This window comes from Streptomyces shenzhenensis (genome assembly GCF_021462265.1).
In the GTDB taxonomy this organism is placed as follows: domain Bacteria; phylum Actinomycetota; class Actinomycetes; order Streptomycetales; family Streptomycetaceae; genus Streptomyces; species Streptomyces shenzhenensis.
Genome location: NZ_JAJONF010000046.1, coordinates 1 through 57,018 on the forward strand (window position 1 = coordinate 1; position 57,018 = coordinate 57,018).

The 57,018-nt window shown below is 72.2% G+C and carries 47 protein-coding genes and 3 tRNA genes (1 of these 50 only partly in view); 24 read left to right on the top strand and 26 right to left on the bottom strand.

The window, feature by feature from the left end:
- Positions 1–1,551: putative T7SS-secreted protein (locus tag LQ326_RS37945; RefSeq protein WP_234543623.1), on the bottom strand; the 1,551-nt coding region annotated here is incomplete at its 3' end.
- 167 nt (positions 1,552–1,718) lie between these two features.
- Here LQ326_RS37945 and LQ326_RS37950 point away from each other — a divergent pair.
- Complete coding sequence (locus tag LQ326_RS37950; protein WP_234543624.1) at positions 1,719–3,188, top strand: hypothetical protein; 1,470 nt, start codon at positions 1,719–1,721, stop codon at positions 3,186–3,188.
- A 338-nt stretch (positions 3,189–3,526) separates the two neighbouring features.
- Here LQ326_RS37950 and LQ326_RS37955 read toward each other — a convergent pair whose 3' ends face one another.
- From LQ326_RS37955 to LQ326_RS37980, 6 genes are all read right to left on the bottom strand, one after another.
- The gene (locus tag LQ326_RS37955; RefSeq protein ID WP_234543625.1) at positions 3,527–4,582 is read right to left on the bottom strand and encodes a LacI family DNA-binding transcriptional regulator; all 1,056 of its coding nucleotides are present in this window, start codon (positions 4,580–4,582) and stop codon (positions 3,527–3,529) included.
- Positions 4,583–4,677: 95 nt separating this feature from the next.
- Positions 4,678–6,135, bottom strand: a complete 1,458-nt coding sequence (locus LQ326_RS37960; RefSeq protein WP_234543626.1) for a GH1 family beta-glucosidase — start codon at positions 6,133–6,135, stop codon at positions 4,678–4,680.
- 238 nt (positions 6,136–6,373) lie between these two features.
- Positions 6,374–7,294, bottom strand: a complete 921-nt coding sequence (locus tag LQ326_RS37965; RefSeq protein WP_234543627.1) for a carbohydrate ABC transporter permease — start codon at positions 7,292–7,294, stop codon at positions 6,374–6,376.
- Positions 7,295–7,308: 14 nt separating this feature from the next.
- Positions 7,309–8,301 carry a carbohydrate ABC transporter permease gene (locus tag LQ326_RS37970; RefSeq protein WP_234543628.1) on the bottom strand — a complete coding sequence of 331 codons (993 nt, stop codon included), beginning with the start codon at positions 8,299–8,301 and terminating at the stop codon, positions 7,309–7,311.
- A 423-nt stretch (positions 8,302–8,724) separates the two neighbouring features.
- The gene (locus LQ326_RS37975; protein WP_234543629.1) at positions 8,725–8,883 is read right to left on the bottom strand and encodes a hypothetical protein; all 159 of its coding nucleotides are present in this window, start codon (positions 8,881–8,883) and stop codon (positions 8,725–8,727) included.
- On the bottom strand, positions 8,883–10,199 hold the full coding sequence (locus tag LQ326_RS37980) for an ABC transporter substrate-binding protein (protein ID WP_234543630.1): 1,317 nt from the start codon (positions 10,197–10,199) through the stop codon (positions 8,883–8,885). The genes LQ326_RS37975 and LQ326_RS37980 overlap by 1 nt, the downstream gene beginning before the upstream one ends.
- 629 nt (positions 10,200–10,828) lie before the next feature.
- On the opposite strand from LQ326_RS37980, the gene LQ326_RS37985 reads away from it, so the two are divergent.
- A complete protein-coding gene (locus LQ326_RS37985; RefSeq protein WP_234543631.1) occupies positions 10,829–12,244 on the top strand; it encodes a GH1 family beta-glucosidase in 1,416 nt (471 codons plus the stop codon).
- A gap of 119 nt (positions 12,245–12,363) precedes the next feature.
- Here LQ326_RS37985 and LQ326_RS37990 read toward each other — a convergent pair whose 3' ends face one another.
- The 3 genes from LQ326_RS37990 to LQ326_RS38000 form a co-directional block, all read right to left on the bottom strand.
- Positions 12,364–13,812 carry a glycoside hydrolase family 18 protein gene (locus LQ326_RS37990; protein WP_234543632.1) on the bottom strand — a complete coding sequence of 483 codons (1,449 nt, stop codon included), beginning with the start codon at positions 13,810–13,812 and terminating at the stop codon, positions 12,364–12,366.
- A gap of 132 nt (positions 13,813–13,944) precedes the next feature.
- Positions 13,945–15,363 (bottom strand): sensor histidine kinase, encoded by a 1,419-nt coding sequence (locus LQ326_RS37995; protein WP_234543633.1) that lies wholly within the window; start codon positions 15,361–15,363, stop codon positions 13,945–13,947.
- Positions 15,360–16,070, bottom strand: coding sequence for a response regulator transcription factor (locus LQ326_RS38000; RefSeq protein ID WP_234543634.1), 711 nt, complete (start codon positions 16,068–16,070; stop codon positions 15,360–15,362). The genes LQ326_RS37995 and LQ326_RS38000 overlap by 4 nt, the downstream gene beginning before the upstream one ends.
- Before the next feature lie 98 nt (positions 16,071–16,168).
- On the opposite strand from LQ326_RS38000, the gene LQ326_RS38005 reads away from it, so the two are divergent.
- Positions 16,169–16,693: a hypothetical protein gene (locus LQ326_RS38005; RefSeq protein WP_234543635.1), complete on the top strand. Its 525-nt coding sequence runs from the start codon at positions 16,169–16,171 to the stop codon at positions 16,691–16,693.
- A 297-nt stretch (positions 16,694–16,990) separates the two neighbouring features.
- On the opposite strand, the gene LQ326_RS38010 is transcribed toward LQ326_RS38005, so the two are convergent.
- Together LQ326_RS38010 and LQ326_RS38015 are read right to left on the bottom strand one after the other, a co-directional pair.
- The gene (locus tag LQ326_RS38010; RefSeq protein ID WP_234543636.1) at positions 16,991–17,863 is read right to left on the bottom strand and encodes a spermidine synthase; all 873 of its coding nucleotides are present in this window, start codon (positions 17,861–17,863) and stop codon (positions 16,991–16,993) included.
- 36 nt (positions 17,864–17,899) lie between these two features.
- Positions 17,900–18,277, bottom strand: coding sequence for a hypothetical protein (locus LQ326_RS38015; protein WP_234543637.1), 378 nt, complete (start codon positions 18,275–18,277; stop codon positions 17,900–17,902).
- Between the two features lie 265 nt (positions 18,278–18,542).
- Here LQ326_RS38015 and LQ326_RS38020 point away from each other — a divergent pair, with 265 nt between their 5' ends.
- Positions 18,543–19,994 (top strand): NsdA family TPR-like regulatory protein, encoded by a 1,452-nt coding sequence (locus tag LQ326_RS38020; RefSeq protein WP_234543638.1) that lies wholly within the window; start codon positions 18,543–18,545, stop codon positions 19,992–19,994.
- A gap of 210 nt (positions 19,995–20,204) precedes the next feature.
- Here LQ326_RS38020 and LQ326_RS38025 read toward each other — a convergent pair whose 3' ends face one another.
- Positions 20,205–20,801: a histidine phosphatase family protein gene (locus LQ326_RS38025; protein WP_181809422.1), complete on the bottom strand. Its 597-nt coding sequence runs from the start codon at positions 20,799–20,801 to the stop codon at positions 20,205–20,207.
- 222 nt (positions 20,802–21,023) lie between these two features.
- Here LQ326_RS38025 and LQ326_RS38030 point away from each other — a divergent pair, with 222 nt between their 5' ends.
- The 7 genes from LQ326_RS38030 (at position 21,024) to LQ326_RS38060 (ending at position 27,634) form a co-directional block, all read left to right on the top strand.
- Positions 21,024–21,977: a phosphatase PAP2 family protein gene (locus LQ326_RS38030; RefSeq protein WP_234543639.1), complete on the top strand. Its 954-nt coding sequence runs from the start codon at positions 21,024–21,026 to the stop codon at positions 21,975–21,977.
- Positions 21,874–23,088 carry a hypothetical protein gene (locus tag LQ326_RS38035; protein ID WP_234543640.1) on the top strand — a complete coding sequence of 405 codons (1,215 nt, stop codon included), beginning with the start codon at positions 21,874–21,876 and terminating at the stop codon, positions 23,086–23,088. The genes LQ326_RS38030 and LQ326_RS38035 overlap by 104 nt, the downstream gene beginning before the upstream one ends.
- Positions 23,079–24,674, top strand: coding sequence for a hypothetical protein (locus LQ326_RS38040; RefSeq protein WP_234543641.1), 1,596 nt, complete (start codon positions 23,079–23,081; stop codon positions 24,672–24,674). Before LQ326_RS38035 ends, LQ326_RS38040 begins: the two co-directional genes overlap by 10 nt.
- Positions 24,675–24,858: 184 nt before the next feature.
- Positions 24,859–26,229: an AAA family ATPase gene (locus tag LQ326_RS38045; RefSeq protein WP_234543642.1), complete on the top strand. Its 1,371-nt coding sequence runs from the start codon at positions 24,859–24,861 to the stop codon at positions 26,227–26,229.
- 273 nt (positions 26,230–26,502) lie between these two features.
- Complete coding sequence (locus LQ326_RS38050; protein WP_234543643.1) at positions 26,503–26,865, top strand: DUF8844 domain-containing protein; 363 nt, start codon at positions 26,503–26,505, stop codon at positions 26,863–26,865.
- A 105-nt stretch (positions 26,866–26,970) separates the two neighbouring features.
- On the top strand, positions 26,971–27,570 hold the full coding sequence (locus LQ326_RS38055; RefSeq protein WP_234543644.1) for a bifunctional DNA primase/polymerase: 600 nt from the start codon (positions 26,971–26,973) through the stop codon (positions 27,568–27,570).
- Positions 27,561–27,634 (top strand) — tRNA-Lys (locus LQ326_RS38060). The genes LQ326_RS38055 and LQ326_RS38060 overlap by 10 nt, the downstream gene beginning before the upstream one ends.
- Positions 27,635–27,707: 73 nt before the next feature.
- On the opposite strand, the gene LQ326_RS38065 is transcribed toward LQ326_RS38060, so the two are convergent.
- Positions 27,708–28,922 (bottom strand): M6 family metalloprotease domain-containing protein, encoded by a 1,215-nt coding sequence (locus tag LQ326_RS38065; RefSeq protein WP_234543676.1) that lies wholly within the window; start codon positions 28,920–28,922, stop codon positions 27,708–27,710.
- 374 nt (positions 28,923–29,296) lie between these two features.
- Here LQ326_RS38065 and LQ326_RS38070 point away from each other — a divergent pair, with 374 nt between their 5' ends.
- Entirely contained in the window at positions 29,297–31,150 is a 1,854-nt protein-coding gene (locus tag LQ326_RS38070; protein WP_234543645.1) for a putative bifunctional diguanylate cyclase/phosphodiesterase, read from the top strand.
- Here LQ326_RS38070 and LQ326_RS38075 read toward each other — a convergent pair.
- The 3 genes from LQ326_RS38075 to LQ326_RS38085 all read right to left on the bottom strand — a co-directional run bounded on the left by LQ326_RS38075 (position 31,120) and on the right by LQ326_RS38085 (position 34,215).
- Complete coding sequence (locus LQ326_RS38075; protein WP_234543646.1) at positions 31,120–32,217, bottom strand: LLM class flavin-dependent oxidoreductase; 1,098 nt, start codon at positions 32,215–32,217, stop codon at positions 31,120–31,122. The genes LQ326_RS38070 and LQ326_RS38075 overlap by 31 nt on opposite strands.
- A 469-nt stretch (positions 32,218–32,686) precedes the next feature.
- Positions 32,687–33,418 carry a maleate cis-trans isomerase family protein gene (locus tag LQ326_RS38080; protein ID WP_234543647.1) on the bottom strand — a complete coding sequence of 244 codons (732 nt, stop codon included), beginning with the start codon at positions 33,416–33,418 and terminating at the stop codon, positions 32,687–32,689.
- A complete protein-coding gene (locus tag LQ326_RS38085; RefSeq protein WP_234543648.1) occupies positions 33,415–34,215 on the bottom strand; it encodes a maleate cis-trans isomerase family protein in 801 nt (266 codons plus the stop codon). The genes LQ326_RS38080 and LQ326_RS38085 overlap by 4 nt, the downstream gene beginning before the upstream one ends.
- Positions 34,216–34,375: 160 nt before the next feature.
- On the opposite strand from LQ326_RS38085, the gene LQ326_RS38090 reads away from it, so the two are divergent.
- Together LQ326_RS38090 and LQ326_RS38095 are read left to right on the top strand one after the other, a co-directional pair.
- A complete protein-coding gene (locus LQ326_RS38090) occupies positions 34,376–35,329 on the top strand; it encodes a D-2-hydroxyacid dehydrogenase (protein ID WP_234543649.1) in 954 nt (317 codons plus the stop codon).
- 21 nt (positions 35,330–35,350) lie between these two features.
- Entirely contained in the window at positions 35,351–36,940 is a 1,590-nt protein-coding gene (locus tag LQ326_RS38095; RefSeq protein WP_234543650.1) for an amidase, read from the top strand.
- 50 nt (positions 36,941–36,990) lie between these two features.
- On the opposite strand, the gene LQ326_RS38100 is transcribed toward LQ326_RS38095, so the two are convergent.
- Positions 36,991–37,485 (bottom strand): DUF3830 family protein, encoded by a 495-nt coding sequence (locus LQ326_RS38100; RefSeq protein ID WP_234543651.1) that lies wholly within the window; start codon positions 37,483–37,485, stop codon positions 36,991–36,993.
- A gap of 47 nt (positions 37,486–37,532) precedes the next feature.
- On the opposite strand from LQ326_RS38100, the gene ehuB reads away from it, so the two are divergent.
- From ehuB to LQ326_RS38130, 6 genes are all read left to right on the top strand, one after another.
- Positions 37,533–38,471 carry an ectoine/hydroxyectoine ABC transporter substrate-binding protein EhuB gene (ehuB, locus tag LQ326_RS38105; protein WP_234543652.1) on the top strand — a complete coding sequence of 313 codons (939 nt, stop codon included), beginning with the start codon at positions 37,533–37,535 and terminating at the stop codon, positions 38,469–38,471.
- Positions 38,468–39,184, top strand: a complete 717-nt coding sequence (gene ehuC, locus LQ326_RS38110; protein ID WP_234543653.1) for an ectoine/hydroxyectoine ABC transporter permease subunit EhuC — start codon at positions 38,468–38,470, stop codon at positions 39,182–39,184. Before ehuB ends, ehuC begins: the two co-directional genes overlap by 4 nt.
- A complete protein-coding gene (gene ehuD / locus LQ326_RS38115; protein ID WP_234543654.1) occupies positions 39,181–39,831 on the top strand; it encodes an ectoine/hydroxyectoine ABC transporter permease subunit EhuD in 651 nt (216 codons plus the stop codon). The genes ehuC and ehuD overlap by 4 nt, the downstream gene beginning before the upstream one ends.
- A complete protein-coding gene (ehuA, locus tag LQ326_RS38120) occupies positions 39,821–40,603 on the top strand; it encodes an ectoine/hydroxyectoine ABC transporter ATP-binding protein EhuA (RefSeq protein WP_234543655.1) in 783 nt (260 codons plus the stop codon). Before ehuD ends, ehuA begins: the two co-directional genes overlap by 11 nt.
- 270 nt (positions 40,604–40,873) lie before the next feature.
- Complete coding sequence (locus LQ326_RS38125) at positions 40,874–41,632, top strand: IclR family transcriptional regulator (RefSeq protein WP_234543656.1); 759 nt, start codon at positions 40,874–40,876, stop codon at positions 41,630–41,632.
- A 110-nt stretch (positions 41,633–41,742) separates the two neighbouring features.
- Positions 41,743–41,816, top strand: a tRNA-Lys gene (locus tag LQ326_RS38130).
- A 79-nt stretch (positions 41,817–41,895) separates the two neighbouring features.
- On the opposite strand, the gene LQ326_RS38135 is transcribed toward LQ326_RS38130, so the two are convergent.
- From LQ326_RS38135 to LQ326_RS38155, 5 genes are all read right to left on the bottom strand, one after another.
- Entirely contained in the window at positions 41,896–43,503 is a 1,608-nt protein-coding gene (locus tag LQ326_RS38135; protein ID WP_234543657.1) for an AMP-binding protein, read from the bottom strand.
- 117 nt (positions 43,504–43,620) lie between these two features.
- On the bottom strand, positions 43,621–44,094 hold the full coding sequence (locus tag LQ326_RS38140) for a DUF3592 domain-containing protein (RefSeq protein WP_308402108.1): 474 nt from the start codon (positions 44,092–44,094) through the stop codon (positions 43,621–43,623).
- A 129-nt stretch (positions 44,095–44,223) separates the two neighbouring features.
- Entirely contained in the window at positions 44,224–44,829 is a 606-nt protein-coding gene (locus tag LQ326_RS38145) for a lytic polysaccharide monooxygenase auxiliary activity family 9 protein (RefSeq protein ID WP_234543658.1), read from the bottom strand.
- Positions 44,830–44,973: 144 nt separating this feature from the next.
- On the bottom strand, positions 44,974–46,104 hold the full coding sequence (locus tag LQ326_RS38150) for an SPFH domain-containing protein (protein WP_234543659.1): 1,131 nt from the start codon (positions 46,102–46,104) through the stop codon (positions 44,974–44,976).
- Between the two features lie 65 nt (positions 46,105–46,169).
- Positions 46,170–47,471, bottom strand: a complete 1,302-nt coding sequence (locus LQ326_RS38155) for a peptidoglycan-binding protein (protein WP_234543660.1) — start codon at positions 47,469–47,471, stop codon at positions 46,170–46,172.
- A gap of 184 nt (positions 47,472–47,655) precedes the next feature.
- Here LQ326_RS38155 and LQ326_RS38160 point away from each other — a divergent pair.
- The 3 genes from LQ326_RS38160 to glxA all read left to right on the top strand — a co-directional run bounded on the left by LQ326_RS38160 (position 47,656) and on the right by glxA (position 52,074).
- Positions 47,656–47,729, top strand: a tRNA-Lys gene (locus tag LQ326_RS38160).
- Between the two features lie 467 nt (positions 47,730–48,196).
- Entirely contained in the window at positions 48,197–50,143 is a 1,947-nt protein-coding gene (locus LQ326_RS38165) for a glycosyltransferase family 2 protein (protein ID WP_234543661.1), read from the top strand.
- Positions 50,140–52,074, top strand: coding sequence for a radical copper oxidase GlxA (glxA, locus tag LQ326_RS38170; RefSeq protein WP_234543662.1), 1,935 nt, complete (start codon positions 50,140–50,142; stop codon positions 52,072–52,074). Before LQ326_RS38165 ends, glxA begins: the two co-directional genes overlap by 4 nt.
- Before the next feature lie 18 nt (positions 52,075–52,092).
- Here glxA and LQ326_RS38175 read toward each other — a convergent pair whose 3' ends face one another.
- A complete protein-coding gene (locus LQ326_RS38175) occupies positions 52,093–53,253 on the bottom strand; it encodes a Dyp-type peroxidase (protein ID WP_234543663.1) in 1,161 nt (386 codons plus the stop codon).
- 90 nt (positions 53,254–53,343) lie between these two features.
- On the opposite strand from LQ326_RS38175, the gene LQ326_RS38180 reads away from it, so the two are divergent.
- Positions 53,344–54,684, top strand: a complete 1,341-nt coding sequence (locus LQ326_RS38180) for a right-handed parallel beta-helix repeat-containing protein (protein WP_234543678.1) — start codon at positions 53,344–53,346, stop codon at positions 54,682–54,684.
- A 7-nt stretch (positions 54,685–54,691) separates the two neighbouring features.
- Here the strand turns inward: LQ326_RS38180 and LQ326_RS38185 are convergent, their stop codons facing one another.
- Together LQ326_RS38185 and LQ326_RS38190 are read right to left on the bottom strand one after the other, a co-directional pair.
- Positions 54,692–55,372: a hypothetical protein gene (locus LQ326_RS38185; RefSeq protein WP_234543679.1), complete on the bottom strand. Its 681-nt coding sequence runs from the start codon at positions 55,370–55,372 to the stop codon at positions 54,692–54,694.
- A 272-nt stretch (positions 55,373–55,644) separates the two neighbouring features.
- Positions 55,645–57,018 carry the 3' portion of an SdrD B-like domain-containing protein gene (locus LQ326_RS38190; protein ID WP_234543680.1) on the bottom strand. The gene runs 1,038 nt beyond the window's last position, so the window shows 1,374 of its 2,412 coding nt (coding positions 1,039–2,412); its start codon lies off the right edge, out of view; its stop codon occupies positions 55,645–55,647.

Sequence of the window (57,018 nt, forward strand, 5' to 3'; positions counted from 1 at the left end):
ACTCCCCGGCCGCGAATCCACCGGAGACGGCGCAGGAGGCGTCGCGGGGCGTGGGGCTGTCGGGGACGGCGGCGGGGTGATGTCGGGCGTAGGTGTCGCGGGCGCGGTATCCGGGCGGGGGCTGCCCTTGAAGGGGATCTTGTCGGTGATGCCGTCGACGCCACGGCCCAGGCCGGCCTTGCCGAGCGCGCCCACCGCGAGTTTGGAGGCGCCGTTGGCGATCTCCCCGGCCGCGACCTCCTTGGGATCGCCGCCCTGAGCGACGCCGACCCCGATCTTCGTCCCGACGCTTGCGCCCTCCTCGAAGAAGCTGCCCAGCTGGTCGGCCGCCTGCTTGCCGCGGGAGTCGCCCAGCGCCGGTTCCGTCGTGTTGCCGAACCGGCCGCTCTGGCCCTCTTCCACCGACGGAACTCCCCGGCCTCTGCCGATGGCGCCCACCGCGCCCTTGAAGACGGCCCCGGCGACAGCACCGGCCGCGGCTCCGCCGAGCACGCCGGCCGCCGTGAGCTGGTCATGGTTGGCAGCCTTGGCGGCCGCCTCGATGCCCGCGTTGACGGCGAATTTCTTGCCGGCGTCGACGAGGGCATCGCCGATGAACTTGCCGACGGGGTTGCCGAGGAAGCCTCCGACCACCTTGCTGCTGGTGAGCGACTGGCCGATGTCACCGATGCTGCCCGTGGCCTTCTTGATCAGGGGCAGGTTCTTCACCGTGGCGGCGAGGGCGGGACTGATGGCCTCCGCGAGCCGGCCGCCGAACTTGAGGAGTGCGCCGCCGGGGATGATGCCCAGCAGGCCGGTGACGAAGTCACCGGCCTTGATTCCGCCGGTCTGACTTGCGACCACTTGGTTGAAGACGAACAACAGGCCGCCGAGCAGGGCTCCGACCACGGGGAAGAAGACCGCGATGATCGCCACGAAGGCGGCCACCAGGACCTGCACGAACGGGAATTCCTTGAAGAAGTCGGCGATCTTCTGGAAGACGTTCCGCTCCGGGATCGCCTCCTCGGCCGCCTGGTCAAGCACCTGGACGAGCCGGCGCTGCGCGCTCTCCCGCAACGTCCTCGCCTGCTCCGCCAGACTCCGGGCCGCACCCATCTCGGCCTGGCCCGCGTCGATGGAGTCCTGGGTCGAACGCGCCTGCGCCCGCTCCTCGTCGGTCGCGTCGGCGCCCAGCTGCCGCGCGGTCTGGTTCGCCTGCGGCGCGGCGGCTCGCGCCCGGTCCACGGCCTGGTCGAAGACGCCCTGCGCCTCCTCGAGCCGGGGAACGTACTCGCTGTAGGCCTGAGCCGCGTCGTGGTACGACGTCCTGGTCTTGGTCAGCTTGTCCGGCAGGTCGTCGCCGACCTTCGCCCGGAGCGCGTCCATCGCGTCACCGGTGCCCTCGGAGATCGCCCCGTCCTGCTTGACGATGTTCAGCGCTCGCTCCGCGTCGTCGCCGATGCCCTGGTAGCGCTGCGCGATCCGCACGATGATGTCGGGGTCGCCCGGTGCCGGGTCCGAGTCCATTCCGAGAAGCTCGAAGTCCTCGGGGCTCGAGTGCCGACGTGCCATGCGATTCCCCCCGGTCCGGTCGGTCTGCTGCGCTGACGTGCGATCGCGAGGTACACGGGGCCGGAGTCGCGGAACGTTCAACGAATTCCGCGTCGGGTTCGAACTTTTCGGCCGGGCGGCCCCGTGTAGTCGGTGCAACGCAACACCGGACGACATGGGTGGACACGATGAGCAACGGCGCGGGCCAGGTGCCCGACCACCGGCGGAGGACCGTCCCGGTACCCCGCATCCCGCAGGCTCTGCGGTACGCCCTGACCGCTGTGCTGGCGGCTCTGCTGGCGGTGCTCCTGGCAGTGGCCGGCGCGGCCGGCTCCGCCGCGGCGGCGCCCCCCGGCGACGACCTGATCAAGGTGTTCGTGGTCCAGGACCCGGCGCAGACCGGCGGGCAGCTCGCCACGTTGGGGTCGATCGCCGCGGCCGCACTGGGAGACGCGACCCGGGCCGGCGAGATCTTCGACCTCAACCGCGGTCTGACGCAGAAGGACGGAAGTGCCCTCAGCGGTCCCGGCGACCCGCTGCACCCGGGCTGGATACTGCGGCTGCCGGCGGACGCCTCGGGAGCCGGGGTGCGACTGGCCAGGGACACCGGTGGCCAGAGCAGTGCCTCTGCTCCCCCGGCCGGCGGCCCGGCCTCCGGATCGTCGGCTCCGCCGGACGCGGGCGGCGGGCAGTCCACCATGCTCACCATCCCGCTGGCCGCCGCGCTCGCGCTGCTCGGCGCGATCCTGCTCGCCCTGGTCACCGCGGGCATCGTGGGCCGCCGGAAGGTCGGTGCCGGTGTCGCCGCCGCGCGCCGGGGCCTGAGCCGGCTGGGCGAGCCCGTACGCCGGCGCCGCCTGCTGACGCGGCGGCGGGCGACCAGCCGCTGGTTCGATGCGGACGCCGACTCCGTACGGCGTGCCTACGGCGCCCTCGGCGAGTTCACCGCCACGCACCGGGAGCCCGAGCGGCCGGTACACGCGCTGAGCGTCGACGACGCCGGGACGACGGTGTGGCTGTCGGCCTCCGATACGGCCGGGGCTCCGTGGACGAGCGTCGACAGCACGCGTTGGCGCCGCCCCGCGTCCGCACCGGATCGGCAGCCCGCCGCCGACGACGGCCTGGCCTCGGGGGCCGTTCTCACCACGGCCTGCCTGGTCCGTCCCGGCACGGACACCGACGGCCGGCCCGTCTTCGTGGACCTCAGCCGCCTGGACGGGGTCCTCAGCGTGACCGGTGAGAAGCTGGTGGCGCGTGACGTCGTGCAGAACCTGCTGGCGGAGATCGCCCGTACTCGTCCGGGCACCTCGGTGACCGTGCTGCGCGGAACGGCCGACGCTCCGCCGCTCACCGTGCCGCCGGGCCTGCGGCAGGTGCCGCAGGCCGCTCCGCCTCGGGCCGCGGCCGCCTCGGTGACCATGCGGGGCACGGTGCGCGGTGCCGCCTCGCGCCGGCCGCTCAAGGGACTGGTCGTGGTGGCGGGCACGCCGAGCGGGCGGCAGGCCGCCGAACTGGCGGCCCTGTGCGGCCCCGGCGGCGCGGGCTGGACCGGGCTCGTCTACGGGGAGTCCCGGGACGCGCACTGGCGCTGGTACACCGATCGTGACGGCCGCGTCGACATCCCTGTGCTGGACCTCAAGCTCACGGTGCCGGCCTGAGCAGAGTGCTCACGGTGCCGGGCCTGAGCACAGTGCTCACGGTGCCGGGCCTGAGCAGAGTGGCGGCGCACCGCGTCCGGCCGCGCACCGAGAACCTCACCGCCGCCCGCGCCACCACCGCGCGTCGGCCTGGAGGGGCTAGGGCCTGCTGCGAAAGTGGCGTCGTCGCCCGAAGGGCGGCCGCGCGGCGTCCGGTGCGTGCTCTGGGGGTCCCCCCGGCCGAAGGCTGGGGGAGTGCCGTCCGGAAGTCCTCGTACTGGGTGTACTCGGGCTTTCGGGCGGTGCGGCGAGAGGGCGTGCCGGGCGTCGCGCGGCAGACGGCACTTTCGCAGCAGGCCCTAGGAGGACGCCCGGATCGCCAGCGCCGTCGGCAGTACCGCGTGCCGCCGCTCCAGCCCCCCGGCGGCGGCCGGACGCCGGTCGGCGATCTCGGCCAGCAGCAGGTCGATCATCGCGCGGCCCATCTCCTCGATCGGCTGGCGGACGCTGGTGAGCGGCGGGTCCATGTGGCGGGCGATCGCCGAGTCGTCGTACCCGACCAGCGCCACGTCCTCGGGGATGCGGCGGCCCGCCACGCGCAGCACCTGGCGGGCGCCCGCCGCCATCACGTCGGAGCCGGCGAACACGGCGTCGAGGCCGGGCTCGCGCTCCAGCAGCCGGGCCATCGCCCGCCGGCCCCCCTCCTCGGTGAAGTCGCCCGGCTCGATGAGGAGTTCGTCCGGCTTACGGCCGGCGTCGCGCAGCGCGTCGCGGTAGCCGTCGACGCGGCGCTGGGCTCCGTACACGTCGAGCCGGCCGGTGATGTGGGCGATCGTGCGGCGGCCGCGGGCCAGCAGGTGCTCCACGGCCGACCGGGCTCCGCCGTAGTTGTCGGAGTCCACCGAGGTCAGCGTCTCCTCCGCCGAACGCGGGCCGCTGATCACGGCCGGGATCTCCAGCTGGGCGAGCAGGTCGGGCAGCGGGTCGTCGGCGTGCACGGACACCAGCAGCACCCCGTCCACCCGGTGCGCGGCCAGGTACTGGGCGAGCCTGCGCCGCTCGCGGTCGCCGCCCGCGAAGATCAGCAGCAACTGCATCTCGGTGTCGGAGAGTTCGGCACCGACGCCGCTGAGCATGTCGGAGAAGTACGGCTCCGCGAAGAACCGGGTCTCCGGCTCGGGAACGACCAGCGCGATCGCGTCCGTGCGGTTGGCGGCCAGCGCGCGGGCGGCGGTGTTGGGGACGTAGCCGAGTTCGTTGACGGCCGCCTCCACGGCCGCGCGGGTCGCGTCGCTGACCCGCGGCGAGCCGTTGATCACCCGCGACACCGTGCCGCGGCCCACGCCGGCCCGGGCGGCGACCTCCTCCAGGGTAGGCCGCCGAGTGCCCCGGCCCCGCTCACCCTTGACCGCCATAGTCGCCGCCTTCCGTTCGCAGCCCTCAGGCCAGGAAATCTAACAGCCGTGCCCCGGACGCTCCGGGCCCCGTCGCCCCCCAGGGCCGTACCGGGTCAGCCCTGCTCGCCGGTGCTCGGCAGCGCGTTCTGGCGGATCACCTCCGCGTACCAGTGTGCGCTCGCCTTGGGGATGCGGCGCTGGGTGCCGTAGTCGACGTAGACGGCGCCGAAGCGCTTGGAGTAGCCGTAGGACCACTCGAAGTTGTCCAGCAGCGACCACAGGAAGTAGCCGCGGACGTCCGCTCCGTCGGCGACGGCCTGCCGGACGGCGTCCAGGTGGGAGTGGAGGTAGGCGATCCGCTGCGGGTCGTTCACCCGGCCCTCGGGCGAGACGTAGTCGTCGAAGGCGGCGCCGTTCTCGGTGACCATCAGCGGCTGCGCCGGGTGCGAGGCCGCCAGGCCGGTCAGCAGGGTGTGCAGTCCGCTCGCGTCGATGGCCCAGTTCATCGCGGTGAGCTGGTCGTTGGCCAGGTGGAAGGCGACGTCGTCGGCGCCCGTCCACGGCGAGTGGGCACTGGCGCCGTGGCCGTCGTCGCGGGTGCTGGCGCCGCCCTCGACGGCCGCGGAGACCACGGTCGGCGAGTAGTAGTTGACGCCGAGCAGGTCGATGGGGCGGGAGATCTCGGCCAGGTCGCCGTCGTGCACCAGCTCCGTCCAGTCCACCAGGTGCCCGGTGTCGGCGAGCAGGTCCTCGGGGTAGGCGCCGTCCAGGATCGGGCCGGTGAAGACCCGGTTGCCGACCGCGTCGATACGGCGGGCGGCCTCGGCGTCCGCGGCGCTGTCGGTGAGCGGGCGCACCTGGTGCAGGTTGAGGGTGATGGAGGTCTGCGCGGTCGACGGCAGGTTCTCCCGCAGCGCCCCGATCGCCAGCCCGTGGGCCAGGTTCAGGTGGTGCGCCGCGCGCAGGGTGGCCGCCGGGTCGGTGCGCCCCGGGGCGTGCACGCCGGAGCCGTAGCCCAGGAAGGCGCTGCACCAGGGCTCGTTGAGGGTGGTCCACACCCCGACGCGGTCCCCCAGGGCGCGGGCCATGATCTCTGCGTAGTCGGCGAAGCGGTGCGCGGTGTCCCGCTGCGGCCAGCCGCCAGCGTCCTCCAGCTCCTGGGGCAGATCCCAGTGGTAGAGGGTGGCGACCGGGGTGATGCCCGCTTCGAGGAGTTCGTCGGTGAGCCGCCGGTAGAAGTCCAGGCCGCGCTCGACGGCGGGCCCCCGGCCGGTGGGCTGCACCCGGGACCAGGAGACGGAGAACCGGTAGGCCTTGAGGCCGAGGTCCTTCATCAGCGCCACGTCGTCCTTGTACCGGTGGTAGTGGTCGGCGGCGATGTCACCGGTGTCGCCGTTGCGGACCTTCCCGGGGGTGTGGCTGAAGGTGTCCCAGATGGACGGCGTACGACCGTCCTCGGCGGCGGCGCCCTCCACCTGGTACGCGGCGGTGGCCGCCCCCCAGACGAAGCCGGGCGGGAAGGAGGTGTGTGAGGCCGACTGGGCAGTGGTCTCGGTTCGTACGGCGGTCATCGTGAGAACGCTCCCGGAGTGGCGTGGAGGAGGGAAGGAGAAAAAAGGGGGGAGAGGGGAGGAGGGGGAAGGGGGTCGGACACGGTCCTGCTGCGGGGAGGGCGGCCGGGTCGCACGCGGGCGCCCGGCCGGGTACGGGCCCGCGCCCGGGCGGACCCGTACCGGACGGCGGGTCGCGCGGACCGCCGGAACGCGGGGAGGCGGGCCGCCGGAGACGGGTGGGGCGGCCCGCCCGGCGTCAGCCCTTGACGGCGCCCGCCATGATGCCTCCGACGATCTGCTTGCCGAAGACCACGAAGACGAGCAGCAGCGGCAGGGTGCTGATCAGCGCGCCGGCCATGACGATGCTCTGGTCGGGGGTGTAGGAGGCGCTGAGCTGCCCGAGGGCGACCTGGAGGGTGGGGTTGTCCTGGCTCAGGGCGAGGAAGGGCCAGAAGAAGTCGTTCCACGCCTGGACGAAGGTGAGCATGCCGAGCACCATCATCGCGGGCCGGGCCGCGGGCAGGACGACGTTCCACACGATGCGGATGTTGCTCGCCCCGTCCACCTTGGCCGCCTCGATGAGTTCGTAGGGCAGGGCCTCCAGCAGGTACTGGCGCATGAAGAAGACACCGAAGGCGCCGACCAGGGTCGGGAAGATCACCGACTCCAGTTTTCCGCCCCAGCCGATGTCCGACATCATCATGAAGAGCGGGACCACGCTGAGCTGCGGCGGGATCGTCAGGGTGGCGATGACCGCGGTCATCAGGGCGCCCCGGCCGCGGAAGCGCATCTTGGCGAAGGCGTAGCCGGCCAGCGTGCAGAAGAACAGGGTGGCCGCGGTGATGCAGCCCGACACGATGATGCTGTTGACGATGGCCTTGCCGAGGTGGGCCTGTTCCCAAGCGGCCTGGAGGTTGCTCCAGAGCCTGCCGCCCGGCAGCAGCGGCGGCGGGCTGTCGAGGACGCGCTGCTGGTCGTGCGAGGCGGCCACCAGCGTCCAGTACAGCGGGAAGATCGAGCCCAGGCCGACGGCGACCAGGGCGAGGTAGGTGAGGGGGCCGCCCTTGAGCTGCTGCCCGGCGCCGAGCTTGAGACGGACGCGGTTCCTGGCCGGGGAGGCGGTCGGCGGCACCGGGTCGAGGCCCGGTGCGGTGTTGGTGGGGCTGGTCGTGGTCATCGATATCGCTCCCGTCAGGCCGCGCTCTTGTGCACGAGCCGGCCGACGATCCAGTTGATCAGGGCGATGAGCAGCAGCAGGGCGAGCATGGCCCAGGCCACCGCCGCGGCCGGACCGAGATGCCCCAGCTTCCAGCCGTAGTTGTAGAGGTAGATGCTGAGGGTTTCGTACTGGTGCTCGTTGCCGCCGGTGGAGCCGAGCGTGCCGCCCTGGAGCAGCAGCGGCTCACCGAACAGCTGCATGGAACCGATCGTCGAGATGACGATGGTGAACAGGATCGTCGGGCGCAGCGAGGGGATGGTCACCTTGCGGAACTGCTGCCAGCGCGTCGCTCCGTCGATGGAGGCCGCTTCGTACAGGTCCGTGGGCACGGCCTGCATCGCCGCCAGGTAGATCAGCGCGTTGTAGCCGGTCCAGCGCCAGATGATGATGACCGAGATAGCGATCTTGGACGTCCACTCCCCGTTGCCCCAGTCGGTGTTGCCGGCCCCGAAGAAGTGCAGCACCCAGTTGAGGATGCCGCCGTCGGCCCGGAAGACCAGGGCGAAGACCAGGGCCGCGGTCGCCACCGAGGTGGCGTACGGGGTGAGGATGATCGTCCGCCAGAAGGTGCTGGCGCGCAGCTTGTAGTTGAGCAGGTGGGCGAGGCCCAGCGCCACGAGCAGCTGCGGGACGGTCGAGATGACGCCGATCAGGAAGGTGTTCGTGACGGCCGTCCAGAACTCCGAGTCCTGGAGGATCTTGGTGAAGTTGTCGAAGCCGACCCACTGCGACTGGCTGAGGCTCGTCATCTCCACCCGGTGCAGGGCGATCCAGCCCGTGTAGAGGAGCGGGTAGAGCCCGAAGGCACCGAAGATGAGGAAGAACGGAGCGATGTACGCGTACGGGGACGCGAGGTCGTCGAAGCGCCACAGCCGGCTGCGCCAGGTGCCGCGTCCGTTCGGTGCGGCACCGGAGCCGCCGGCGGGCGGGGTGGGGGCACCCCGTGTGGGTGTCGTCGTTGCCACGGGGGATTTCCTTCCTGGGGGTTCGGCCGGATACGGGGCGGGGATGTCGGGGTCTCCCGCCGGAACGGAACCGGGCGGCCGGCCGGCGGACTGCGGGCCCGGGTTCCGGGCTGGGGCCCGGACTCGGGACTGGTGGCCCGGAATCGGGCCGCGGGGCCCGAGCCCGGACTGCGGGCCCGAGCCCGGGCTGAGGCTCGGAGTCGGGCCCGTACTGCGGGCCCGGTGCCGGACTCTTACTGCGGATCCGACGTCGGACTCGGCGTCGGACTGGTACTACGGGCCCGGACTCGGTGAGGAAACGCTTCTCCGTGTCCGTGTCCGTGGCCCGCCGGTGTCCGCGACCTCCCGGGCCGGGAGACACGGCGTGGCCGGTGCCCGGCGCGTCCTACCCACGCGCCGGGCACCGGAACCTCGTACGCCGGTCTACCGGCCGCTGTACGGCAGGTACCGGTGCCGGCCGCCGCGCGGCGGCCGTCCGGAGCCGACCGGTACCGAGCGGTCCCGGTGCGGAACGCGGGCGGCCCACGCACCGTGGCGCGCGGTGCGGGCGGCCGGCGGAGCCACCCGCACCGCGCGGGTCATCAGCCGATCACCTTGTCGATCGCCTCGGTCGCGGCCTTCCACGCGTCGGCGGGCTTGGTGCCCCGCTGCTCCATGTTGTTGATCTGCGTGGAGATGGTGTCCTTGATCGTCGCGTCCTTCGGGCCGAGCACCGCCTCGGGGATGGACTGGGCCTCGGCGGCGTAGATCTGGCCGATCGGCGCGTTGTTGAAGTACGGGAGCGTCGCGTTCTTCACGCTGTCCAGGTCGTAGGCGCCCTTGTTGGACGGGAAGACGCCGATCGCCTTGAACACCTCGGCCTGCTGCTCCGGAGCGGTCAGCCACTTGACGAGCTCAGCGGCCTCCTTGGCGTGCTTGCCGCTCTTGGGCACGGCCAGGAAGGAGCCACCCCAGTTGGCCGCGGTCGAGCCGGGGGCCTTGGCTATGTCCCACTTGCCCTTGAAGGCGTCACCGGAGTTGGTGGAGATCTGCCCGGCCATCCAGGCGGGGCAGGCCACGGTCGCCACGCTGCCCTTGCGCAGCGCCGCCGTCCAGGCGTCGGTGAACTGCGCCAGACCGTGGCTCAGCTTCTTCGACGCGGCCTCGGCGGCCAGGTTCCAGCCCTGCTGCACGGAGGGGCTGTCCTTGTAGATCGGCTTGCCGTCGGCGTCGTAGTACTGCTTCGCGGAGGAGCTGACGACCGCGTTGTACATGGCGCTCGCGGAGTCCATGAAGTAGGTGCCGGACGGCGCCTTCTTCTTGTACTGCTCGCCGAGCTTGAGGTAGTCCTCCCAGCCGCCGGCGACGGCCTTCGCGACGGCGTCGCGGTCGGTGGGCAGACCCGCCTGCTTGAAGAGGTCCGTGCGGTAGCACAGGGACATCGGGCCGATGTCGGTGCCGGCGCCGATGACCGTGCCGTCCGAGGCGGTGGCCTGCTTCTCCTTCCAGGAGACCCAGTCGCTCACGTTGATCGTCTTGCTCAGGTCGACGAACTTGGCCGCCTGGGTGCTGGCGACCTCCTTGATACGGCCGACCTCGATGCCGGTGACGTCCGCCAGGCCACTGCCCGTGTTCAGCTGCTGAAGGAGCTTGGGGTAGTAGTCCTGCTCGTTGGCGGTGGTCTCTTCCTTCACCGTGATCTTCGGGTGCAGCTTGTGGTACTTCGCGAACAGGTCGGCTTCCTTGTAGCCGAACTGCCCGAAGTCCGCCACCGTGAGAGTGATGTTCCCGTTGGAGTCCGAGGCGTCCGAGTCGCTGTCGCTGCTGCAGCCGGTCAGCAGCAGTGCCGAGGCGGTCAGGACCGTTGTGGTCAGGGCCGCCGCTCTGTGGCCGCGACGACCGGTACGGGTGATGCGCATTCCACTACTCCTTGTTCCAGTGGGGAACGGGATCTCAGGAATCAGACCGCCGGGGACCGGCGATCCGGACCTGCCCTCTCGGTACAAGCAGCGGCCAGCCCACAGCACTCTACGTGCGGTGAAAAGGTGCTGGTCAACGAGGTTCGGTGACGACAGAGGGATAGGCCATGGGGTGGTTCGGTCCGCACGGGAGAGATTCCCCGGCTTCCCGTGGGACCGCTCCCACGCGGCATGCCGGAAGACTGGTTCCTGTCGGGCCGACTGTCAAGACTTGAAAACGGCGTTGTTGCCTAAGCGTGTTCCGGACGTCACGGGAACGTGTCGCGCCGGGGTGTTTCACCGGCGCGACATCAGCCCGCCTCATCCAGGAATCATGCAGGTCACAGGCGCGACAACCCTTGGCGCTCCTGGGGCGGCGCCGCACACCGCCGCACGCTCGGGGTTTCCGGGGTCCGGTCGCGACACACCCGGAACGGACGCCGAGAGGTGAACGATGGGCTTTCCGGAGGGCCTTCGGGGAGCCGGACGCCCGGCGCGCCCCGGCGCGGCCGCGGGAGCCGGCGGCCCCTCTTTGCCATGGGAGCGCTCCCATGCATAATGGCGCCAGCCGACACCATGGGAGCGCTTCCATGTCCGATCCGCTGACCGCGAGTTTTCCCCCCGCCTTCCTCTGGGGCGCCGCGACCTCCGCGTACCAGATCGAGGGGGCGGTGCGGGAGGACGGCCGCACCCCCTCGATCTGGGACACCTTCAGCCATACGCCGGGCAAGACCGCCGGCGGCGACACCGGTGACATCGCCGTCGACCACTACCACCGCTACCGCGACGACGTGGCGCTGATGGCGGACCTCTCGCTGAGCGCCTACCGGTTCTCCGTCTCCTGGCCGCGCGTCCAGCCGACCGGCCGCGGCCCGGCGGTCCAGGTGGGCCTGGACTTCTACCGCCGGCTGGTCGACGAGCTGCTGGCGAAGGGCATCAAGCCCGCGGTCACCCTCTACCACTGGGACCTGCCGCAGGAGCTGGAGGACTCGGGCGGCTGGCCGGAGCGGGACACCGCGTACCGGTTCGCCGAGTACGCGCAGATCGTCGGCGAGGCGCTCGGCGACCGGGTGGAGCAGTGGACCACGCTCAACGAGCCGTGGTGCAGCGCCTTCCTGGGTTACGGCTCCGGGGTGCACGCGCCCGGCCGTACCGATCCGGCGGCCACCCTGCGCGCCGCGCACCACCTCAACCTCGCGCACGGCCTCGGCACTTCGGCGCTCCGAGCGGTGATGCCGGCCCGCAACCAGGTCGCGATCAGCCTCAACTCGGCGGTGGTACGGCCGCTGTCGCAGGACCCGGCGGACCTGGCGGCGGTCCGCAGGATCGACGACCTGGCCAACGGGGTCTTCCACGGCCCGATCCTGCACGGCTCCTATCCGCCCTCACTGTTCGAGGCGACGGCCTCGGTCACGGACTGGTCGTACGTCCAGGACGGCGACCTCGCCGCCGTCCACCAGCCGCTGGACGCCCTCGGCCTGAACTACTACACGCCCGCGCTGGTGTCGGCGACGGCCGAGACGACCGCCGGGCCGCGCGCGGACGGCCACGGCTCCAGCGACCACTCCCCGTGGCCGGCCGCCGACGACGTCACCTTCCACCAGACGCCGGGCGAGCGCACGGAGATGGGCTGGACGATCGACCCGACGGGCCTGCACGAGCTGATCATGCGCTACACCCGGGAGGCGCCGGGCCTGCCCCTCTACATCACCGAGAACGGCGCGGCCTACGACGACAAGCCCGACCCGGACGGCAACGTCCACGACCCCGAGCGCATCGCGTACCTGCACGGCCACCTCTCGGCGGTGCGCCGGGCGATCACCGACGGGGCGGACGTGCGCGGCTACTACCTGTGGTCCCTGATGGACAACTTCGAGTGGGCGTACGGGTACGGGAAGCGGTTCGGCGCGGTGTACGTCGACTACGCGACGCTCACCCGGACCCCGAAGTCGAGTGCCCGCTGGTACGCGGAGGCGGCCCGCACGGGCACGCTGCCGCCGGTCTGACCGGAGGACGCGGGGCGCGGCACCCGCAGGGGGGGCGCCGCGCCCGTCGCACAGGGACCGCTGGACCGCTCAGCCGCCGGTCGGCCTGTCCCGGTGGAGAGGTCCGGCCGAGGGGCGGGTCAGCCGATCGCGGCGAAGGCCTTCGAGAAGGCGTTCTTGTCCTGGACGATCGAGCTGCAGGTGGCGTCGGCGGTGGACTTGGCGCCGCCGGCGCACTGCTGGTCGCGGGTGGCCGACCACATCGAGAGCCCGCCGAGGCCCTTGGCCTTGGCGAAGTCGACGAGCTGGGTGGCGTCGTCCACCTTGAAGACCTCCGAGGAGACGTCGTTCACGCCGATCATCGGGGTGACGGCGACCGACTTCCAGGCGGCGGAGTCGGAGAGGCCGAGGACGCTCTTGATCTGGGCCTGGGTGGCGGTGGCGGCCTGGGTCGCGTAGGTGCCCATGTCGCCGTTGTACGAGGCGCCGTAGTCCATCGCCATGATGTTGACGGTGCTGATCCGCACACCGCCCGCCTTGGCGTCGGAGAGCAGGTTCACGCCGTCCTGGGTGAGGCCCTCCGGCATCACCGGGAGGGTGAAGGAGACGTCCAGGCCGGGGTGGCTCGCCTGGAGCTCGGCGATGGCCTTGGCGCGGTTGGTGTTCGCCGTGGTGTCGGGCAGCGCGCCGCCTTCCACGTCGAAGTCGACCTTGGTCAGGTCGTACGCGTCCACGACCTTGCCGTACGCCGTCGCCAGGGCGTCCGCCGAGGAGCAGGTGGTGGCGAGCTCGCTGCCGGAGGCGCCGCCGAAGGAGACCCGGACGTCACCGCCCTTGGCGCGCAGGGCGCCGATCTGGGACGCCACACCGTCGCTCGCCAGGTCCGTCACCCCGCCCCACTTGGGGATGCAGCCGCCGCCGTCGGTGACGAAGGCGAGGTTGTAGTTCTTCACGCCGGTCGCGTTCGCGGCGGCGAGGAGGTCGAACGCCGGGTAGAGGGAGGTGTCGACGTACGGGGCGAAGCCGGCGGAGGCACTGGTGCCGGATCCGGCGCTCCGGCTCGGGGAAGCGGTGGGAGTGGCGGTGGCGGGAGTGGAGGCCGTGGCCGTCGGGGTCGGGGTCGCGGACCGCGTCGGGCGGCCGCTCGGCTCCGGGGTCGCCGTGCCGTCCGCCGAACAGCTCGCGTTGTCGATTCGGCAGCCGGTCGGGTCCCCGCCGCCGTTGACCACGAAGCCGACGGTGTCCGACTCGCCTGCCGCGAGGCCGTCCGTGTCCCACTTCGGCGGCTTCACGGTGACGTGCCGGCCGCTCACGGTGTACTCGGCGTTCCACAGCGAGCTGAGCTTGGCACCGGCCGGCAGGTCGAACTCCAGGGTCCAGCCCTGCTCCCTGGCACCGCTGTTGTTCGTGACGACGTACTGCGCGGTGTACCCGGTCGACCAGTCGCTGGTCTTCGTGTACGCGGCGTCGACCCCGGCCGCCTGCGCGATGCCGCTGAACACGACCGCCCCGCCACCGACCACGGCCGCGGCGACCAGACCGCCTATGACCTTGTTCCTGCCGCTGATTCTGCGCCGGTGCGTACTCATGCCGTGCCTGCCTTCGCCTGCCAAGGGGGGTGGGGTGCGGCAGCACGCTAGCGACCGGCAATCGGACAAACGGCCCGATAGGGACGGCGGTTGAGGATCTTAGGACGCGCTTAAGGAAGGCATCGGGAACGATTAAAGGTCGAGACCAATTCTCTCGCTTCCCCTCCTTGCCGTATCCCCCGGCTGCCCGCGCGAACGGCGTCGGCGCACCGGCCCCCGGTGGCCCCTGCGCTCCGGCTTCCCGCCGTCCAGCTGGATCCAGATCCGCACCTCGGTGCCGCCCAGCACCGAGGACCCGATCCGCACGTCCCCGCCGGTCGACTCGGCGAGCCGGCGCACGATGTCCAGCCCGAGCCCGGTCGACCCGGCCGTCCCGGAACCCCGCCCGCGGGCCATCGCCGCCTCCGGATCCCGGATGCCCTGCCCCGCGTCCGAGACCAGCACGATCACCGCGTCCTCCGCGTTGTGCACGTCGACCGCGAAGGCGGTGCCCTCGGCGGTGTGCCGGAAGACGTTGCCGAGCAGCGCGTCGAGCGCGGCGGCCAGGTCGGCGCGGGCCACGGGTATGCGCACCGGCCGGTCCACGCCGGCCAGCCGCCACTTGCGGCCCTCGTCCTCCGCGAGCGCCGACCAGAACCCCATCCGCTCCCGCACCACCTCGGCCGCGTCACATCCGGCGCCCGGCCCGGCGGCCGCCGTCTGCGGCTTGGCCTCCCGCGCGGTCCGGATGATGGTGTCGACCTCCCGCTCCAACTGTGCGACGGCGGCCCGGGTCTGCTCGGCGGCGGTCCCCTCCCCGAGCGAGGCGGCGTTCAGCCGCAGCACGGTGAGCGGAGTACGCAACCGGTGCGAGAGATCAGCGGCCAGCTCCCTCTCATTGGCGAGCAGCTGTACGACCTGATCGGCCATCGAGTTGAACGCGACCGCCGCCAGCCGCAGTTCGTTCGGCCCCTCCTCGGGCACCCGTGCCCCCAGCTTGCCCTCCCCCAGTTCGTGCGCGCCCTCGACCAGCCGCCGGGCGGGCCGCACCATCCGTACGCCCAGCCGGTCGGCGACCGCGACCGAGCCGACGATCAGCGCCAGGCCGACGGCGGCGAGCACCGCCCAGGCCGCGCCGACCCCGTTGGTCACCTCGGACTCGGGCACGTACACCTCGACGACCGCGATGGCACCGGAGCTGAGCGCGACCGGTTGCAGCAGGGTCGAGCCGCCGCCGACCCCGGCCGTGGAGGCCCGCCCCAGCCTCCGTACCGCCGCGATGTCCCGATCGGCGGCGCGCTGCCGGCCGATGTCGACGGCGGCCTGGCCGCCGGCCGCCGGTATGTGCACGGCCATGCCCCGGTCGGCGCCGGCCGCGGCCACCACCCGCTCCAGCTTGTCCCGGTCGGTGGTGATGGACAGGGCCGGTGCGACGGCGGCGGCCTCCCGCTCGGCGTTGGAGAACGCGCGGTCGCGGGCCAGTTCCCTGACGACCAGGCCGAGCGGGACGGCGAAGGCGACCACGACCATCGCGGTGACCGCCAGGCAGACCTTGACCAGCGCCCATCTCATCCGACCGGCCTCGCTTCCCCGCCGGGCGGCTCCAGCTTCACGCCGACCCCCCGCAGTGTGTGCAGATACCTCGGCCGGGCCGCCGTCTCCCCCAACTTCCGGCGCAGCCACGACAGATGCACGTCGATGGTCTGGTCGTCCCCGTACGACTGCTGCCACACCTGCGCCAGCAGCTCCTTGCGCGGCACGACGACCCCCGGCCGCCCGGCGAGGAAGGCCAGCAGGTCGAACTCCCGCCGGGTGAGGTCGAGCCGGACCCCGTCCAACTCGGCCTGCCGGCGCAGCGGATCGACGGCCAGCCCGCCGACCCGCAGCACACTCGACGGCGCCGCCTCACGCCCGCCCGAACGCGCCCGGCGCAGCACGGCGGCCATCCGCGCCGACAGGTGCTCGACGGAGAACGGCTTGGTCAGATAGTCGTCCGCGCCGGCGTTGAGCAGCCGGACGATCTCCGCCTCGTCGTCCCGGGCGGTGGCGATGATGACCGGCACGTCGGTGATGCCGCGCAGCATCTTCAGCGCCTCGGAGCCGTCCAGGTCCGGCAGTCCGAGGTCCAGCACGACCACGTCGAAGCGGAAATGGGCGACCTCGCGCAGCGCCTCCAGTGCCGTACCGACGCTGCGCACGGTGTGCGACGCGTCGGTGAGGTGCCGGATGAGCGCCGAGCGTACGAACTGGTCGTCCTCGACCACGAGCACACTTGCCATGCGCCGCACCGTACGCCATGCCGCAGGCGCCGGTCGGGGCCTGTGGACAACTCGGGTCGAGTGCGCGCGGCGGCACCCCTGAGGCAGTATGGCCCGCGATGCGCAGAGGACTCGTACACGTGTTGGCCTGGCTGCTCGCCACGGGCGCGGCGGCCACGCTGTCGTGGTGGGGCGTCCACACGGTGGTGGCGGCCACGGCCTACGACCCACCCCGCGCCCTGTCCGTCACGGCGGCGGACGACGACCCGACGACGCCGGGCGCCAAGGCGCTGCCGTCGCCCACGCCCCGCCCACCGAGCCCCTCGCGTACCGCCGCCCGGCACCCGTCGGCGACCCCCGCCCCCACGCTCTCGCACACCCCGGCCACCACCCCCCGACCGTCGGCCACCGCGACCGCTTCGGGGCAGGTCAAGGCCTACGACACCGACGGCGGCCGGGCGGTCTTCGACCTGGGCGACACCAGCGCGACCCTGGTGTCGGCGACGCCGGGCACGGGCTGGTCGATGCAGGTCTGGAAGACGGAGACCTGGATCCGCATCGAGTTCAGCAGGAGCACGGACCGGGTGTCGGTGTTCTGTACCTGGCACGACAGTCCGCCGCAGGTGCAGGTGGAGACGTACTGAGAGCATCTGGCCGACTGGGGGTGGGGGTGGTGGGGCCGGTGGTGGGGACGCTCACCGGCGCTGGCCGGGTGCCTCCCCCAGCCTTCGGCCGGGGGGACCCCCAGCGCCCACCCTCCCCCACGCTCGGCTTCGCTCGAGCGGGGGGACCCCCATCGCCCTGGGGGCACCTCCCAGGCCCATAAGGCACTGGGGGGAGGCACGACTGCCCGCGGCTTATGCGCCTCGTAAGGGGCGCAGGGCTGTATCGATGTGCGGCTCCGCCGCGTGGGCGCGACCAGCCCCCACCCGCCCGCGGCCTCAGCGGAAAGCAGAGGGCGGCGGAGAAGGCGAGGCCACGGCCACCGCGTCCGTCACGGCCGGCGCGCCGCCGGTGAAGTCCCTCAAGGGCCGCCCGTGTTCAACCCGCCCGGGGTGCGGGTCGGATGCGCAGCGCCGGGTCAGCTCGCCGACCGGCAGCTGGACGTCGGCCGCCACCAGCACCGCGTTGCCGAACCGCTTCCCCCGCCAGACCGCGGGATCGGCCACCACCGCGAGCTCCGTGAACCGGGACCCCGCGGTGGCGATCTGCCCCTTCAGGTGGGCGAGCGGCGGCCCGTCCGTGAGGTTCGCCGCGTAGACACCCCCCGGCCGCAACACCCTCCGCACGGCGTCCAGGAACTCCGTGGACGTCAGGTGCGCCGGAGTGCGCGCCCCGCTGAACACATCGACTATGACCAGGTCCGCCCATGCCTCCGGGACCTTGCCCAGCCCCTCCCGGGCGTCCGCGGACCGGACCCGTATCCGCGCGCCGGGATCCAACGGCAGCTCCCGCCGTACCAGTTGGACGAGGGCCGCGTCCCGTTCCACGACCTGCTGGGTGGACCGGGGCCGGGTCGCCGCGACGTACCGCGCCAGGGTGAACGCCCCGCCCCCGAGGTGCACGACCTGCACGGGCCTGCCCGGCGGCGCGACGAGGTCGATCACGTGGCCGAGCCGGCGCTGGTACTCGAAGGAGAGGTACCCGGGGTCGTCGAGGTCGACGTGGGACTGCGGGGCGCCGTCGATGAGCAGCGTCCAGGCCCGGCCGCGGTCGGGGTCGGGTACGAGCTGGGCGAGGCCGCCGTCGACGGCCTCGACCACGACGTCGGCGGCGGCAGCCGACCGGCGCCGGGAGTTCCTGGACTTGCCCATTCCGCCATCTTCGCAGGCGGCGGCCGTCCGGGAAATTCAGCGGCAGCTGTCCGCGGCCGCGATCATCCGGGCCGCCTCCCCGAGCGCCCGGCGCAGTACCGCCGGGTCGGTCGCCGGGTCGGCCTCGCCGGGCGGCAGCAGCCAGTCGGAGCCCTCGACGGGGGGCTCGGGGCTGAGCGGCAGCCCGCACCCGTCGGTCTCGGTGCAGGTGCTGCCAGGAACGTCCCAGCCCGCCGCCGTACCGGCCGGCACCACGAAGCCGAGGGTGTCGCCGCCGTCGTCGTGGAGTACGGGCCCCACCGCGTCCCCGGTTCCCCGGCGCAGGATGTCGACCGCCTCCAGGCCCTGCCGGGCCGGCACCGTCACCAGGTCGCACCCGGCATCGTCTGGATCGTTGCTCTGGCTGGTCTCCATACCGGCCTCCACCACACAGCCTCTTGGCAGCCTCTTGCCGTCCATGACGTCCAACGCGCCAGCGCGTCAACGGCTACGGCGGAAGTCAGCCGCAAAGGTTGGCAGTTCATGGCAGATCGTGGATGAGATATCCGGTTTGTAGCTAAACCCTGCGTCACGGGCCCGATACAGCAGGTACCTTCTTGCCCGCCGGAAACAAGGGTCCACTCGGACAACCCACCACGAGTCCGGCATGGTTCGACGGTTCGCACGAGAGGACCCGGCCATGGCGTTAGCAACCACGAACTCGCCGCAGCCAGATCGACCGGTACGGCCGAACCTCGCCTTCCGGCAGGTACGCGGACGGCACTCGCCGGCCGAGTTCGCCGCGCTGGTACGGCGTGCCGCCCGCGAGATCGGCGAGCGGGTGAGCTGTGACGCGCGCTACATCGGCCGGGTCGAGGCGGGTGAGATCCGCTGCCCGAACTACGCGTACGAACGGGTGTTCCTGCACATGTTCCCCGGTCGCACGCTCGCCGACCTCGGCTTCGCGTCCCGCTCGTCCGTCCGCGGACGCGCGGCGCGGCCGCCCGAGGACCCCGAGGACATCGCCCTGGCCCTCACCAGCGGTGAGACGCCGGAAGCCACCGAGCCGTATGACCCAAAGGACGCGTACCACTCGCATGAACCGCACGAGACGCACGACAACTACGAGGAGAGCGACGTGCTGCGTCGCCTATTCATGACCGGCGGGGGCGCCACGGTGGCCGCCGCCGCGCTGGGCCCCCTGGGGTTCACCATCGACGCCGTGGCGGCGGACCGGCCGGTGGGCCGCGTCGGGTCCTCGCACGCGGCCGCCCTGGAGGAGGCCGTGCGCCGGATCCGGCTGCTGGACGACCGGCACGGCGCGGACGGGCTGTACCGGCGCGCGGCGGCTCCGCTGCGCGCGGCGTACGCGCTGCTGGACGCGGGCGCGACCCGGCAGACGACCGCCGAGCGGTTGCACTCGGGCGCCGGTGAACTGGCCATCTCGGTGGGCTGGCTGGCCCATGACTCCGGCCGCCTCGACGACGCCCGCTCGCACTACGCGGAGGCGCTGGCGACAGCGCGGATGACCGGGGACCCGGGAGTGGAGGCGCACGCCTTCTGCAACACGGCGTTCCTCGCGCGCGACGCCGGGCGCCCCCGGGAGGCGGTGCGCGCGGCACAGGCCGCGCAACGGGTCGGCCGGGCCCTCGGCTCGGCCCGGCTGATGTCCCTCCTCGCCCTGCGTGAGGCGGGCGGCTGGGCGGGGCTCGCCGACCGCACCGGCGCGGAACAGGCGCTGGCCCGCGCGCAGGCCCTCTTCGAGCGGGGCCACTCGGACGCCGACCCCGAGTGGATGAGCTTCTACGGAGAGGCCGAGCTGGAGGGCCTGGAGGCGCAGTGCTGGTCCACGCTGGGCGACTGGCGACGGGCGGCCCGGCACGCGCGCCGGGCCGCCGAACTGCAGGATCCGCACTTCACGCGCAACATCGCGCTGTACACCGCGGAACTCGCCGACGACCTCGCTCGCGGGGGCCGCCCCGACGAGGCGGCGACGGCGGGCATGCGGGTCCTGGACCTGCTGGACCAGGTCCAGTCGTCCCGGATCCAGGGAATGCTGGCGGGCACGGCCCGGGTTCTGCTGCCGCACCGCCGCGCGAGCGGGGTCCAGGAGTTCCTGGACCGGCACGCTTCCACGCCGAGGGGGGTGTAGGGCCGACAGGGGTGGTGCCGGTAGTCGTACGGCTGCGGGTGAGTGGGGGCTGGTCGCGCAGTTCCCCGCGCCCCTTACGGGGCGCATAAGCCGCGGGCAGTCGTGCCTCCCCCAGTGCCTTAAGGGCCTGGGAGGTGCCCCCAGGGCGCTGGGGCCCCCGGCCGAAGGCCGGGGGAGGCACCCGGCAAGCGCCGGTACGCGTCCCCACCGTCACCCAGCCAGGTGCCCCAAGTCGTTCCAGCTCTCGATGGCGGGCTCCCCGTAAGCCCACCCCAGCACCGACAGCGACGTGGGGTTCAGCCGGATCCGCGCCGCGAACTCCAGCGGCATGCCCAGCCACCGCGCGCCGATCGACCGCAGTATGTGCCCGTGGGCGAACAGCAGCACATCGCGCTCGGCGGAACGCGCCCAGGCGACGACCTCGTCGGCCCGCGCGGTCACCTCCGCCAGGGACTCGCCCCCGGGCACCCCGTCCCGCCAGATCAGCCACCCCGGCCGGGACGCCTGGATCTCCGCCGGGGTCAGGCCCTCGTACGCCCCGTAGTCCCACTCCATCAGCGCGTCCCAGGGGGCGGCTCGGTCGCCGAAGCCGGCGAGTTCGCACGTCTCACGCGCGCGTGCCAGCGGGCTGGTGCGTGTCTCCGCGTCGGCGAGGCCGTCGAACGGCGGCCGGTGCAGGCGCTCGCCGAGCAGCTTGGCCCCCCGCCGGCCCTCCTCCAGAAGCGGTACGTCGGTCCTGCCGGTGTGCTTGCCGGACAGCGACCACTGCGTCTGTCCGTGCCGGGCCAGCAGGATGCGCGGTGCCATGGAAGGAGAACCTCTCGGAGAAATTCGGGAGCGGGACACCTCCATCATCGCCCAGGCTGGGAAGGTGCCGGGAACGGGGCGGGACGCGGGCAACCCGGCGCGTGCTCTCCGCGTCTTTGACTCCTGAGCGCCCCGCATGGGCGGGCATACGCGCAACGTAAAGTGTCACGGTCGGCCCGCCGGGAGCCGCGCGGACAGCGAAGAGAAGGGGGAGGCAGTCGGATGCCGCAGACCGAGAAACCGGGCACCGAGGTGACTGCGCGAACCCGGCTGCACTGGTGGACCGAACTGCCGCTGATCCTGCTGGTGTACGGCTGCTACACGGCCGGCCGCCTGCTCGCGCGCGGGAACACCTCCGCCGCCGTCGACCACGGCCTGGCGATCCTGCGCGTCGAGAAGGACCTGCGCCTCAACGCCGAGCACCCGCTCAACCGCCTGTTCACGCGCGAGCCGTGGCTCGGCATACCGGCGGACTTCTGGTACGCCTCGCTGCACTACCTGGTCACCCCGGCCATCCTGGTCTTCCTGTTCCGCAAGCGTGCCGAGATCTACCGGCGGGCCCGCACCTGGCTGATGACGTCGACGTTCATCGGCCTGATCGGCTTCACCCTGCTGCCCACCTGCCCGCCCCGGCTGCTGGCCGTGAAGTACGGCTTCGTCGACACGATGGCCCAGTACAGCTCGTACGGCTGGTGGGGCGGTGACGCCAGCGCCCCGCGCGGCATGGGCGGGATGACCAACCAGTACGCGGCGATGCCGAGCCTGCACTGCGGCTGGGCGCTGTGGTGCGGGGTGATGCTGTGGCGCCACGGCGGCAACCGCCTGACCAAGGTGCTCGGAGTGGCCTACCCGCTGCTGACCGCGATCGTCGTGATGGGCACCGCCAACCACTACTTCCTGGACGCGGTCGCGGGCGTGTTCGTGATGGGCGTGGGCTACCTGCTGGCGCCGTCCGTGACGCGGGTCGCGGATCTGGTCAAGGTTTGGGTCACCCCGGACGCCTCCCTCGTCACAGCGCGCTCGGGCGGCGCAGGTTCCCCGATTGTCAGTGGCGGATGCCAGACTTCGGCGGGTGAGCGAATCCCATCGCAGCGCGAGTCCCGGCTCGCCTCCGGAGCCGAACCGGACGCCGCCCCCACCGACGCGGGGGAAGGCGCTCCGGCACCGGCTCGCTGAGCTGCGCGGCCCCGACGTCCCGGCCAAGGCCCTCGACGCGCGCGCCCTCGCGGCGCTCGCCGCCAACCCGGGGTGCAGGCGGCGGGCGATCCTGGACGGCGCCGGGGTGGACAAGACCGCGCTGGCGGGTGCCCTCGGCTCGCCGTCGGCGTTCGGCCAGTCGCAGTTCGCGCTCACCCGGGGCAACGCCTTCGAGGCGAAGGTGAAGGCGGACGGCGGGGCCGAGTTGCTGCGCCTGGTCCGCGCCCACCTCGACCCGGGCGCCGAGCCGGCCGAGCGGGCCGCCGTGCCGGACCTGTCCGCGATCGGGCCCGAGGGGCGTACGGCCCGTACGGCGCTGGCGCTGCGCGAGGCCGTCGAGGCGGGCGGCTGGGCCCTGTTCGACCATCCGATGCTGGCGCTCGAGGTGGCCGGCTCCCCCGCGTTCCTGGAGCCGGACGCGGTGGTCGTGCACCCGGACGGCAGCTGGACGGTCGTGGAGATCAAGTCCTTCCCGATGCTCGACGGCTCCGCCGACCCGGCGAAGGTGGGCGCGGCCGCCCGGCAGGCCGCGGTGTACGTGCTGGCCCTGGAGCAGGTCGCGGCCCGGCTCACCCCGGCCCCGCGGGTGCGCCACGACGTGCTCCTCGTCTGCCCCAGGGACTTCGCCAACCTGCCGACCGCCGCCGCCGTGGACGTCCGCAAGCAGCGCGCGGTCACCACCCGCCAGCTGACCCGGCTCACCCGCATCCAGGACATCGCCGACGCCCTTCCCGAGGGCACCTGTTTCGCCCCGGACCGGCCGGCGGAACAGCTCGCGGCGGCCGTGGACGCCGTCCCGGCGGCCTATGCGCCCGAGTGCCTGTCCGCCTGTGAACTGGCCTTCCACTGCCGGCAGCGCTCCCGCGAGGCCGACGAGGTGACCGTGCTGGGCCGCGCGGCCCGGGCCGAGCTGGGCGGGCTGGCCACCGTCGCGGACGTGCTGTCGGCGGCGCGCGGCGAGAGCGGCGACCCGGCCGACCCGGCGGTGGCGGCCCTGCGCCGGGCGGCGGCCCTGCGCGCCGAGGCGCTGAGCGGCGCCGGCCTCGGTGCCGGCACCGCTCTCGGTGCCGAGGGGGCGCTGTGTCCCTGATCACCACTCTGGCCCGGCTGGAAGCGGTGAGCACGGGCAACGCGCAGCCCGCCGCGACCGTCCGCCACCGGCATCTCTCCGGACATCCACTGGTGTTCGTCCCGCTCACCACCTCCGGTGAGACCGGTGCCCCGCTCGGCGCCCTGGTCGGCACCGACCGGGACGCCCCGCGTCTGCTGGTCGTGCCCCAGCCGCGCGACCGGGACCTGCGGTTCGCCTTCCTCGCCGAGCTCGCCGAGCTCGTCCTGCCCTACCTCGACTCCTACACGGGCAGCGTCGAGGCCGCCGAGCGCACCGAGACCGACCCGGAGACCGGCAAGCGGGTCAAGGTCGAGGTCGAACTGTGCTCGGACGCCCCCCAGCTGATCGTCCCGGGCCGCGCCGGCATCGAGTACGTGCGGCTGCTGGGGCGGTCGATGCGGTTCCGGCGCACCGCGGAGCAGGACCCGCAGGCGCCTTACCCGGCGCCGCCCCGGGTGCCGTTGCTCGGCCGCTGGCTCACCCACTTCGGCGAGCGTTCCCGGGTCCCCGGCTCCTCCCTCCTGCTCGCCATGACGGACCTGCTGTCCCGGCACTGGGCGACCGGCCAGTCCGGCATCGAGGACCAGCACCTGGGCGCTCTGCTCGCCTGGATCGACCCTCCGGCGGGCAGCACGGGCGCGGCGGCCGCGCTCCTGGCCGAGCTGGCACGGGACGGCGAGGGGCAGCTGCTGTGCCCGCCGGCCGGGCCCGCCACCGACCCGGCCTTCGACAACAAGCTGCTGGCCCCCGCCTTCGAGCGCTACGACCGCGCCCGCACCGCCTTCGCCGAGGCCGAGGACGGCCTGCAGGCCGACGACCGGCTGGCGATCCTCACCGCCGCCGAGCGGGAGATCCGCGCCCTGGTCGAGAGCCGTACCCGGCCCACCTGGGACGCGGTCTGGCGGGGGCTGGATCTGCTGCGCGGGCTGCCGGAGGGCGCCCGGGTCGAGGAGCGGTGGACTCGGGACCGCTGGTCGTTCACCGGACACCGGGACCGGGTGCTCGCCGGTGAGCCCCCGCAGCCGCGCCGGGACGACGCGGTGACCGCGGCCGGCAAACTGGCCACCCGCGAGCGGGAGCAGGCCCGCCTCGACGCCCAGGAGGCGCTCGACGACCCGCTGGTGATGGCGGGGCGGCGGCTGTCCGGGGAGGCGTTCGCGGGCGAGGTCCTCGATGTCGTCATGGCCTGCAGCGAGGGCAAGCGGCCCAGTCCGCGCCCGCTGGTGACCCTGCGCACGGAGGACCGGCCGCAGCTCGGCGAGCGGGCCAAGGCGTACCGCTCGCTGGGCGGCAAGCCGCAGTCGGCGGAGTTCGTCGGGTACGAGGCGGAGGGGGTCGTGGTGCTGCGCGTCCTGGACAAGATGGGCCGCGGCAAGGAGCCGGAGGAGGGCTCGGTGCCGGAGAAGGGCGACCGGCTCGTCTTCACCCTGTTCGAACACGAGCAGCGCGGCGGCGCCAGGCTGCCCGACCCGGAGGACACCCCGTGGACGCACGGCGGACCGCCTGGTGAGACGGCCGCCGTGCCCGAAAACGCCGACCCTATGACCGCGGAGGACATCCTTTGAACCCTCCCTCTCGCGGACGAGAGGAATTCCTGGCTCACGCCGCTCGATCGCTCAGCGAACGACCGAGTCTTCCGCGATCGGCACCAGCTGGGTTGGAACCAGCCCGGTTTGCCCTGGAAATCGGAATTGCTGCGCCGGCTTGGTTCTCGCTCAGCACACCAGCAGACTACCGGATGTCACCTAAATGACACAAAACGTGATCGGCCACGCACAAGAAATCGATCCCGCTACGGCCGCCGCGCAGGCCACCGCCGCGATCCTCCACGACACCCTGCACGGCACGGACCGGGGCGTGGTCGTGGACTCCCCGCCGGGGGCCGGCAAGTCCACGCTCGTGGTCCGCGCCGCGCTCGAACTCGCCGACGCCGGGCGCCCGTTGATGATCGTCGCGCAGACCAACGCGCAGGTCGACGACCTGGTGCTGCGGCTCGCCGAGAAGAACCCGGAGCTGCCCGTCGGCCGCCTCCACAGCAGTGACGCCGACCCGTACGACAAGGCGCTGGACGACCTGCCGAACGTCCGCAAGTCGGCGAAGGCGGCCGACCTCGCCCAGACGCAGGTCGTGCTGTCCACCGCCGCGAAGTGGGCGCACGTCAAGGTGGACGAGCCCTGGCGGCACGCGATCGTCGACGAGGCGTACCAGATGCGCTCGGACTCGCTGCTCGCCGTGGCCGGTCTGTTCGAACGGGCGCTGTTCGTGGGCGACCCCGGCCAGCTGGACCCGTTCGCGATCGTGGGCAGCGAACAGTGGGCGGGCCTGTCGTACGACCCCTCGGCCTCCGCGGTCTCCACCCTCCTCGCCCACAACCCGGACCTTCCCCAGCACCGCCTCCCGGTCTCCTGGCGCCTGCCGGCCTCCGCGGCCCCGCTCGTGTCCGGCGCGTTCTACCCGTACACGCCGTTCCGCAGCGGCACCGACCACGGCGACCGCCGTCTCACCTTCGCCGTCCCCTCCGACGGCTCGGGACCCGACCGGGTGATCGACGAGGCGGCGGAGTCCGGCTGGGGCCTGCTGGAGCTGCCCGCCCGGCACACCCCGCGCACCGACCCGGAGGCGGTGCGGGCGGTGGCGGCGGTGGTACGACGCCTGCTCGACCGGGGCGGCGCGACGCTGTCCGAACTCCACCGGTCTCGGCGTTCGACCGGGGGGACCCCCCTCACCGCCGACCGGATCGCCGTCGGCACCGCCCACCGCGACCAGGCGGCGGCCGTCCGCGCGGCCCTGGCGGAGCTGGGCGCGGCGGACGTCACGGTCGACACGGCGAATCGTCTCCAGGGCCGTGAGTACGACGTGACGGTCGTCCTCCACCCGCTCTCCGGCCGCCCGGACGCCACCGCCTTCCACCTGGAGACGGGCCGCCTGTGCGTCCTCGCCTCCCGCCACCGCCACGCCTGCATCATGATCTGCCGCGCCGGCGTGACCGACCTCCTGGACGACTACCCGTCGACAGAACCGGTCCAGCTGGGCACCCTCGTGAAATTCCCGGACGGCTGGGAGGCGAACCACGCGGTGCTGGCACACCTGGCCGAACACCGCGTGACCTGGCGCCCCTGACCCCCACCGAAACCAACGCCACCCACCCGCCGGACGGAGTCCGGCACGCCGCCGCAGGCGGCCATCGACCACAGCCCGGACGGCTGGGAGGCGAACCACGCGGTGCTGGCACACCTGGCCGAACACCGCGTGACCTGGCGCCCCTGACCCACCCGCCGGAGGTGGCCCGGCGCGGGGTGAGGTGCCGGCCTTTGGGGCCCCTTGCGCGGGCGCGGGAGAATGGACGGTGGTCATCGGACCGTAGTCATCGACACCGTACGAGGAGGACCAGACATGGCGGAGCCCACGCCGCGTCGGAACGAACCGCGGCTACGCCCCGCGCCCCTGCTCTTCGAGCCTGTGGAAGCGGTCGCCGACCCCGAGCACTTCTTCGGCCTGGAGTCGATGGACGACCCCGGGGCGCTGCTGGCCCGTGCCACGGAGCTGACCCAGGCGTTCCGGGTGGCCACCGACCGGGCGGTGGAGTTCCAGGCCATGGCCGCCGCCCAGCTCGCCGACCCGCGCCGCTTCGACCGTCTGACCCCGGCCGACATCGCCGAGCGGGCCGAGTGGACCGAGGACTACGCGAAGAAGATGGTCGAGTTCGGCCGGGACCTGCTGAGGGGGCGGGAGGGGCAGGGGCCGGAGCAGATCTAGCGGGTGGCATATGCCGGGCGGGCAAGATACGCCCTTCCGCTCCGTCCCGCCCGGGTTTTCCGCAACCGACGGCGAGCGGGTGTTCACGAGGGGTATCACATCCCTATGAGCCGCATACCGTACGAGACTTTCCCCGGCGACCTCGGCGACGCGGCCGGGGTCACTTCCGAGGGGGCCGCCTGGCTGGCCTCCGCAGGAACGTATCCGCGGAGCACGCTCGCCTTCTGGGAGGAGCGGCCCGACGCCCCGGTCGTCCTGCCCTGCGGAATGGTGTTCGACGTGGTGAGCGCCCCGGCGCTGTTCGGCCGCCACATGCTGGACCGGCTGTGGGACGAGGGGCCGGGGTCCGGGCCGGTCGCGGTGTTCCGGGGCCGGATGCTCCTGTTCGCCGCCCCCGGCACCGCCGCCCGGCTGCCGTCGCTGCTGGGCTGGGAGGAATGGGGCGGCCGCGGCCAGGCCGTACCGCCGCTGCTGTGCCACGGCACCGGCGACGCGGTGACCGTCCCGGCGCCGCACGCCGACCGCTCCCCCGCCTCGGCCGACGCCCGCTGGCTGGTCGCCCCGGACACCCGGCAGCCGTGGCTCCCCGGCCCGGAGATCCTGCTCTGGGCGGCGGTCCGCGCGGCCCGCTCGACCGTGCGCATATCGATTTTTCCTCCCGCCGATCAGGATGCTAAGGTCTACGACGTCAGCAGGCGCCGCTAGCTCAGTTGGTTAGAGCAGCTGACTCTTAATCAGCGGGTCCGGGGTTCGAGTCCCTGGCGGCGCACGCGAAGTAGCCGAGAGGCCAAGCTCCTGTGAGCTTGGCCTCTCGGCTTGTGGTCGGCGGGTCCCGTGCGGGTTCAGTCCGGTTCCGCCGGCGTGATCTTCACGTTCCAGCCACCGGACGCCGTCCGCCCCTCCACCGCCACCCGCACCCCGTCCCCCGGCACGGTGAAGCTCTCGCCGACGGCGACCGGGGCGTCGGCCAGCGGCGGGTAGACCGAGTTCTCCCAGCAGGCCCCGGTGCGCGGATGGGCGTCGATCACCTCGACGGGGCCGCCGCCGGAGGCCGTCTCGTCGCGGACCCGGTAGACGAGGATGCCCTGCCGGCAGGCCGCGCTGTCGTTGCCGGACGCGCCGCGTGCCTCGAAGGCCAGCACGGTGTCGGGCCCGGTCCGTACCAGCGCCAGCTTGGTGCCGTCGCCGAGCCCGAAGGCCGGGGCGCCCGCCGCCCCCTGCGCCGGCACCCCCGGCCCGGCGGACAGCGGCTCCAGCGTCAGCCGGACCGGACCGGTCCCCGGGACGCACACCACCTGGCGCGGATCCAGCCATCCCAGCTTCCACTTGTGCCAGGCGAACAGATCCGGGGAGAGTCCGAACTGGCTGCCCATCAGGTCCCAGTCGCCGACGTACGTGTCCCAGTCGCCCTTGCCGTCCGCCGGGCGGTGGTAGAGGTCGGGAAGGTCGAAGACATGCCCGGTCTCATGGGCGAGAACCAGCCGGTCCGGCGGGTGCTTCTCGAAGACGGTGACGACCCGGCGGAGGTCGGTGCCGTCGACGTGCACCGGGGTGTCGAGGTTGACCACCTTCGTGGCGTCGGAGTCGACACCGGGCGCGTCCGGGTCGGCCACGAGGTAGACGATGTCGTAGTGCGAGAAGTCGACCTCGGGATCGGCCGCCGCGAACGCGTCCCGCAGGTAGGCGGCCCGCAGCGGGACACTCCAGTCGCGCCTCATGCCGTACGCGACCGAGGGCCGGGGCATCCGCAGCCAGTGGGTGAGCGGGTGCGGGCGGACGGTGAACTTCCCGTAGGAGGCCTGCTCGTAGTACCGGCTGGTGGCCGGGAAGTGGTCGGCGGCGAGCTCCGCGGGCGTGGTCCGCGGGGTGGCGTCCGGGAAGGAGAGGAACACCATCACGGCCGACAGCGGGCGGGTGGGGCGGGTGTAGTCGACGTTCCAGGTGTCGACGCCCTCGGAGTGGTGCGCGTCGGTGCGGTGCAGGGCACAGGCGGCCGCGGAGAACGGCTCGGCGGCCGACGGTCCGGTCAGGATCGTCGTTGCGACGAGCGCCGACATCGTGGTGAACACGGCGGCGGAGCTGCGCAGCAGGAGACGCGGCACGGAAGGACCTCCGGAGGCGGTTCTCGGGACACCGCCCCCAGCCTGCGCGAGTTTGTCACCTTATGACCTGTTTATCTGCACCAGAAGGGTGAGGGCCACCCTGCTCACATCAGACAGACCCGAACGGCCGACATCCTGCGTCACTCACGGAACGTCACAAGCCGGTCGGCGGCCCGCAATAACCCGTCCAGGTGCGGGCAGAAACGATCTGTCAGAACCGCCGGTTCATCGGGGACACTGGACAGTGGCTGGAAGGCCCTCGGGCCAGCATCTATGATCGGCACACTTTCCTGCACGGACAGAGATCGAGTGCACTGCGGGAGCGAGCGGTGAGCGGAACGTCCGAAGGGCCGACGCCCGCGGCAGACCTCGACCGGTCCGCCGTCACAGAGAGTGACAATATCTACCGGAAGTCGTACCAGAAGACAGACGACGAGACAGAGCCGAAGACCTACGCGTACGCCTTCGCGGCCGCCACGCTGGCCATGGCCGTGGTCGACCGCGACGGGCTGGTGGCCACCGCCAACGAGGCGTTCGCCACGCTGATCGGTGCCGACCGGGCCGGGCTGCCCGGGCGGATCGCCGCCGACCTGATGGACCTGGCCTCCGACGCCCGTACCTGGCACGCCTACCGCGAGGTACTGCGCGGCCGGCAGGCGAAGCTGCGCTGCACCCGGCGGCTGAAGCACCCCGACGGGCACTCGGTGTGGGTCCAGGTCAACGTCGCCCCGCTGGCCAAGGACGCGCCGGGGGTGCTGATCTCAGCCTCCGACATCAGTGCCCGCCGCGAACTCCAGGCCCGGCTCCGGCACTTGCAGATGCACGACCCGGTGACCCGGCTGCCCAACCGCACCCTGTTCTTCGAGCGGCTGTCGGCCGCGCTGGAGGCGGAGTCGTACGAGCAGAGCGGCACCGGCCGGATCGGCCTGTGCTACCTGGACCTCGACGGGTTCAAGGCGGTCAACGACACCCTCGGCCACCGGGTCGGCGACCGCCTGCTGGCCGCCGTCGCCGAACGGCTGACCCGGGTGGCCGACGAGGCCGGCTTCGCGCGGGCCGGCGTCCCGCTGGTGGCCCGGCTCGGCGGGGACGAGTTCGCCCTGCTGGTCGAGGACTCGACGGGCACCGAGCAGCTGGCCGATCTGGCCGAGTCGGTGCTGGCCGCCCTCCAGGCGCCGTTCGACCTGGCCGGCCAGCGGCTGTCGCTGTCCGCGTCGATCGGGGTGGTCGAGCGGCACGCCCACGGCACCACGGCCACCGGCCTGATGCAGGCCGCCGACACGACCCTCTACTGGGCGAAGGCCGACGGCAGGTCCCGCTGGACGCTCTTCGATCCGGAGCGCAACGCCCACCTGGTGACCCGGCAGGCGCTCTCCTCCACCCTCCGCCCGGCCATCGAACGCGGCGAGTTCGTGCTCGAATACCAGCCACTGGTGGGCATGGAGGACGGCCGGCTCAGCGGTGTCGAGGCCCTGGTCCGCTGGCACCATCCGCAGTTCGGCACGCTGGCGCCGAATCGGTTCATCGGACTGGCCGAGGAGGACGGCTCGATCGTCCCGCTGGGCCGCTGGGCCCTGACCACGGCCTGTCGCCAGGCCCGCCGCTGGCAGCTGGACCACCCCGGCGAGCCGCCGATCTTCGTCAGCGTGAACGTGGCCGTGCGCCAGGTGTGGGACTCCGACCTGGTCGCGGACGTCGCGGAGACCCTGGCCGAGACCGGACTGGCCCCGCACCTGCTCCAACTGGAGCTGACGGAGTCGGCGGTCATGGGCTCGGCGGGCCGCCCCCTCCAGGCCCTCCAGGCCCTCAGCGACATGGGTGTCCGCATCGCCATCGACGACTTCGGCACCGGATACTCGAACCTCGCCTACCTCAGCCGGCTCCCCGTCTCCGTCCTCAAGCTGGACGGTTCCTTCGTCCGGGGCTTCCAGTACGACGACCCGGGCGACCGCCCGAACCCGGCCGACGAGGTCGTGGTGGAGGCGATGATCCAGCTGGCCCACCGCCTGGGTCTCACCGTCACCGCGGAGTGCGTCGAGACCTCGGCGCAGGCCTCCCGCCTGCGGCACATCGGCTGCGACACCGGCCAGGGGTGGCTCTACTCCCGGCCGGTGACGGCGGATCGTATCTCCGAACTGCTGGACACCCGGACCTACGCGGACACCCCGGTCGGCAAACCGTAGGCGTCGGCCACCAGTTCGTAGGAACGCAGGCGCAGTTCGCCGCGGTGCGCGTGCGTGGTGAGCATCAGCTCGTCGGCGCCGGTGCGCTTGTGGAGGTCGTCGAGACCGGCGCGGACCTCCTCGGCGGTGCCGTGCACGATGTTGGACGTCCAGGAGTGCACGAACTCCTCCTCCATCGGGGAGAACTCGTGCCCCTCGACGTCGTCGGGGTCCGGGAACAGCCCCGGCCGGCCGGTGCGCAGCCGCAGCATGTTCACCGCGCCGGCCCGCACCTGCCGCCGGGCCTCGCGCTCCTCGTCCACGGCGAGGACGGAGACACCGATGAGGGCGTAGGGCTCGTCGAGCACGGCGGACGGGCTGAAGGACTCCCGGTACAGGTCGAGGGCCGGGATGGTGTTCTGCGCGGAGAAGTGGTGCGCGAAGGCGAACGGCAGTCCGAGCATGCCGGCGAGCCGGGCGCTGAAGCCGGAGGAGCCGAGCAGCCAGATCGGCGGCCGGTGCGGCGACTGCACCCCGCCTGGGGTCGTGCTCTGGACCGGCCCCGGGATGGCGTGGATCCTCCGGTACGGATGCCCGTCCGGGAAGTCGTCGTCGAGGAACCGGGTCAGCTCGGCGAGCTGCTGCGGGAAGTCGTCGGCGCCCTCGTTGAGGGTCTGGGTACGGCGCAGGGCGGCGGCGGTGGCCCCGTCGGTCCCCGGCGCCCGCCCGAGCCCCAGGTCGACCCGGCCCGGCGCCAGCGCCTCCAGGGTGCCGAACTGCTCCGCGATCACGAGCGGGGCGTGGTTGGGCAGCATGACCCCGCCCGAGCCCAGCCGGATCCGCTCGGTGTGCGCGGCGAGGTGGGCGAGGATCACGGCGGGCGAGGAGGAGGCCACGCCGGGCATCGAGTGGTGCTCGGCCACCCAGTACCGGTGGAAGCCGCGCGCCTCGGTGAGCCGCGCGAGCGAGGCGCTGGTGCGCAGGGCGTCGGTGGCGGTACTGCCGGTGCCGACGGTCACCAGGTCCAGTACGGAGAGGGGGACGGGGGCGGTCCCGTGCGTGATGCCTCGGATCTCGTCTGCCGACACGGTGAGAGCCTCCTGATTTACGGGCGTGAGCTGTCCTGAGGGGCGGTAACAGGAGGAGGTCTCCGTTTATTCCGTGCGGGTGGGTGGGGCTTGGCGACGGGATTTCGCTCACCGGCGCTGACCGGGTGCCGCTGCGCCCACCCGTGCCGCCCCAGCGGCACGACTGCCCGCAGCTGCGTGACGGGGCTGGTGACACGCCTGCGCACGGCTGAGCGGCCGACACCACTGCCCCCGGCTGGGTCGCTGGCGCGGCGGCGCGGAGCCGGGTAACCGGCAATGCCTGCCCGCACCGGGTCGCTGGCGCGGCGGCGCGGGGCTGGGTGACTGACACGCCTGCGCACGGCTGGGTCGCTGGCGGGGCGGCCGGGGGCTGGTGGCTTTTCGGTTTCTTCGTTCCTACCGAGTCGGGTGGTGGGTGGGCGAAGGTTTTCGGGGGTCCGGGGGCGGAGCCCCCGGTACGGCGGCCCGGTCAGGCCTGGACTATCGGCTCGCGGGTGAACAACGTGCCCAGTTCCGGGGCGTTCACCCGACGGTCGGCCAGGCGGAGCCCCTCCCACACGGTCACCTGGTTGGCCGTGAGCACCGGCTTCGACAGCGCCTTCTCCAGGAGCGACACGTGCGCCGCCGTGTGCAGTGCCGTGTCGGGAAGAAGCACCGCCTCGGCCGCCCCGGTGTCGGCCGCCCGCGCCAGGGTCAGGATCTCCTCCTCCCCCCACGTCGCCACCTCCGCCGCCGTGACGACCCCCGAGGACCGCACGCCGGTCACCTCCAGGCCCCCGGCCCGCAGGAAGTCGGCGAAGAGGGACGCCACGTCGTCGGGGTAGGTCGCGCCGACCGCCACCCGCCGCACCCCGAGCTCCCGCGCCGCGTGCACGAAGGCGAAGGACGTGGACGACGCCGGCATCCCCGCCGCCCTGGCGAGCCCGCGGACCTGCTGCTGGGCGCCTTCCCAGCCGTACACGAAGCTCCCGCTGGTGCACGCCCACACCACCGCGTCCGCGCCCGCGAGCCGCAGTTCCGCCACCCCGGCGGCCAGCCGTTCCTCGGAGCCCATCTCGCGCAACGCGTCCACCCGGTGCGCGTCCTCGCCGATGTCGGTGTGGACGACGTCCACCCGGACGTCGCTGCCGAGGAGCTGCTCGATACGGGGGTAGTCGTCCTCCGCGGAGTGCCCCGGATAAAGGAGCCCGAGCGCTGTCATGTCCACCCTTCCTGCTGTTCTTCCGGCAACACGGGCCACTCGCGCGCCGCCGCCGGTTCGTCCGCGTGGCGGATCAGCGCCTGATAGGGGCCCACCGCTCGGGTACCCAGCCTGCGCAGCGCCGCCCACATCGTGACCTGATTGGCCGACAGCACCGGGATCCGCAGCTCGGCCTCCAGCTGGGGGATGACGTCGTAGGTGGCGAGGTTGGTGCAGGAGATGAACAGGGCGTCGGCGGCGCCGGGCCGTACCGCCTGCCGGGCCATGGCCACCACGTCCCGGTACGGCACCTGCCAGATGTGCCGGGTCAGTCCCATGAACGCGCAGCCGGCGACGCGGATGCCCGCCTGCGCGACGTACTCCTCGAGGACCCGGGTCACCGAGACGGTGTACGGCGTGACCAGCGCCAGCCGTCGTACGCCCAGCTCGGTCAGCGCGTCGAGCAGCGCGCCGGAGGTGGTCAGGGAGGGCACCGCGCCGGAGCGGGTCATGGCCTCGCACATCGCGCGCTCGCCCGCGATGCCGCCGACGAAGCTGCCGGAGGTGCAGGCGTAGGCGACGACCTCGGGCGCGACCGCGGTCAGCGCCCGTACCGCCTCGCCGAGGGTCTCGTGCTCGCTGACCAGCCGGGCGAGGTCCAGGCTGACCTCGACCGGCACGTACGGCGTCCTGGTCAGGTGCAGCGACACGTCGTCCGGCACCCAGCGCCACAGCTCGCGGTCGAGCGCGAAGTCGAAGGGCGCCACGACGCCGATGCCGCGCTGGGGCCGGGGTCCGCCCAGAAAGGAGACGTCCATGGCAGGTCACCGGCCTCACGCGGGAAGTCGAGGGGCAACGGTCGACGGATACGCCCGTGTTGACGACGGTAGGTTCGGGTGTCAGCGTGGTCAATCCGCGCCTGTGAGACGTTTCATCCGCGCATGTCAGACGCTGTCGGACACCGGGAGACCGCCCCGAATGACGCCGCCCGTGCCCACCCTGCTGGTCCTCGACGCCGACCCGCCCCCGCGGCTGGGCCGGCTCACCGGCCGCGCCCGGATCGTGCACACGGACGCGGCGGGCCTCGCGGCCCGGCTGCCGTCGGCCGACGTCCTCCTGGTCTGGGACTTCGCCTCGCACGCCGTCCGTGAGGCCTGGCCGGGCGAGGGGCCGCGGCCGCGCTGGGTGCACACGGCGAGCGCGGGCGTCGACCATCTGATGTGCCCCGAGCTGGCCGCGTCCGACACGGTCGTCACCAACGCGCGCGGGGTCTTCGACACGCCCATCGCCGAGTACGTGGCCGCGCTGGTCCTCGCCATCGCCAAGGACCTGCCCCGGACCCTCGATCTCCAGCGGGAGCGGACCTGGCTCCACCGCGAGGCGCGCCGGGTCGGCGGCACGCGCGCGTGCGTGGTCGGCACCGGGCCGATCGGCCGGGCGATCGCCCGCACCCTCAAGGCGCTCGGCATCACCACCGCCCTCGTCGGCCGGGTCCCGCGCACCGGTATCCACGGCCCCGACGACCTGGACCGGCTGATGTCCCGCGCCGACTGGGTGATCGCGGCCGCCCCGCTGACCGAGCAGACGTACGGCATGTTCGACGCGCGCCGCTTCGGCGTGATGCAGCCGTCGGCGTGCTTCATCAACGTCGGCCGGGGCGGGCTGGTCGACGAGGAGGCCCTGGTCCGCGCGCTGACCCGGCGCTGGATCGCCGCCGCGGCGCTGGACGTCCTCGCCACCGAGCCGTTGCCCGCCGACAGCCCGCTGTGGAGTGTGCCGGGGCTGATCGTCTCCCCCCACATGAGCGGGGACACGGTCGGCTGGCGCGACGAGCTGGGCAGCCAGTTCGTGGAGTTGTACGAGCGGTGGGCGGCGGGCAGGTCCCTGCTGAACGTCGTCGACAAGAAGCGCGGTTACGTGCCCGGTCACTGACCTGTCTCCCGGGAGGGGCCCATGAAGCTCACCGACCTGACCGCCCGGCAGCTCCTCGACGGCTACCGCAAGGGCGAGTTCGGACCCGTGGACGCGGTCCGGGCGGCCCTGGAACGGGCGGCGCGGATCCAGCCGGAGGTCAACGCCTTCGTCCGGCTCACGGAGGAGGAGGCCCTGGCGCGGGCGAGGGCGTCGCAGGAGCGGTGGCGGCGAGGGGAGCCGAAGGGGCTGCTGGACGGCGTCCCGGTGACGGTCAAGGACATCCTCCTCATGCGCGGCCATCCGACCCTGCGCGGCTCGAAGACGATCTCGGCGGACGGGAGTTGGGACGAGGATGCGCCTTCCGTCGCCCGGCTGCGCGAGCACGGAGCGGTGTTCGTCGGCAAGACGACCACCCCCGAGTACGGCTGGAAGGGCGTGACCGACTCCCCGCTCTGCGGGATCACCCGCAACCCGTACGACCCCACCCGCACCGCCGGCGGCTCCAGCGGCGGCAGCGCGGCGGCCGTCGCCCTGGGCGCCGGGCCGCTGTCCCTGGGCACCGACGGCGGCGGCAGCGTGCGGATCCCGGCCGCGTTCTGCGGGATCTTCGGCCTGAAACCGACGTACGGCCGTGTCCCCCTCTACCCGGCGAGCGCCTTCGGCACGCTGTCCCACGTCGGCCCGATGACCAGGGACGCGGCCGACGCGGCGCTGATGCTGGACGTGATCGGGACCCCGGATGCCCGCGACTGGTCCGCCCTCGGCCCCGCCCCCGGCTCCTTCGTGGCGGGTCTGACCGGAGGTGTCCGCGGCCTCCGGGTGGCCTTCTCGCCGACGCTGGGCGGCCAGGTCGCGGTGGCTCCCGCCGTCGCGGCGGCGGTACGGCGGGCGGTGGCGGGGCTCGCGGAACTCGGCGCGTACGTCGAGGAGACCGACCCGGACTTCAGCGACCCGGTGGAAGCGTTCCACGCGCTGTGGTTCGCGGGCGCCGCCCGGGTGACGCAGCGTTTCTCCCCTGAGCAGCGGGAGTCACTCGACCCGGGGCTGCGGGAGATCTGCGGGATCGGCGCCCGCCTGTCCGCGCTGGACTACCTCGCCGCGGTGGACGTCCGGATGGACCTGGGCCGCCGGATGGGCCGCTTCCACGAGTCGTACGACCTCCTCGTCACGCCCACCCTGCCCATCACGGCGTTCGAGGCGGGCGTGGAGGTGCCGAGGGGCTCGGGGCACCGCCGCTGGACAGGCTGGACCCCCTTCACCTACCCCTTCAACCTGACCCAGCAGCCGGCCGCGACGGTCCCGGTCGGGACGGACGCCGACGGACTGCCGGCAGGCCTGCAGATCGTGGCCGCCCGCCACCACGACGACCTGGTCCTACGGGCGGCCCACGCCCTGTACGAGGCACAGGTGGCCTCGGCACCGCCGAACAGCACCGTGGCGGCTCAGCACCGTCGCGGCGGAAAGAAAGGACCGACGGCGCCACGGCAGACATGCGAGCGCTGCGACAGCCCCAGCGGGTCCGGCACCGCCGAACAGCACCGTGGCGGCTCAGCACCGTCGCGACGGAAAGAAAGGACCGACGGCGCCGCGGGAGAAGAACCGGCAGCACCGCCGGAGAAGAACGGCTAGCGCGGCACAAGACGAACGAGAAGCGTCGCAGAAGCAGCAGGAGCGTGGACTCACACGGTGCGGAACGTCAACTGCTCCCCCGCCGCGCCGTTGCGCCACAGGTCGTTGCAGGCATCGGCCAGTTCCGGCAGTCCCTGCACCACCTGCCCCCACACGATCCCGGGGACCCAGCCCACGTCGCCGTTGAGGAGGAGGTTGTTGCGTTCGTAGAAGAGGGCCAGGTCGACCAGCGTGGTGCCGGGGCGGACCTCGCGGTCGTAGCCGTAGGCCTTGGTGGCTAACTCCGTGCCCGCGAAGGAGAAGTAGCACAGGTCGCCGGGGATGGGCGTGACCGTCGGGTTCTCCAGGGGCGGCTCCGTCGGGGCGAACGGCGGGAAAAGGGCGTAGATCTCGTTGCGGGCGTACTTCGCGTGGTAGACGTCGCCCGACAGGGGAAGGGCGTCCCAGACGGCGGCGCAGGTGAGGGGCGCGCGGTCGTCCAGGAGCCGGGCCTTGGCGGTGACACCGCGGCTGACCAGCGAGACTTCGATGAATCGTTCGGTCATGCCTTCCATGGTGCATAAGTCGGTTGGGGTCGGGTAGCCGCGCCGCCATGGCTCCACCACACGGGAACGAATCAGACACATCCGGGTACGAATCCAGACACTCTCGGCGGGCGGTGCTCGCGGGTGCCGCCGCGGTCGGCGCCCTCGGCGCGCTCGGCGCCGCCGGTTGCACGCGCGTGGCCACCGCCGCCGGCACCGACGGCGGTGACCTGCTGCAACGGCTGCGCGCCCAGGGTGTCGTACGGCTCGGGATCGCCGGGGAGATTCCCTTCGGGTACATCGACAAGGACGGGCACCTGACCGGTGAGGCGCCGGAGCTGGCGAAGGCGGTCTTCAAACGGCTCGGGGTGGACCGGGTGCAGCCGGTGCCGACCGAGTTCGGTTCGCTGATCCCCGGGCTGAACTCGCAGCAGTTCGACGTCGTGGCCGCCGGGATGTACGTCAACCCGGAGCGGTGCGCGCAGGTGGTCTTCGCGGACCCGGACTACCAGATGCTCGACTCGTTCATCGTGCGGAAGGGGAATCCCAAGGGGCTGCACGACTACAAGGACGTCGTCGCGAAGAAGGCGAAGTTCGCGACGGGGACGGGCTACGCGGAGATCCAGTACGCGGTCGCGGCCGGGTACAAGGAGAGCGACATCCTGATCGTTCCCGACCAGGTCGCCGGGCTGAACGCCGTGGAGGCGGGGCGCGTCGACGTCTTCGCCGGTACGGCGCTCACCACGCGTGCCGTCGTCAGGAAGTCGGCGAAGGCGGAGGCCACCAGCGCCTTCGCGCCGCTCGTGGACGGGAAACCGCACGTCGACGGGGGCGCGTTCGCGTTCCGGTCGGCGGAGACGAGACTGCGGGACGCCTTCAACGTGGAGCTGCGCAAGCTGAAGAAGAGCGGCGAACTGTTCCGGATCCTGCGGCCGTTCGGCTTCACCGAGGCCGAGATGACCGACCTCACGGCGAAGGAGCTGTGCGGGGAAGGGAAGAGCGGATGACCCCGGGACTGTGGGACCTCGTGCTGGGCGGCGTCTGGACCACCGTCCAGCTGCTGGTGCTCAGCGCGCTGCTGATGACCGCCGTGGCCCTGGTGGTGGGCGTGGCGCGGACGCACCGGCTCTGGATCGTCCGGTTTCTCGCCGGTCTCTACACCGAGGTGTTCCGTGGCACCTCGGCGCTGGTGATGATCTTCTGGGTGTTCTTCGTGCTGCCGGTCGCCTTCGGCTGGCTGCTGGTGCCGATGTGGGCGGGCACCCTCGCGCTCGGCCTGACGTACGGCGCGTACGGCTCGGAGATCGTGCGTGGGGCGCTGGGCGCGGTCGACCCGGCGCAGCAGGAGGGCGGGATCGCGCTCGGCTTCACGCCCTGGCAGCGGCTGCGGCTGATCCTGCTGCCGCAGGCGGTGCCGGAGATGATCCCCTCCTACTGCAACCTGCTCGTGGAGCTGCTCAAGGGCACCGCCCTGGTGTCCGTCACCGGCATGGGCGACCTGGCGTTCAGCGGGAACCTGGTGCGGCTGGCGTTGCAGGAGAGCGCGCACATCTACACGTATCTGCTCCTCGTCTACTTCGTGATCGCGTTCGTCATCACCCGGCTGATGCGCGGTCTGGAGAAGCGGCTGCGGGCCGGGATCGGCAAGGATCCGGGGGACGAGCACGCCGCCCGGACCCGCAAGCGCAGGGAGACGACCGGGGTGGGTGGTGTGGCGTGACGTGGGACTGGAGTGCCGTACGCGAGTTCATGCCGCACTTCTGGGACGGTCTGCTGGTCACCCTGCAGGCGCTGGTCCTCGGGTCGCTGATCTCGTTCTCGCTAGGGCTGGTGTGGGCACTGCTGATGCGGACGCCCACGCGGTGGGTGCGCTGGCCGGTCGGGGTGGTGACGGAGTTCGTGCGCAACACCCCGCTGCTGGTGCAGCTGTTCTTCCTCTTCTACGTGCTGCCCGAGTGGGGACTGACGTTCTCCGCGCTGACCACCGGGGTCTTCGCGATCGGCCTGCACTACTCGACGTACACCATGCAGGTCTACCGGGCCGGCATCGAGGCGGTGCCGGCCGGGCAGTGGGAGGCCGCGACGGCGCTGAGTCTTCCGGCGCGGCGGACCTGGTTCGCGGTCATCCTGCCGCAGGCGGTGCGCCGGGTCGTGCCGCCGCTCGGCAACTACGTGATCTCGATGCTCAAGGACACGCCGATCCTGGTGTCGATCACCGTGCTGGAGATGCTGGGCCAGGCCCGGCTCTTCTCCCAGCAGCACTTCCAGTTCACCGAGCCGTTGACGGTGATCGGCGTCGCCTTCGTCGTCATCTCCTACCTCGCCTCCCTTCTCCTGCGCACCCTGGAGCGTCGTCTTGTCCGTTGACACCAGCAAGCAGCCGAGTACCACCGACACCGCGGCCACCGAACTGATCCGCCTGGCGGGGGTGACCAAGCGGTTCGGGGGCAACACCGTCCTCGACGGGCTGGACCTCGCCGTGCAGACGGGCCGGCACGTCACCCTGATCGGGCCGTCCGGCTCCGGCAAGACCACGATCCTGCGGCTGCTGATGACCCTGGCCGAGCCGGACTCGGGCACCATCACCGTCGACGGACAGCGCCTCTTCCCGGCGTCGGAGAAGGAGCGGCGGGAGGTCCGCAAGCAGATCGGGATGGTGTTCCAGCAGTTCAACCTGTTCCCGAACATGACCGTGCTGCGCAACATCACCGAGGCCCCGGTGACCGTGCTGGGCCTGCCGAAGGACGAGGCGGAGGCGCGTGCCCGGGACCTGCTCGACCTGGTGGGCCTCGCCGACAAGTGCGACGCCAAGCCGACCCAGCTCTCCGGCGGCCAGCAGCAGCGGGTCGCGATCGCCCGGGCGCTGGCGATGCGGCCGAAGGTGCTGCTCCTGGACGAGGTGACCTCGGCGCTCGACCCGGAACTGGTCGCGGGCGTCCTCGACGTGCTCAGGGACATCGCCCGCTCCACCGACATCACCATGCTCTGCGTGACCCACGAGATGAACTTCGCCCGGGACATCTCCGACCAGGTCCTGATGTTCGACGCGGGCCGGGTCATCGAGGCGGGCCCGCCGGAACGGATCTTCAGCGAGCCCGAGCACGAGCGGACCCGGGAGTTCCTGGGGGCGGTGCTGTAGATATGTGCACCGCCGGGCCGTAAAAGTTTCCCGGCGCCGCGGCCCCGCGTACAAGAAGTGAACGCTCGATCACCCGAGGTCCGCGGGGCGGGTCATTCCGATGACATATGCCAGAGGGCCTTCGTCGCAGTTGGGAAGGGCGGGAATCTCGCCAACAGCCGCTCCGTTTCGGCTTCTTGCCCGTTATCGTGGAGAGGATCCGCGGTCCGGATCGCGGCCCAAGCAGTGCTCTCACAGCAGTACCGCCGAGCGAGCGCAGGGGGGACCACCGTGGCGCTGATGCACGAGCCGACCGCCCCGTACCACTCCGCCCAGGACGCCCTGCGTGTCCTGGAGACGGTGGCCGGGCACGCCACCGGCGTCACCGACACCGAGCTGGCCCGCCGCACCGGCCTGGGCCCCGAGCGGCTGACCGCACTGCTGCGCATGCTGCGCCGCGAGGGCTACGTCGCGCAGGTCACCGACGGCGCGTACGTGACCGGAGAGACCCTGCGCCGGCTCGGCTCCGCGCACGAGCGGGAGCAGGCCCTCGGTGAACAGCTCCAGCAGACCCTGGACCGGCTGCGCGACTCGGTCGGCGCCGCCGTCTATCTCAGCCGGTACGTCGACGGCGAGGTGCGGATAGGCCGGTACGCGGCCGGCCCGGCCACCCCCGCGGTCAACGAGTGGGTGGACTTCCGCTCCTCCGCGCACGCCACCGCGATCGGCAAGAGCCTGCTCACCCAGCTCGACCACAACGCCCGCCGTGACCACCTCTCCCGCCACAAGATGGCCCGCCTCACCTCGCGCACCATCACCAGCGACAAGCTGCTGCTGTCCCGCCTGGAGGCGCAGCCGCCGACGGTCCCCGTCCTGGACCTCCAGGAGTACGCCGTCGGCACGGTGTGCGCGGCGGTCCTGATCACCGCCGGTGCGGCCGTGGGCTGCCTGGCCCTCTCCCTGCCGGTCGAGCACGCGCACCGGCTCCGCCAGGCCGCCGACACCCTGAACCGCGGCGCGGCCCCGGTACTGCTGTCCCTCGCCATCTAGGCCAGGCCCTGGCGGTGGTCGGAAGCACCCCGCGGGACCGGGTATTATTTTCTTCGTCGCCAGCCGCGAGAAGCAGTCGAAAGATCATGCGCACGGTCGGCGAGAGTCATGCGCCGCTAGCTCAGTTGGTTAGAGCAGCTGACTCTTAATCAGCGGGTCCGGGGTTCGAGTCCCTGGCGGCGCACCTGTGATGACCTGGGGTTTTCCACCCCAGGTCATTTTTTTGCGCGCCGTGCGCGCCGTGCGAGCCCTGCTGCGGCAAGTCACCGCGAAGGCCGCCAGGCCTCGGCGTCCTCCTTGGTCAGCCTGCGGTACGTCCGCTCCCCCGGCGGCCGCCACCACACCGGGTCGGCACACCACACCCCCTCCCGCCGCAGGGCCGCCCGCTGGATCTTGTTGGTCGCCGTCACCGGCATCCGCTCGACCACCCGCACGAAGCGGGGCGCCATCTTCGTCCCCAGATCCGGCTGGGCCAGCAGGAACTCGGCGAACCCCAGCGGATCGAACCGCCCGGCGACGGTCGCCATCACCTGGTCCCCGGTCACCGGATCCGGCACCCCGTACACGGCGACGGCGTCCGCGCCCTCGTACCGGGCCACGATGTTCTCGATCATCGCGGCGGCCAGGTTCTCCCCGTCGACCCGGATCCGGTCGTCGGTACGTCCCGCGAAGTACAGGTAGCCCTCCCCGTCCCGGTAGAAGAGATCGCCGGTCCAGTACCACCCTCCCCTGCGCCGCTCGGCCTCCGCCCGCGGGTTCCGCCAGTACCCCTCGAACGGGTTCGGCGCCCGGTTCACCAGTTCCCCGATGGCCTGCTCCCCGTTGAGCAGCCGCCCCCCGGAGTCGAAGACGGCGGGCGGGCACTCCTGCCCCGACTCCTGATCGAGTACGACAAGCCCCGGCCCTGCCCGTCCCACCGCCCCGTCCGGGGTCCCCGGCGACCACTGGATCGCCGCCCCGCCCTCCGAGGACCCGTACCCCTCGACCAGCCGCACCCCGAACCGCTCCGCGAAGGCCGCCGCGTCCACGGCCCCGGCCTCCGTCCCGAACCCGAGCCGCAGCGGGTTGTCCCGGTCGTCGGGGCGCGGCTCGGTGGCGAGTATGTACTGCACGGCCCGGCCGACGTAGGTGAAGTAGGTGGCCCGGTAGCGCCGCACGTCACTCAGGAACCCGGAGGCCGAGAACCGCCGCCGTACCGCCGCCCCGGCCCCGGCCACCAGCGCGGGCGCCCAGTCGGCGATCACGGCGTTGCCGTGGAACATCGGCATGCAGATGTAGTGCACGTCGTCGGCGCCGGTCCCGAACTGCCCGGCGAGCGAACGCCCGGCCGCCGCGAGCCGCCCCTGGGAGCAGAGCGCGGCCTTCGGAGCCCCGGTGGAGCCGGAGGTGAAGTAGAGCAGCATCCGGTCGGCGGGCGTGGCCCGGGAGGCGTCCGGGAACGCGCCGAGGTAAGGGGCGAGGAGGGCGCCGTACTCCGGTTCGTCGGTGACGAGGATCCGGACACCGGGCAGTTCGAGCCCGGCGAGCAGGGGCAGCTGGGCCCGCTCGGTGACCAGCACCGGGCACTCGGTGTGCAGGATGTCCCGCGCCAGTTCTGCCCCCCTGCGGGTCGGGTTGACCCCGGCCACGGCGGCCCGGGCGAGCGCGGCGGCCCCGAGCCAGAGCGGGAACTCCGGGGTGTTGTCGAGAAGGACCCCGACGTGGGGCACGGCGCCGTCAGGCAGCAGATCGCCGAACAGCGCCGCCCTGGCCGCGGCCCCGGCGGCCACCTCGTGGTGCGTCAGCACCTGCTCCTCGAACCACAGCCCGGGCCGATGGTCACCCCATCGCGCGGCCACTGCTTCAGCGATCGTGCGCCTGTCGGAGTCCATGACGAAGCAGCGTAACTGACACACCGTCAGATGTGCAGCGCCCCGTAAGGGGCGCGGGGCTGTACCTGTATGCGGCTCCCCACCGGCCCGCGCCGCCCCGCCCCCCGATCGCGGCACTCACGGAGCGAAACCGTCCGCCTGCGAGAAGATGAAATGCGCCGTGCCCATGAAGACCAGTGCGAACACGATGAACACCACGAAGAACGCCACCGTGCACCCGGTCCCCACGGCCAGCCTCCCCTGCGCCGGCGGCCGCGCCGTGGCCTTCTCCGGGTGCTCCGGCAGGTAGTGCACCGTGACGAAGTCACCCTCGACGACGGTGGACCGCCCGTTCGCCTCGTCGACGCGGACGGTCCGCCCCTCGGCCGTCGTGAACTCGTACACATGGTGCAGCGTGGTCCTCACGGCCGTGTCCCCGCCACCGCCGCTGGTCGTGGTGTACGACCGCAGACAGCGGGCCTCGGCGGTGCGCCCGTGACGCCACGCCCGGCTGATCTCGCTCGACCGCCCGAGCGTCCTGACCACCCCGAGGACACCGACGACGACGAAGATGCCGGGAATGAGGTAGAAGAACGCCTCCATCAGGCCCATGAGATTCCCCCGTTTCCGAACACCGGTCCGACTGACCGGCGTGCCGGGAACGTACCCCCGCGGCCCGCGGCGGGTCCTCAAGCGAAGCTCAGATCGATTCGGTGTTACCCAGCCGTCGAACGACCCGGGTCAGAACGTGACGTCCGAGCAGGCGTAGAACGCGTTGCCCGTGTCGGCGATCGTCCAGACCGCGAGGATCACGTGGTGACCGCTCAGCCCCGTCGGCAGGGTGCCGCTGTGGCTGAGGGTGGCCGGCGGACGCTGGCCGTTGTAGGGGACGGTGAGGAACGGCGTGGTGTCGAGGTCCGAACGGGCGAGGGCGTGGTTCTGGTTCCAGCCCTGCTTGGTGACGTAGTACGAGAAGTCGGTCGTGGCGTGCATCGCCGTGAACTGCCAGCGGAACGTGTACGTCTGGCCACCCGTCACCTTCGTCGTCGGCCAGGCGCCGCCCGACGGCGTGGTCGGCGAGCTGAGCTGGGCGAACCTGCTCAGCCCACCGTTGCAGATCTGGCCGTCAGCGGGTCCGGCCGCCGGGAAGCCCTTGGGGCCCTCGACGCTCTGCGGCTCGTACTGGATGTCGCCGCAGTCCGTCACCGTGCCGGACGCGCAGAGCCTCTGCCTGCTGATGGGGAGGTCGGTGTAGCCGTGCCCGCTGGCGCCGCCGGTGGAGAGCGCGAAGGCTCCGGCGGTCGCCACGCCGAGCACGACGGCCGACACCTTGGTCCGTTTACGCATGCTGCCGCTCCTGGAGAACGTGGGGGATGTCCACTGAGCCGTGCAGGTCTAGACCAAGTCCCAGATTATTGCCAGCACTTGAGCATGTCCATACCAAATGAGGGGTCCATCCCTTTCCCTGCTTCAGGCCTCACGGCTCACGGCTCACGGGACCGACGCGGTGTGCCCCGAACAGAACGCCACCGTCAGGTCCCGCACCAGCACCTTGCGCTCGTAGTCGTCGAGGTCGACGAGTCCGCGCATGGTCAGCCGGGTCACCGTGTCCTCGACCGAGTCCACGACCGAGGTGAGCATGGTGGCCCGCTGCTGCGCGTCGAGCGCCGCGATCCGGCGGCGGTGCATGGCCGCGGCGACCTCCGGCGCGTACTCCACCCGGACCGGCTGCACGGCGAACACCTCCAGGCCGATGCCCGCCGCGTCCGCCGTGACCAGCCGGGTCAGCGCGTCCGCCGCCGTCTCCACCGAGCCCCGGGCCGTGCCCGGCGGTTCCACCGGCACCCGTGCCAGCGCGGCCTCCACGCACTCGCGCAGATACGTCTCGTGGTCCTCGACGCCGAGCGCCGCCCGCGCGGTGTCCCGCACCCGCCACACCACCAGGACGACGACCCTGAGCGCGACCCCGTTGCCGTCCGCCGCCGGCATCTCCTCGCTGCGCCAGTGCCGCAGCCGGACGTCGACCCGGCGGCGCAGCACCAGCGGGTTGACCCAGAGCAGACCGGTGCGCCGCACCGTCCCCCGGTAGCGGCCGAACATGCCGAGCACCCAGGCCCGTCCGGTCGTCCCGCGCGCGAGCCCCGCGAAGCCGGTCAGGCCGAGCGCGCCGGCACCGGCGTACGCGGCCCACTGCGCCGGACCGAGCCCCGCGCCCCCGGACGCCGGCAGGCGCAGCGCGTGCGCCGCGAGCGACGGCAGCAGCCCCGCCCACCAGGAGGTGGCGAGCCCCCCGGCCACTCCGCCGAGCCCGGCGCACACGCCGGCCGCGCCGGGCAGCACCCGGGCCGGGCGCTCCACCAGGTCGGGATCGACGGCGGCGGCCGGCCGGGGCTTGGCCGGGAAGGGGCGGCGCAGCCGGGGCTGCTCGCCGGTGCCCTGGCGGCGGCCGACCACGGCGGGGCGCAGCGGCACCGACACCGGATCCGGGTCGTCACGGAACAGCAGATGGACGGGGATCTCGGTGGTGATCTCGTTCTGGATCAGCCGGGGAGCCGGGCGGGTCGGCGGCCCGCCGTCCAGGGGCCCGTCCGACTCAGGGGTGTGTGCGGTGGTCGTACTCATGCCTGCCTCCAGCCTCCGCGCCAGATGCTTCGGGTGGTCCTCGGGGAGTCGGGGAGTCGGGGTCGTCACGGGAACAGGCGGCGCCAGGTCTCCGGCCCCGGGTAGCCGTCGGCGGCGCCGCCGCGCCAGCCCTGGGCGCGCTGGAACGCCTCGACGGCCCTGCGGTCCGCCTCGCCCCAGGCGGGATGCGGGCCGTCGGGGTAGAAACGGCCGTAGCCCTTCCTGATCAGCTGCCTGCCGAGTTGGGTGATGTGGTCGTTGGCGCTGCCCGGGCGGAAGAAGCTCTTGCCGGGGTAGCCCGGGACCCCGTGCGAGGCGGGGGCGGGCGGGGCCGGGGTGGCGGGCTTGATGCTCCTGCCCTTGCCGCTGGCGAGGAGTTCCCAGGTACGCGGCCCCGGCATGCCGTCGGCGGCGGCGCCGGTCCAGCCCTGGGCCCGCTGGAAGGCCTGGGTGGCCCGCTGGTCGGAGGGGCCCCAGACCGGCCCCGGGCCCTTGCCGTAGTGGCTGCCGGCGCCCCGGGCGACCAGCAGTTGCCCCAGGAGGGTGACGTACTTGTTGTCGGCGCCGGGCCCGAAGTAGGCGGCCCCCGGGAAGGGCACCGACGTCTTCCCGGCCGGGGCGCCCGACGCGCTCGGGTCCGCGATCAGGCCCTTGTAGCGGTAGGGGACGTACTTGGCGGAGTTGGCCCAGTAGGCGTAGGGGGTGGACTGGCGGTGGACGTGCGGGGGTGTCTGCTCGTACGCCGCGTAGGAGGTGCGCGTGTAGTCCGTCCAGCCGCCGAAGATCACGACATGGGACCCTTTCTCGGGGTTGTCGGGGTTGTGGAAGAGCAGGATGTCGCCGGGCTGGAGCTCCTCCTTGGTGATCCTCGTGCCGAACTGGTCGAGGCTCCCGGTCCACTCGTTGCCGGCCAGCCCCCAGGCCATGGAGACATAGCCGGAGCAGTCCTGCCGGTACCCGTCGGTCCAGTAGCGGGACATGCTGTACGGCACCCGGGCGGCGACCCAGGTCTTGGCCCGGTTGATGATCTGTGTACGGGTGATGGGGGGTGTGGTGACCGGGCCCTGCACGGGCGTGCCGCCCGGTCCGTGCAGGGGGGACTTGGTGCCCTGCGGGGTCTCGGGTTCGGGGTCCGCGGGGGCGGCGGACCGGTGCGGGGCGGGCGGGGTGCTGTGGGCGGCGGCGCTCGGGGCGCTCGCGGCGAGGGCGGCGGACGCGGCGGCCGCCACGACCAGGACACTCCGGGCGGCCGGGTGCCCGCCGAAGCGGCCCGGCAGCGGGGAGGGACCGACTCGCCGCCAGTGGACGCAGCCGGGGCATTCGCAGTTGTCCGCGGGGTCGAATTCCTCGAATACCGGGGCCGGCATGCGATTCCCTTCACACTTCGGGCGGATATATCCGGAACTGTGCACGTTGATGAGTTTCCCAACCGTGGTCCCGGTGCGCATGCTGACGGTCCGAATGATGTACGGCAGGGGTGGGCCAAGGTCGCCCTGGTGGCCGATGTCAGGAGCACGGTTCGCGGTCGGGTAGAGTTCTCGGTGTCAGCAGGCGCCGCTAGCTCAGTTGGTTAGAGCAGCTGACTCTTAATCAGCGGGTCCGGGGTTCGAGTCCCTGGCGGCGCACCGACATCAGAAGGCCCTCCGCACAGCGGGGGGCCTTCTGGCGTACCTCCCGCCGGTGACACGAGGTCACTTCGACACCCTCTCCCACCTCTCGCCCCCTTATGTCAACAACCGACACGACCGGTCCACGCAATCCCCACATACTCCACAATGAACACGTATGACCGGTAAACACCGCGTTTCGCTCTTGCGATCATGCCGAGCACCGTAGAACCCTGGATGTCCAAAGTGCCGGTGGTTCGCGGCACTTGGGGGGTAGATAGCCGGTTGCCAGATCTGCGGGGTGAGGGGCCCCGGCCATGAATCGGTGCCGAGGGGGGCACCTGGCAACCGGAAGGTCACGGTCCGTGCCCCTTTCTGTGGGACGACTGTGCCCCGTCATGGACGCGCCCGGCAGGGTCGAGGGGGATCCGAGCGGGCGGTGGGACCGATGAACACGCGCTGACCTGCGTGTGGGGGGATGACTCATGACGTCGACGCCGATGGGCGCCCGGCAGGAACAGGAATACGACCCGTCACCGACCGCACAGCTCCGGCTGCCCGGGCACCGCACCTTTGCCGGCGCCCTGGGCCGCATCAAGAAGACCCTGCCCAGATACGACTACGAGCACTACAGCCGGCTCGCGGGCCCCCTCACCCAGCCCGACCCGAGCAGGCCGTACCGGGTGCGGTACCGCTCGCTGCTCTCCCAGGAACCGCACCGCGTCCGCGCCGCGCTGATGCTGGGCGCGGCCCCGCTGCTCTCACTCGTCCTGCTGACCTGGCTGCTGCGGCCCGAGCACTGGACCCAGCGGGACCACCCGGCGTACGGCTTCCTGCCGGCCCTCGACACCGTGATGCTGGTGTCGATCGGCCTGATCGAGTTCTTCCGCTGCCTGAACGTGCTGTCCAACGCGCACGCCACCCTGGTCGCCCGCGACCCGGTCCCGGTGGTCCCGGAGACCGGCACCCGGGTCGCCTTCCTCACCACGTACGTGCCCGGCAAGGAACCCCTCGGCATGGTCACCCGGACCCTTGAGGCGGCGGTCCGGCTGCGCCACCGCGGGCTGCTGCACGTCTGGCTGCTCGACGAGGGCGACGACGTGGAGGTGAAGGAGGTCTGCGCGCGCCTGGGCGTGCACCACTTCACCCGCAAGGGCGTCGAGCGGTGGAACCAGCCGCAGGGCCCGCACCGCGCCAGGACCAAGCACGGCAACTACAACGCCTGGCTGGAGGCGCACGGCGACGACTACGACTTCTTCGCCTCCGTCGACACCGACCACGTCCCGCTCCCCAACTACCTGGAGCGGATGCTGGGTTACTTCCGCGACCCGGACGTCGGCTTCGTCATCGGCCCGCAGGTCTACGGCAACTACGACACGTTCGTCACCAAGGCCGCCGAGTCCCAGCAGTTCCTCTTCCACGCCCTGATCCAGCGCGCCGGCAACCGCTACGGCGCCCCCATGTTCGTCGGCACCTCCAACGCCGTACGGATCCGGGCGATCCGGCAGATCGGCGGCCTGTACGACTCGATCACCGAGGACATGGCGACCGGCTTCGAGATGCACCGCGCCAAGAACCCGGCGACGGGGCGGAAATGGCGCTCGGTCTACACCCCGGACGTGCTCGCGGTCGGCGAGGGCCCGAACGCCTGGACCGACTTCTTCACGCAGCAGCTCCGCTGGTCCCGGGGCACGTACGAGACGATCCTCAAGCAGTACTGGAAGGGCCTGTTCAGCCTGGGTCCGGGCAGGCTCTTCAACTACACGATGATGATCATCTTCTACCCGATGTCGGCCCTCAACTGGATCCTGGCGGCGCTGAGCTGCGCGCTGTTCCTGGGCCTGGGCGCCTCGGGCGTGAACATCGACCCCGCCGTGTGGCTGATGCTCTACGGCAACGCCTCCGCGCTCCAGATCGGCCTCTACGTCTGGAACCGCCGGCACAACGTCTCCCCGCACGAGCCGGAGGGCTCCGGCGGGGTCGCCGGCATGGTGATGTCGGCCCTGTCCGCGCCCGTCTACGCCCGCTCGCTCATGGACGCGCTACTGCGCCGCAGAAGCAGGTTCGTGGTCACGCCGAAAGGCGAGTCGGCCAGCCCGGACACCGTCTTCGGGACGTTCCGCATCCACTGGTTCTTCATCCTGGTCTTCGGCGGCTCACTCGTCGCCGGCCTCCTCGACGGCCACGCACAGCCGGCGATGCTGACCTGGGCGTCGCTGGCACTGCTGATCACGGCGGCCCCGATCTGCGTCTGGCGGTACACCCTGCGCAGGGAACGCGCGGTGGCCGGCCCGAAGGACGCGGTGCCTGCGGGACACCTGGCCGCCGGGCACGCGCCGCGGCAGCGGCCGGCCTGGACGTCGCCCGCCGGCACCCCCGCGGACCAGACCCTGCGGATCGCGCTCGGCGGACTGGGGGGACCTGAGGAATGAACGACAGCGCCGGCCGCCGCCGGGCCCGTCGGCTCGCGATCAGTACGGTGGTCTTTCTCGCCCTGGCCGGGATGAACGGACCGTGGCTGTACCGCTTCGGGACCGAGCGATACCACCAGTACAAGATCGACAGACCGGAGTACAAGGCCGCGAACGGCCACTGGGACATCGTCGAGTTCCCGAAGGAGTACCGCCAGGACACCATCCACGCGGTGCTCCTGCACACCGGGAAGGTGCTGCTGGTCGCCGGCTCGGGCAACAACCAGGACAACTTCGACGCGAAGATCTACGACAGCCGGATCTGGGACCCGGTCAAGGGCACGGTCGAGAAGGTGCCCACCCCGGCCGACCTGTTCTGCACCGGGCACACCCAGCTCGCCAACGGCAACGTCCTGATCGCGGGCGGCACCAAGCGGTACGAGAAGCTCAAGGGCGACGTCAGGAAGGCCGGCGGCGTCATGATCCTCTACAACGAGAACCCGGACAAACCGATGACCCTGCCCCAGGGCACGCGGTTCACCGGCAGGCGGAACGGCAAGACGTTCGTCTCCGACGACCCGGTGCTGATCCCGCGCGCGACGAAGGTCTTCGACAAGGCCGGCAGGTACCTGCGCAACAACCCCGGTTACGCCCGGGTCGTCGTCGAGGCGCCCGAGCAGGGCACGAAGTACGAGACCGGCACCGAGGACAACTACCGCGTCCGGGGCCTCACCGGCGCCGACGCCCGCAACACGTACGGCATCGCCAACAAACTCGGCCTCGACAAGCGGGACTTCGAAGGCATCAAGAACGCCTACGAATTCGATCCGGTCGCCGAGAAGTACATCAAGGTCGACCCGATGAACGAGGCACGCTGGTATCCGACGCTCACCACGCTGTCGGACGGCAAGGTGCTGAGCGTCTCGGGGCTCGACGACATCGGGCAGCTGGTGCCGGGCAAGAACGAGGTCTTCGACCCGAGGACGAGGACCTGGACGTACACCAGGTACAAGCGCCAGTTCCCGACCTACCCCGCGCTGTTCCTGCTGCAGAACGGCAAGCTCTTCTACTCGGGCTCCAACGCCGGTTACGGCCCGGACGACGTGGGGCGCGACCCCGGGATCTGGGACGTCGGCACCAACCGGTTCACCAAGCTGTCCGGGCTCAGCGATCCGGACATGCTGGAGACGTCCGGGACCGTGCTGCTGCCTCCGGCACAGGACGAGAGGTACCTGGTGGTCGGGGGCGGCGGGGTCGGCGAGTCCAGGCTGTCGACCGCGAGGACCCGGCTCATCGATCTGAAGGACGCCGACCCGAGGTTCCGTGACGGCCCCTCGCTGTCGAAGGGAACGCGGTATCCGCAGATCTCGGTGCTGCCGGACGACAGCGTGCTGGTGTCGGGCGGGTCCGAGGACTACCGGGGGCGCGGCGCCTCCGACATCAGGCAGGCCCGGCTCTATGACCCGGCGACGAACTCGTTCCGGCGGGTCGCCGATCCGCTGGTGGGCCGCGACTACCACTCCGGGTCGATCCTGCTGCCCGACGGGCGGGTCATGTTCTTCGGGTCCAACCCGCTGTTCGCGGACAAGTCGAACACCAGGCCGGGGGTCTTCGAGCAGCGGATCGAGATCTACACGCCGCCGTATCTGTACCGGGGCTCCCGGCCGTCGCTGAGCGGGGGGCCGCGGACCATCGCCCGGGGCGGGTCGGGGACGTTCACGTCACCGCACGCGTCGGCCGTCAGGAAGGTGCGGCTGATCCGGCCGAGCGCGACCACGCATGTGACGGATGTGGACCAGCGCAGCGTCGCGCTGGACTTCAGGACGTCGGGGAACAAGGTCACCGTGACGGTGCCGGGGAACCGGAATCTGGTGCCGTCGGGGTGGTACATGCTGTTCGTGGACGACGGTCGGGGGACGCCCAGCAAGGCGCGGTGGGTGAAGGTGCCGTAGCGCTCCGGCGGCACCCGCTCAGCCGAACAGCGCGGAGCCGAGCGGGTGCCGCCGGTCGAAGCCGGGGAGGATCAGGAAGGTCGCGCTGGCAGTTGCGGTGGTGAAGGACAGCAGCGCGTCGGAGTTGTCCATGTTGGTGAGGGTGGCGGTGAAGGTCCGCAGGTCGTTCTGAAAGCTGATGAACAGCAGGCCGGGGGCGGGCTGGTCGGTGGCGTAGGAGCGGCGGAGCATGAGCCCGACCCCGACCGCGGTGGCGTGCGCCCTGCGCACATGGGCGTCCGCGGGGACGAGATAGCGCCCGTCCGGTGTCTTGGCCCCGAGTTCCGGGCCGTCGGCGGCGGAGCCGCCGGAGAGCGGGACGCCGCTGGCCCGGCGCCGCCCGAACACCGCTTCCTGCTCGGCCACGGACAGGGCGGCGAACCGCGGCAGGTCGAGTTCCATGCGCCGCAGTACGGCGAGGGTGCCGCCGGCGACCGCGGGGGGCCCGGTCAGCCACAGATCGCGTTGCTGTTCGGCGGTCGTGTGCGGGCCCACGATGCCGTCGATGAACCCGAGCGGGTTGCGTGGCGCGGTACGGCCGTCCCCGAGGGGCACGTTCGCACCGCGGCGCGCGGACTGGCGCCAGCGTTCACGGATCCGGTCACCGGCCTGGTCCAGCAGCGCGGCGGCGACGACCGGCAGGAGCAGCGCGTCCCCGGCGCAGATCTGTATCAGCAGGTCGCCGCCGCGCGCGTGCGGGGCGATCCGCTCCCGGGAGAACCGCGGGAGGTCGGCCGCCCCGGGCAGCGAGGCACCGGCCGCGCGCACCAGCCGGGGGCCCACGCCGACGGTCACGGTGAGGTCGCCCGGCGGCAGGCCCAGCAGCCGCGGGTCGGTCCCCGCGGTGAGGGCGCGGACGGCGTGGCCGAGTTCGGCCAGCAACGGGCCGGGAGCCACGGAGGCACCGAGGTCGGCCACCACGGCGAGCAGGTTGGGCTGGGCCGGCTGGGGAAGCGTGATGCCCGCCTGATGGCGGCCCGTCGCCGGAACCGGCACCGGGGTGCCCGCCGGGGCGGCGGCGGCCACCCCGCCCGGCCGGGCGGAGTCCGATGTGCATCCGGCGGCCAGGCCGGCGGCCATCACGACGCCGGTGACGTCGAGGAACGTGCGGCGTGACGGATGGTCATCGGCTCGGGGCATGATGTGCAGAGTGCCACAACCGGATCGTGCCTGTCGGTCAACTTCGCTATTCGCGGGTGGAATCGGTGGGCCATGCACCAGACTGGGATCATGCCTCGATTAGCTCTTCGTGTGTTGGCCGCCGTGGTGGGCACGCTGACGCTTGTGGCCGGATGCGGCGGGGGTGACGGCGGAGCGGGCCAGGGCCGGCGTCCGGCCGGTGTGCATGTCACGATCCGGGTGCCCGGCGACGCCCCGACGATCTCGGCCGCGGTGTCGCTGGCCCGGCCCGGTGACCTGGTACTGGTCTCTCCCGGCGTGTACCACGAGTCGGTGCGGATCGACACGGCTCGTGTCACCCTTCGCGGCGCGTCCCGGGACAAGGTCGTCATCGACGGGCGGTTGCGGCAGCCGAACGGTGTCGTCGTCGCGGCACCCGGGGTGGCCGTGGAGAACCTGACCGTGCGCAACAACACGCAGAACGGGGTGCTGGTCACCGGTTCGGCGAAGGCGGCCGCCGGACTGCCGGGACAGAGCGGCGGCTACGACACCGGCGACGAGCCCGTGACCTTCCTGAAGTCGTTCCTGGTCTCGTACGTGACCGCGACCCGCAACGGTCTGTACGGGATCTACGCGTTCTCCGCGCAGAACGGTGTCATCGAGCACTCGTACGCGTCGGGCGGGGCCGACTCGGGGATCTACGTCGGGCAGTGCAAGCCGTGCCGGATCGTGGTGCGGGACAACGTCGCCGAACTCAACGCGGTCGGTTACGAAGGCACCAACGCCGGCGGAGACATGTACGTGGTCGGCAACCGCCTGGTCGGCAACCGGGTCGGCCTGACCACCGACTCCGACCACCAGGAGAAGCTGCTTCCGCAGCGGGGCGCCGTCGTCGCGGGCAACCTGATCGCCGCCAACCAGCAGTCGGCCACCCCGGAGCAGGCCGACGGCGGATGGGGCACCGGCATCGGCATCGACGGCGGCAGCGACAACCGGTTCGTCCGCAACCGCGTCACCGGCAACAGCAACGCCGGCCTGGTGATCACCGCGACCGCCGACCTGCCTCCGGACGGCAACCAGATCGTGGAGAACACGTTCACCGGCAACGGCGTCGACGTCGGCTGGACGTTCCCCACCGCGACCCGGGGCCGGGGCAACTGCCTGCGCGGCAACGCTCTGCGGACCACGGTGCCCGCCCGGCTCACGACGACCGCGTCCTGCCCGACCGCGTCCGGGTCGCTCTCACCGGCCGGCCGTTGGACGATGCCGACGGCACCCGGTGGCATCCCGTTCACCGAGGTCGCGGCGCCCGGTCCACAGCCGCAGTTCCCCGGCGCCCGCACCACGGGAGCCACCGCCGTCCCGGCCGTTCCGGCCCTGCCGGATCCGGCGGGCGTCCCCCTGCCGCCGGCGTCCCTGCTCGCCGCGAACGCGCGGGTGCGGACGTCCTGAGCAGCGGCTACCGCGTCGGGGTGACTCCGGGTACCGGCTTCACGGGAACGTACGTGTGGGTGTCGAAATCGATGACCACCGGCTGTGGCTCGGAACCCACGCTGACGCGGACCCGGTACATGGTGCCGTCCGAGCCGACCCAGTAGCGCACGCTGCCCGCCGTACCGGCGCGTTCGCGGGAGGACGGCCCGGTCATGACGTCCACCCGGTGCCCGTCCACCTCGTCCCGGCCCCACCAGGCGGCGCCGTTCTGCGGCAGCAGCTGGGCGTTGTCCGGCCGGTCGCTGCCGAGACCGAGCGCGATGGTCAGCGAACTGTCCAGCGAGCTGCCCGACGACTGCAGCGGACGGCCGTACCAGCCGGCGGAGGGCGGCGAGGCGGGTGCGTGCGCCGGGGCGTTCGCCATCGGGTGGAAGAACACCGAGGCGGCCGTCCACTCGATCAGCCCGTCGCTGGAGGTGCCGCGTCCGCTGCCGTGCACCACGCCGTAACCGAGCTTGCCCCGGTAGTCGACGGACCCGGTGACGGTCAGCCCGCCGGCGGTGCCCGGCACCGTGATCGTCACGGCGCGGCCGTGCGCCTCGTAGTTGCGGAACCGTGTGATCGCCAGCTGGTTCGCCTCGTCCGGCGTCAGTGCGCGCGGACCGCCGGGGCCGGAGCCGCCGGCGGTGAGCAGCAGTGCGGCCACCACGACGGCCGCGGCGCCGGCCACCGCGCCGATGACGGCCGCCGCCCGGCGTGGCCGCGGCCATCGGCGCCGGTCAGCCGCACGCCCCGGTAGAGGTTGCTTGCCTGTCGCACTGCGCACCCGGCTCGACGCTGACACTCTTCCGATCCGTCCTCTCTGTCACCAGTCACCACCCCGTTCGGCCGCCGTGCGGTCGCGGCGCCGCCGAGACGTGATCTGCCCGACCGCGCCATCCGGGCCGCGGTCGGGCAGATCACTGTCGTTCCGTTCGTTCAGTGCTTCTGGGCGCGACGCTTCCGGCTCAGGAACGCGACGACCACGCCCGCACCCACCAGCAGGCCGGTGAGGGCGAGCATCCCCGGCAGCCCGGTCATACCGGTGTGCGCCAGCGAACCCGTGCTGCCCCCGGCCGGGGCCGGGTTGTTGGCGGGCGGCTTGGGTGACGGCGGCGCGGAGGCCGGCGGCGAGGTCGGCGCCGGGCTCGGAGTCGGCGTCGGACTCGGGGTCGCCTTCGGGACGTACACCCCGGCGTCGATGGTGTGATCGACCCCGCCGGGCTTGTCGGGTGCCGTGACGGGCGCGTAGCCGTTGCACAGCCGGCCGGTGGTCGGCGGGGTCACATTGGAGTCGTGCGCCCGGTCGGCGCCGGCTCGCGGGAGCGTGAACCTCAGCTTGCTCGCCGGGGGCTGTTCGGGCACCTTGCTGGTGTCCGCGGTGCACACGTCGAACTGCACCGTGTACTTCGCGCCCGGCGTGAGCTGGTACGCGGCGCCGACACCACCGAAGTAGTACTCGCCGGCGGCATCGGTTTTGGTCGTGGCGACCTGTTTGCCGTCCGCGTCCAGCAGGTTGACCGTCGCCCCCGGCAGCAGCACGTGCCCCGGGTCCTGGATCCCGTTGTGGTCGCCGTCGAACCAGACGACGTTGCCGATCTGGACCGGCGCGTTCGCCGCCGCGTACGCGATGTCACCGAGCCCGCCGGCCTTGCCGAACCCGCCGCCTTGTTCCTGGCTGACGAACTGGAACCCGTTGTGGGTCGGGTCGTTGCCCGGGCCCTGACCGGTCGTGATGTCGTGGTACCCGGTACCTGAGGTCGCGACGTTGACGACCGGGTCGAACTCGGTGCTGACGACCCACTGCTGCCGCGGGATGTAGGCCACCGACCCCAGCGCGGTCTCCTGGTGCGCGTTGGCGTAGAAGTCGCCCGGGAAGTACTCGACGACATCGGCGGCCTGGCCGCCGTTGTTGGCGGAGGTCGCGTGGTTGGGGCAGCTCCCGGTGCCTTCCCACTGGTATTCCCCGGTGGAAGTGGCGCAGACCATGGTGATGTCACCACCGGACATGCCGGTTTCCGCCGTGGGGACCCCCGGGCGGGGGTCCAGCCCTCCCCAGCTGAGCACGTCCATGAACCGGTCGCGGAAACCCAGGATCATCGAGCCGTCGCGGCCGAAGGCGAGGGAGGCCAGCTCCGGCTGCGGATCGATGAAGTTGTTGCTGTCGGGGGCCATCCTCCGTTCGTCCCACGTGGCCAGGCTGGTGTTCCACGGGTTCCAGTGGGTGGCCTTGTCGCCGGAACCGAAGACGCTGCCACGCTTCTCGGTGAGCTCGTGGGTCAGCACCGTGGTGAACCGCTTGCCGTCATAGGT

Coding starts and splice junctions, on each gene's coding strand:
- LQ326_RS37965 (WP_234543627.1), bottom strand. CDS start 7,294: ATGACCACGACCAGCCCCACCAACACCGCACCGGGCCTCGACCCGGTG.
- LQ326_RS37955 (WP_234543625.1), bottom strand. CDS start 4,582: ATGGCGGTCAAGGGTGAGCGGGGCCGGGGCACTCGGCGGCCTACCCTG.
- LQ326_RS38100 (WP_234543651.1), bottom strand. CDS start 37,485: ATGACCGAACGATTCATCGAAGTCTCGCTGGTCAGCCGCGGTGTCACC.
- glxA (WP_234543662.1), top strand. CDS start 50,140: ATGAACGACAGCGCCGGCCGCCGCCGGGCCCGTCGGCTCGCGATCAGT.
- LQ326_RS38045 (WP_234543642.1), top strand. CDS start 24,859: ATGACACAAAACGTGATCGGCCACGCACAAGAAATCGATCCCGCTACG.
- LQ326_RS38065 (WP_234543676.1), bottom strand. CDS start 28,922: ATGTCGGCGCTCGTCGCAACGACGATCCTGACCGGACCGTCGGCCGCC.
- LQ326_RS37990 (WP_234543632.1), bottom strand. CDS start 13,812: ATGAGTACGCACCGGCGCAGAATCAGCGGCAGGAACAAGGTCATAGGC.
- ehuB (WP_234543652.1), top strand. CDS start 37,533: ATGGCTCCACCACACGGGAACGAATCAGACACATCCGGGTACGAATCC.
- LQ326_RS38165 (WP_234543661.1), top strand. CDS start 48,197: ATGACGTCGACGCCGATGGGCGCCCGGCAGGAACAGGAATACGACCCG.
- LQ326_RS37960 (WP_234543626.1), bottom strand. CDS start 6,135: ATGACCGCCGTACGAACCGAGACCACTGCCCAGTCGGCCTCACACACC.
- LQ326_RS38095 (WP_234543650.1), top strand. CDS start 35,351: ATGAAGCTCACCGACCTGACCGCCCGGCAGCTCCTCGACGGCTACCGC.
- LQ326_RS37985 (WP_234543631.1), top strand. CDS start 10,829: ATGTCCGATCCGCTGACCGCGAGTTTTCCCCCCGCCTTCCTCTGGGGC.
- LQ326_RS38030 (WP_234543639.1), top strand. CDS start 21,024: ATGCCGCAGACCGAGAAACCGGGCACCGAGGTGACTGCGCGAACCCGG.
- LQ326_RS38180 (WP_234543678.1), top strand. CDS start 53,344: ATGCCTCGATTAGCTCTTCGTGTGTTGGCCGCCGTGGTGGGCACGCTG.
- LQ326_RS38085 (WP_234543648.1), bottom strand. CDS start 34,215: ATGGACGTCTCCTTTCTGGGCGGACCCCGGCCCCAGCGCGGCATCGGC.
- ehuC (WP_234543653.1), top strand. CDS start 38,468: ATGACCCCGGGACTGTGGGACCTCGTGCTGGGCGGCGTCTGGACCACC.
- LQ326_RS38025 (WP_181809422.1), bottom strand. CDS start 20,801: ATGGCACCGCGCATCCTGCTGGCCCGGCACGGACAGACGCAGTGGTCG.
- LQ326_RS38080 (WP_234543647.1), bottom strand. CDS start 33,418: ATGACAGCGCTCGGGCTCCTTTATCCGGGGCACTCCGCGGAGGACGAC.
- LQ326_RS38050 (WP_234543643.1), top strand. CDS start 26,503: ATGGCGGAGCCCACGCCGCGTCGGAACGAACCGCGGCTACGCCCCGCG.
- LQ326_RS38155 (WP_234543660.1), bottom strand. CDS start 47,471: ATGCCGGCCCCGGTATTCGAGGAATTCGACCCCGCGGACAACTGCGAA.
- LQ326_RS38005 (WP_234543635.1), top strand. CDS start 16,169: ATGCGCAGAGGACTCGTACACGTGTTGGCCTGGCTGCTCGCCACGGGC.
- LQ326_RS38175 (WP_234543663.1), bottom strand. CDS start 53,253: ATGCCCCGAGCCGATGACCATCCGTCACGCCGCACGTTCCTCGACGTC.
- LQ326_RS37980 (WP_234543630.1), bottom strand. CDS start 10,199: ATGCGCATCACCCGTACCGGTCGTCGCGGCCACAGAGCGGCGGCCCTG.
- LQ326_RS37950 (WP_234543624.1), top strand. CDS start 1,719: ATGAGCAACGGCGCGGGCCAGGTGCCCGACCACCGGCGGAGGACCGTC.
- LQ326_RS38015 (WP_234543637.1), bottom strand. CDS start 18,277: ATGGAGACCAGCCAGAGCAACGATCCAGACGATGCCGGGTGCGACCTG.
- LQ326_RS38090 (WP_234543649.1), top strand. CDS start 34,376: ATGACGCCGCCCGTGCCCACCCTGCTGGTCCTCGACGCCGACCCGCCC.
- LQ326_RS37995 (WP_234543633.1), bottom strand. CDS start 15,363: ATGAGATGGGCGCTGGTCAAGGTCTGCCTGGCGGTCACCGCGATGGTC.
- LQ326_RS38140 (WP_308402108.1), bottom strand. CDS start 44,094: ATGGGCCTGATGGAGGCGTTCTTCTACCTCATTCCCGGCATCTTCGTC.
- LQ326_RS38150 (WP_234543659.1), bottom strand. CDS start 46,104: ATGAGTACGACCACCGCACACACCCCTGAGTCGGACGGGCCCCTGGAC.
- LQ326_RS38020 (WP_234543638.1), top strand. CDS start 18,543: ATGGCGTTAGCAACCACGAACTCGCCGCAGCCAGATCGACCGGTACGG.
- LQ326_RS38145 (WP_234543658.1), bottom strand. CDS start 44,829: ATGCGTAAACGGACCAAGGTGTCGGCCGTCGTGCTCGGCGTGGCGACC.
- LQ326_RS38000 (WP_234543634.1), bottom strand. CDS start 16,070: ATGGCAAGTGTGCTCGTGGTCGAGGACGACCAGTTCGTACGCTCGGCG.
- LQ326_RS37975 (WP_234543629.1), bottom strand. CDS start 8,883: ATGACCCGCGCGGTGCGGGTGGCTCCGCCGGCCGCCCGCACCGCGCGC.
- LQ326_RS38135 (WP_234543657.1), bottom strand. CDS start 43,503: ATGGACTCCGACAGGCGCACGATCGCTGAAGCAGTGGCCGCGCGATGG.
- LQ326_RS38010 (WP_234543636.1), bottom strand. CDS start 17,863: ATGGGCAAGTCCAGGAACTCCCGGCGCCGGTCGGCTGCCGCCGCCGAC.
- LQ326_RS38055 (WP_234543644.1), top strand. CDS start 26,971: ATGAGCCGCATACCGTACGAGACTTTCCCCGGCGACCTCGGCGACGCG.